Origin of the sequence: Pseudomonas sp. NPDC088414, assembly GCF_044753325.1 — a bacterium.
Classification (GTDB): domain Bacteria; phylum Pseudomonadota; class Gammaproteobacteria; order Pseudomonadales; family Pseudomonadaceae; genus Aquipseudomonas.
Window position 1 is genome coordinate 66,777 of the sequence record NZ_JBIVMY010000012.1, and the last position, 57,671, is coordinate 124,447.

Consider the following 57,671-nt stretch of genomic DNA (forward strand, 5'->3'; position numbering starts at 1 on the left):
GGACACCATCGATTGCAGCGGGTGGGATTCTATCGGCAGACGGAAAACGGCGAGCTTGGCCATGTGCCCGGAGTTACCGGCGGTGACCACACCGACACGCTTGGCGCCGATGAAACCCTTGTTGGTTTCAACGCCGATGCACACGCCGTTTTCCTTGCGGAAACCGATGACTTCGGTCTGCTGGATCAAGTCCACGCCCAAGGCGTCGGCAGCACGGGCAAAGCCCCAGGCCACGGCATCGTGACGGGCGACGCCGCCGCGACGCTGAACGGTCGCGCCCATCACCGGGTAGCGGGTGTTTTTCGAGCAGTCGAGGTACGGGATCTCGTCGGCCACTTGCTTGGCGTTGAGCAGTTCGCCGTCGACGCCGTTGAGGCGGTTGGCGCTGACCCGACGCTCGGAATCACGGATGTCCTGCAGGGTGTGACACAGGTTGTAGACGCCGCGCTGGGAGAACATCACGTTGTAGTTCAGATCCTGCGACAGGCCTTCCCACAGTTTCATCGCGTGTTCGTACAGGTGCGCCGACTCGTCCCACAGGTAGTTGGAACGCACGATGGTGGTGTTGCGCGCGGTGTTGCCGCCGCCCAGCCAGCCTTTCTCGACCACGGCGACGTTGGTGATGCCGTGCTCTTTCGCCAGATAGTAGGCGGTCGCCAGACCGTGCCCGCCACCGCCGACGATGACCACGTCGTAGACCTTCTTCGGCGTCGGCGTGCGCCACATGCGCTGCCAGTTCTCGTGGTGGCTGAGGGAGTGTTTGAAGAGGCCGAAGCCCGAATAGCGTTGCATAGTCATTTACTCCAAACCGCTCAGCGATAAACCGGGTAGTCGGCGCACAGTGCCGCGACGTTCTTGGCCACATTCGCTTCAACGTCGGCGTCACCGAGGTTGTCGAGGATGTCGCAGATCCAGCCGGCCAGCACTTCGCACTGGGCGACCTTGAAGCCACGGGTGGTGACGGCCGGGGTGCCGATGCGCAGGCCCGAGGTCACGAACGGCGACTGCGGGTCGTTCGGCACGGCGTTCTTGTTGACGGTGATGTGCGCGCGGCCAAGGGCGGCGTCGGCATCTTTGCCGGTCAGGCCCTGACGGATCAGGCTGACCAGGAACAGGTGGTTGTCGGTACCGCCGGACACTACATCGTAGCCACGTTTGATAAACACGCTGGCCATGGCCTTGGCGTTGTCGATCACTTGCTGCTGATAAGCCTTGAAGCCAGGCTCCAGCGCTTCCTTGAAGCACACGGCTTTGCCAGCGATGACGTGCATCAGCGGGCCGCCCTGGGCACCGGGGAATACCGCGGCGTTGAGCTTCTTCTCGATCTCTTCGTTGGACTTGGCGAGGATCAGCCCGCCACGCGGACCGCGCAGGGTTTTGTGGGTGGTGGTGGTGACTACGTCGGCGTACGGCAGCGGGTTCGGGTACAGGCCAGCAGCCACCAGACCGGCGACGTGGGCCATGTCGACGAACAGCAGCGCACCGACCTTGTCGGCGATCTGGCGGAAGCGCGGGAAGTCCAGGGTCTTGGAGTAGGCGGAGAACCCGGCAACGATCATCTTCGGCTTGCACTCGACGGCCAGACGCTCGACTTCGTCGTAATCGATCAGCCCGGTGTCGGTGTTGATCCCATACTGCACCGCGTTGTACAGCTTGCCCGAGGACGACACTTTGGCGCCGTGGGTCAGGTGACCGCCGTGGGCCAGGCTCATGCCGAGAATGGTGTCGCCCGGCTGGATCAGCGCCAGGTACACCGCGCTGTTGGCGGAGGAGCCGGAGTGCGGCTGGACGTTAGCGTAATCGGCGCCGAACAGCTGCTTGGCGCGCTCGATGGCCAGCGCTTCGACTTTATCCACATGCTCGCAGCCGCCGTAGTAACGCTTGCCCGGATAACCTTCGGCGTATTTGTTGGTCAGGCCGCTGCCTTGCGCCTCCATCACGCGCTTGCTGGTGTAGTTTTCCGACGCGATCAGCTCGATGTGATCTTCCTGACGTTGCTCCTCGGCATTCATCGCCGCCAGCAGTGCATCGTCATAACCCTGGATCTGGTCTTGCTTGCTGAACATCGCGTCTCTCCCGGCGGCGTCGGTGCGCCATTTCGTCTTGGTCAGGCACGCGGCTTGCGGCGGTGCCCTTTGATGCGATGGTATGGCCGGCGCAGACAGCCCAGATGCCTACGGACGCCACACAAAGGTGCGTTTACGACATGGCCGGGAAAGCTCAGGCACACAATGCCTTCTGTGGCGAGGGAGCTTGCTCCCGCTCGGCGGCGCAGCCGTCGCAAAACCTCAGCATGCGGTGCGCCTGATAGACCTTATGTTGAGGATTTGGGGCTGCTGCGCAGCCCAGCGGGAGCAAGCTCCCTCGCCACAGGTGTTAGGCAACTACTGTGCGTAGTGCCAAGAGAATGAGGAAATGCAGGGGATAGAGTGCGTAAGCCCAGCGCCGCATTGGCGGTGGCTGGAGATGTCGCGCATGTCGCAACAAGAACAACCCAAGCGATGGCGCAACCAGACACGCCACGATACCAAACACCGCCACGTGGTTGCCGAACTGCGCCGCCTCATACAGCACCTGCCACTGATTCGACGCCAGACAGACCAGCCCCGGCAGCAGACCCAAATACCAGGGGCGACGGATCACCCACAGCAGCGCCAGCGGCAGCAACACGCCAAACACGCCGAACATCAGCCATTGCGAAAACAGCGCCGCCAGCAGCAACGCACCTGCGCCCAAAAGCCGCGACAACAACGTGCGATCCTGCCAGCCCCGCGCTACCAGCAATCCCAGCGCCAGCGTAGGCATCACGTTCAGGGTGTCGGGATCAGGAATGTACAAGCGGTACGGAATTTCACTGACCGCACTGAACAACAACAGCCAGCCCAAATAACGCCACTCGGTCTTCTGCGCGCCGGCGCGGGCAAGATTCGCCGCCATCGCCAGGCAGAACCACGGGAATGCCAGACGTCCCGGAACATACAGCCAATCGGCGCTGATCCCGACATATCGCAGGTGATCGAGCAGCATGCTCAGCAGCGCCAGCCACTTGAGCAAATCCAGCGCGCCGTCGCGTTGGCTCACGTGCATAATCGGGCAACAAACTGGTAATTTTCTGACTGCGACATCCCGTGTGCTCCCCGGAAGATCTTCGGTAAAGTGCGCACCATCATTGACCAACGAAGCGCCACAAGCGTTTCGATCACGGAAGCCGGCCATGACCGACAAGAGCCAACAATTCGCCAGCGACAACTACTCCGGTATCTGCCCCGAAGCCTGGGCCGCCATGGAACAGGCCAACCACGGCCACCAGCGCGCCTACGGCGACGATGAATGGACCGCACGCGCGTCCGACCATTTCCGCCAACTGTTCGAAACCGACTGCGAAGTATTCTTCGCCTTCAACGGCACCGCTGCCAACTCGCTGGCGCTGTCGTCGCTGTGCCAGAGTTATCACAGCGTGATCTGCTCGGAAACCGCCCACGTCGAAACCGACGAATGCGGCGCGCCGGAATTTTTCTCCAACGGCTCGAAACTGCTGATCGCCGGCACTGAAAACGGCAAGATCACCCCGCAGTCGATCCGCGAAGTCGCGCTCAAACGCCAGGACATCCACTACCCCAAACCGCGCGTCGTGACCCTGACCCAGGCCACCGAAGTCGGCAGCGTCTACACCCCGGAAGAAGTCCGCGCCATCAGCGCCACCTGCAAGGAACTGGGCCTGCACCTGCACATGGACGGCGCGCGTTTCTCCAACGCCTGCGCGTTCCTCGGCTGCTCGCCGGCCGACCTGACCTGGAAGGCTGGCGTCGACGTGCTGTGCTTCGGCGGCACCAAGAACGGCATGGCGGTGGGTGAAGCGATTCTGTTCTTCAACCACAAACTGGCCGAAGACTTCGATTACCGCTGCAAACAGGCCGGTCAGTTGGCGTCGAAAATGCGCTTTCTGTCGGCGCCGTGGGTCGGCATCCTCGAAAACGACGCCTGGCTCAAATACGCTCGCCACGCCAACCACTGCGCGCAGCTGCTGGCCGAACTGGTCAGCGACATTCCGGGCGTGGAGCTGATGTTCCCGGTACAGGCCAACGGCGTGTTCCTGCAACTCTCGGAACCGGCCATCGCCGCGCTGACCGCAAAGAACTGGCGCTTCTACACCTTCATCGGCAAGGGCGGCGCCCGCTTCATGTGCTCGTGGGACACCGAAGAAGAACGCGTGCGCGAACTGGCCCGCGACATCCGCGAAGTGATGTCCGCCTGATTCCTTGGCAAATGAACTCCTGTAACGAGTTGATCCCCTGTGGCGAGGGAGCTTGCTCCCGCTGGGCTGCGTAGCAGCCCCAAAACCTGAGTGTGCGGTTCGTCAGACAAACCGCATTGCCTGGGTTTACGACTGCTGCGCAGCCGAGCGGGAGCAAGCTCCCTCGCCACAAGTTCACTTCGCCGCCCCTATCGCGCCAGCTGCTTGGTCTACATTGTCTGTCGAGCCCTCCGCTCACATAACAATAAGCAGGAGCATCGGCATGTCGCTACAAGGCAAAACCCTGTTCATCACTGGCGCCAGCCGTGGCATCGGGCGTGAGATTGCGCTGCGGGCCGCGAAGGACGGGGCCAATATCGTGATTGCGGCCAAGAGCGCCGAAACCCATCCGAAACTGCCCGGCACCATTCACAGCGTCGCCGCAGAAGTCGAAGCCGCTGGCGGCAAGGCGTTGGCGCTGCAACTGGACGTGCGTGATGAAGAGGCGGTGCGCCATGCGCTGGCCCAGGCCAACGAGCATTTCGGCGGCATTGATGCGCTGGTGAACAACGCCGGGGCGATCAAACTCACTGGCGTGCAACACATCGAACTCAAGCGTTTCGACCTGATGCACCAGATCAACACCCGCGCGGTGTTGCTGTGCAGCCAGGCCGCCCTGCCCTATCTGAAGAAATCCGCCGGACACATCCTCAACCTGTCGCCGCCGCTGAATCTGGCGAGCAAGTGGTTCGCCCAATACAGCCCCTACACCGTGACCAAGTACGGCATGAGCATGCTGACGGTGGGCATGAGCGAGGAGTTCGCCAGTTACGGGATCAGCGTCAATTCGCTGTGGCCGCAGACGATGATTGCCACGGCGGCGATCGAGTTTCAACTGGGCAGTCGCGAGTCGTTCAAGCATGCACGCCTGCCTTCGATCATGGCGGGTGCGGCGCATGTGATTTTGAGCAGCAGCGGGCGGCAGATCACTGGACGACTGCTTATCGACGAAGAAATTTTGCGTGAGCACGGCGTGACTGAATTTGATCACTACCGTTTCGAGCCGGACAGCGACGCCGCACTGATGCCTGACTTGTTCGTGGATTGAATACCATCCCTGTAGGAGCTGCCGAAGGCTGCGATCTTTTGATCTTGATCTTAAAAACAAGATCAAAAGATCGCAGCCTTCGGCAGCTCCTACAGGGGTCCGGCTCAGAATTCGATTCTGACGTCGCCTTTGGGCACGCTGCAGCACGACAGGATAAACCCTTCCGCCTCGTCGTCCTCGGTGATCCCGCCGTTGTGCTCCATCTCCACCTCGCCTCCAAGCTTCATCACCTTGCACGTCCCGCAGATCCCCATACCGCAAGCTTTCGGAATCATCAGGCCAAGCTTGGCCGCTGCTGCGTGCACTGTTTCGCCCGGGGCCACGCGAATACTCTTGCCGGAGGCGGTGAACTCGACCTGATGCAGGTCCGCCGCATCGATTTCCGGTGCCTCGGCAGCCTGCTCGGCCTGTTCCACCGCATCGGCACGAGCTTCCGGTGGCGTGGCGCCGAAGGATTCCTCGTGATAACGCGACATGTCGTAGCCGGCGGCTTCGAGCAGGCGCTTGACCGCAGTCATGTACGGCGTCGGGCCGCAGCAGAACACTTCGCGCTCGAGGAAGTCCGGCACCATCAGTTCGAGCATCTTGTGATTCAGATAGCCGCGATAACCGGCCCACGGCTCGCCCAGCCCGTGTTTCTCGCAGATCAGGTGCAGGCTGAAGTTGTCGATCCGCGACGCCATGTGTTCCAGCTCGCGGTGGTAAATGATGTCTTTCGGTGAGCGCGCGCTGTGGATAAAGGTCATGTCGACATTGGCGTTGGTGTCGTAGAACCAGCGCGCCATCGACATGCACGGGGTGATCCCCACGCCGCCGCTCAGATACAGGACTTTCGGGCTCGGGAAATCGATGGCATTGAACAGCCCGACCGGGCCGTGCACCGCCAGCTCCTGGCCTTCATGCAGGGTGTCGTGCAGCCAGTTGGAGACCTTGCCGCCCGGTACGCGCTTGATGGTCACCGAGAAGCTGTACGGTACCGACGGCGAACTGGAAATGGTGTACGAGCGCATGATCGGCTGGCCGTCGATTTCCAGCTCCAGGGTCACGAACTGCCCGGGCTTGAAGAAGAACAGGATCGGCTGATCGGCCATGAAACAGAAGGTGCGCACGTCCCAGGTTTCCTGGATGACTTTGACGCAACGGACGATGTGTCGGCCATTGGCCCAGGTCTGGGTGGTGACCGGATTCAGGAAGCTGTTGGACATGCTGTTCTCCACGGCCGACTGTCGGCCTTCATGTGGCGATTCTGCGTATAGCGTGAACCGCCCGTTTACCTATCCGCGACATCGGCATACTTATCGCGACCAGCCCCCAACCACCGGGGGTTGCGCGTCGGGAACAGATTGCGCCATGTCGCCCATGGATAAGGTTCCGCCCAGCGCCGGCCCCACACTCGCCTCACACCAAGACGAATTCTTTACACCTTGCGTAGCAACCCTGATCAGCCACTTTCGCGGCCACGCAGATGGCCTTGAGGAATACATCGATGGACGTCACCGCAAAAATCAGCCTGGGCGATCCGCTGGAACCCGCACGCAAGGCCACCGCACAAATGCTGCAGGAACGTGAGCGCACCTTTTCGCTGCCGCAGCCGTTCTACAGCGACGAGCGCCTGTTCGATATCGACATGCAGGAGATCTTCCAGAAAGAGTGGTTGATCGCCGGCATGACCTGCGAAATCCCGGCCAAGGGCAACTACCTGACCCTGCAGGTCGGCAAGAACCCGATCATCGTCATTCGTGGTGCCGACGGTGTGGTCCACGCGTTCCACAACGTCTGCCGCCACCGTGGCTCGCGTCTGTGCACCAGCGAAAAGGGCAAGGTTGCCAAACTGGTCTGCCACTACCACCAGTGGACCTACGAGCTGGACGGTCGCCTGCTGTTCGCCGGCACCGAGATGGGCGCCGACTTCGACATGAAGCAGTACGGCCTCAAACCGGTGAACGTGAAGACCGCCGGCGGCTACATCTTCATCAGCCTGGCGGAGAATCCGCCGGCCATCGATGACTTCCTGTCGACGCTCAACCACTACATGGAACCGTACGACATGGAGAACACCAAGGTGGCGATCACCACTACCTTGATGGAAAAGGCCAACTGGAAACTGGTGCTGGAAAACAACCGCGAGTGCTACCACTGCAACGCGTCGCACCCGGAACTGCTGAAAACCCTGCTGGAATGGGACGACGTCACCGACCCGCGTGCCGATCAGGCGTTCAAGGATCACGTCGCCGCGTCTGCTGCCGCGTGGGAAGCCGAGAAAATCCCTTACGCCCACGCCAGTTTCGGCCTGCGCAACCGCATCGTGCGCATGCCGCTGCTCAAGGGCACCGTGTCGATGACCCTGGACGGCAAACAGGGCTGCGCCAAACTGATGGGCCGGATCAAGAACCCGGACCTGGGCTCGATGCGCATCCTGCACCTGCCGCACTCGTGGAACCACTGCATGGGCGACCACATCATCGTGTTCACCGTGTGGCCGATCAGCGCCCAGGAAACCATGGTCACCACCAAATGGCTGGTGCACAAGGACGCGGTCGAAGGCGTGGATTACGACGTCGAACGCATGCGCCAGGTGTGGGACGCGACCAACGACCAGGACCGGCGTCTGGCCGAAGAAAACCAGCGCGGGATCAACTCCACCGCTTATCAGCCGGGGCCTTACTCCAAGACCTATGAGTTTGGTGTGGTCAATTTTGTCGATTGGTACAGCGAGCGGATGCTGAACAACCTTGGGGCCGAGCCTGCGCCGTACCTCAAGGGCGTCCCGGTCCAGGGCTAAAAGCATCGCTGGCAAGCCAGCTCCCACAGGGATCTCTGGTGTACACAAATGTTGTGAACACTTCATACCTGTGGGAGCTGGCTTGCCAGCGATGGCGTCAGAACATTCACCTCATCACTTGGATGACCACCTCACACTGCCATCCTCCCCAATAAACTCCTCAAAAATATCCTCCCCCACCAGCCTCACCTTCGCGTACCCGTTCAACACCCGCAGCGGATACGCCGGGTCGTTGGCATCCTGCGTCTCCGACCACAACACCCGCGAATGCCCGTCCAGCTCGCTGGCGTTGCCGTATGGAATCGCCCCGTGCCCGGCGCAGCGCGCATTCAAGCCGCCCTGTTTGGCGTAGACGATGCCATTGTGCAGATGCCCCCAGTACCAATAATCCGGCTCGCGCCCCAGGGCATCGCACACCGGTTGATACAGCGCGGTCTGGTGATGTCCGGAAATATCGAAGCCTTGGTGATGGCTGAGCACCATGATCTTTTTGCGCTTGGGCAGCGCTTTCATCCAGGTGATCTGCGGCTCGTTGAGCGTGCCGTCCATGTACAGGTTCATCGCGTCCGAGGCGTACGCCGAATCCAGCCCGACCACCAGCCAGTCGTCGTTGATCAAGGCGAAATAACTGGTGCCCTGCTGCCCCGGAAAGCGCTTGGCCAGTTCCTTGAAATAGCCGTGGGCGCCGCTGTACATCTCGTGGTTGGAGTTGAGGGTGAACGAGCCGTGGCTGCCCATCGGCCAACCGGCCATGTCGACGTCTTCCTGCGAGTGGCTGCCGGCGTAATACACGTCGCCCAGATGGATGGTGAAATCCGCCTGCGCCAGTTGCATCTGGTTGGCGACTGAAACCGCCGGCGCATGACTGTCGAAGGGGCCGGTGCCCCAGTCGCCGGCAATCGCCAAAGTCACGTCACGCTCCATCTGCACCACCGCCGGGTCAGTGCCGAAGGTCGCGTGATGACGCAGGTTCTCGATCCATTTGAGCAATGCCTCGCTCCACAGCAGATCAAGCAACTCCCACTTGCGACACCCCAGCAGACTGCCGTCCTGCAGCACCCGGGTCGCCAGTTGATCGGGCGATTGCGGCAACGGCGTGGCATTGCCGATACGCAGGATCGACAGGCCATGGGACAACTCCCACGGCACCGCCGGCTCGTCGCCGGGCAACTCGCCGTTTTTCAGCACGTACTGCGCCTGATCGTGACCGCGCTGAAGCAACTTGATGATGGCCTGAAACTCCTGCGGCTCAAGCTCGCTGATGAGCTTCATCCAGGCCATTTCCATGCGCGTGAACAAGCCGTGAATGCGCAGTTTGACCTTGTCGTACTCGTGTTCCCAATGACTGACCAGTGACATGGCGTAATCCTCTATCCGTAAGGGCTCACAGGGTTTTCATGAATTCGATCAACGCACGTTTGTCGTCGTCCGACAGCGTGGTGCCATACAGGTGACCGCTGTTGTGGTTGCCCTCCAGTCGGGTGTCGTATTTGAAATCCGCCGAGGCTTTGGCCTGAGCGCCCGTGGTGACGAAACCGACGTTGACCGGGTCGTAGACGTCGGAGCCGGTGATGAACACCACCGGACGTTTTTCCGGCGGTTGCAGCAGATCCCACAGGGTCGGCACCGAACCGTTGTGCAGGTACGGCGCGCGCAGCCAGATACCGTCAGTCGGCGTGTTGCTGTAGCTCTGGGTCTTGCGATACGCGCCGAAGTCGAACGGCGGTTTCTTGAAGGTGTGGAACGCGGTCACCAGACCGGTGGTGAACGAGTCCAGCCGATGTGGATCGGTGCCGAGTTGATCGATATTGGTGGTGACCTGCCCGGTGTCGGCACGGCCGAAGTCGTGGCACGCGGCGCAATTGGCATCCCAGATCGGTTTGCCCTGCGCGACTTTCGCCTGATCAAGCGCCCATGGCCACGCCGGCGCCTTGTGCCCGAGCAGCCAGTTGGTCACCCGGTTGAAGCTCGGCGGCAGCACCGATTCCGGGGTCGCGCCCACGGCCATCGCGGCGGCGTAGTTGCGTTCGTGGATCTTGTTGTTATTGCCGTCCCAATGCAGGTACATCGATTCCCGCGGTTTCTGGTTCCACACTTGCGGCAGATCGACGGTGCCGATGGTCGAGTCATCCGGGAAGCCGAACACCACCATTTTCGTCGGGTTGAAGGTGTCGGTGCGGCCCGGGCCCTGTTGCGGACGCAGCTTCTGCCAGGCGTAGGCCTGCTTCTGCTTGAGCAAGGCGCTCTTCGCCATCGGAATAATCAGATAGCGGTTGTAGAGCTTCTCGAAAAAGCCCAGCTGGAATTTGCCGTTGATCGCCGCCATCACCGCGTCGGTGGTGAATTTCGGGTCGCTGGCGCAATCGTAGGCGAACCACTGGAAGGCCTGCAGTTGCAGGGTGTTGGCCGGCGCGCTCGGCACGTTGACCGCAACGTCGCTGGCATTGGCCCGGTAGGAGCCGGTGTGGCACAGCGCGCAGTTCGGTTCCACAGTCGGGTAGCCGATCTGTCGCTTGGCCATGCCGATCGGCAGGTCCTTGCCGTTCTCATAGAGAAAGCCGAAGACTTCCCAGCCGCCGGGTTTGGGCAGTTTTTCCGGGCACATCTGCGGTAGCACGGCGAACAGGTAATACGGGATCCGCGCTTCAATTCCCAGACCGATGGCGGCGTATTTGTAGTGATCTTCATCGGAGGCGTATTCCTGCTCCGGCACCACCCGCAGCATCTGATACCAGGTCTGGTAACCGATGAAACCGAGCAGCGCCAGTACGACCAAGGTACCGACCTTGAAGGTATGGCTCTGCCATTGCCGCGCCCAGGCCGCGCGCCACTCGCGCCAGCCATCGCAGAGCAGCGCCCAGGGCCGGTTCGCGGGCGTGGTGCCGAGGTACAGCAGAATGCCGAGAATCAGGAAGAAGCTCAGATCGCCCATCAGCATCGGCACGAACACCGAACCCTGAATGCTCGTATTGATCAGGTAAATCCAGAACACCACGGCGATCAGCCGCGTCAGCACGCACAGCCAGGAGTGCACCACATAACGCGGCGCGTTGAAGCCCGAAGGCATGTAAAACACGCTGATGCCCACCAGCAGCATCCCGGCGTTTTCCAGCCACGGGTCGGAGAGTTGCGGCGGCAGCCCGACCACCGATGTCAGCAACCCTGGCGCAAACAGCGCCGGGATCGCGAACACCATGTTCATCGCAATGCCGATCCAGATGAAGCGTTGAAACCAGCGGATGTAAGTATCCATGTCATCCATTTCCTTGCGCAGACCTTAGGAGAGTCCCTCTATGTGATGAGCTTTTGTGGCGAGGGAGCTTGCTCCCGCTCGGCTGCGCAGCAGTCGTAAAACCGGCCATCCCGATCCATCAGACAGACCGCATGCGCTGGTTTTGGGGCCGCTTCGCAGCCCAGCGGGAGCAAGCTCCCTCGCCACAGGAACCTCATCCACCCAAGGCAGTTTTCTCCAGGTGTTCAAGGATGATCGGGTACACATCCACCACTGCGTTCTTGCCGAACATGCAGTCGATGTGGCCATAGCCCGGCACCACATGCCGGCTGTAGCGTTCCGGCCCGTGGGCTTCACAGACTCGCTGGTAGGTCTTGAGGGTGCTTTCCGGCAGGTAACACTGGTTCTCCGCGCCGCTGATAAAGCAGATCGGCATCGTCAGCCGCTCAAAATGCGGCATGTACACATCGTTGCCTTTGAAATCCACCAGATGCCCTTTGCGCACGATCAGCGCCAGGTGCTCGAAGGTCTCGATGTTCGACTCGCCGAACAGCTCGTGCAGGTTGTCGTGCAGGGTTTCGTTGAGGGTGTCGTGGCGATACAGCGAGGCGTACATGAAGGTGATGCGGTGGCACACCGGGTTGGTGCAATAGCCTTGCGCCTCGATCCGCGCGTAACCGTTGAGGGCCTTGTCGTAGAGGCGGTTGAACCAGTTCTCCTTGCTGTCGGCGTAAGCCGTCATCGACTTGATGCCGATCGCATCGAGCATCCCCGGCAGGTGCAGACCGGCCTTCAATCCGGTAGCCGTGGCGACCACCGTGTCAGCGGCAATCTGCGAGCAGACCACCGAGCGCACACCTTGCAGCCCTGCCAGCAACGACATGAAGAACGTGGTCGCGCCGTAGCAATGCACCACGCACTGCACGTCCTTGGCGCCGGTCTGCTGCTGAATCTGCGCGATGGCCGCCTTGAAGTCGTACTGGGCGATCTGGTCGCCGTTCCACTCCTTCTTGCTCGCCGGCAGCAGGATGCTCACCCGGAAATCCAGCAGCCATACGTCGTAGTCGTGCTTGCACAGGTACTCCAGCAGGTTGGTCTGGATGGTGTCGGTGGAGAAGATATTCGAACCGACGCCCAGGCCATGCACCAGCATCACCGGGCCTTTGCTGCCGGCCTGATAACGGGTCAGGCGCAGCTCGACGCCGTCCTCGGTGGGGAAGAAATGCACCGCCGGGATCGGCGCATCCAGCGGCCGTTTCAGGCGTGGCGGCGCATCAGGGTTGAAGTATTTGTCACCGGCGAACACCCCGCCGTAACTTTCCCAGAGGATCCCGGCGAAGAACTTGCCGAAGCGCGCCAGGCCTTCGATGCGCTCGCGCTCGTTGCGCGCGTTGAGCACTTTCATGGTGGTCATCTGCTTGGCGAAATCGGTCGGATGAATGTGCATCACCCCGGAGCCGATCACCTCGCCCGACTTGTCCGGCCCGCGATACAGCGTCACGTACAGGGTGCTGGTGTCGTGCCAGATGTTGAGTACGCCGTTGTCTTCCGGCACGGTTTTGAAAGCGCTGAAGAAATAGTCGTTGCCGTCCTCGGCGGTCAGCTTCATGTCGTACTTCATGTGCCGTGTGTCGACCTGCTGCTCGAATTGCTCGAACAGGTTGAACACGCCATTGCTGGCAGTCAGCGGTTGTGGCGACAGTGCCGGGGCGATCACCGTACCGACGATGGTCGCGGCGTGTTCCGGCTCCTTGATCATCCGGTTGAGGTCGTTGGCGGTGATGGTCAGGGTGAAGTCGATGGGCGAGTTGTCCGCCTCACCGCGTTTGGCTGCCGCCTCGTAGACTTTCAGATCGGTGCTTTGCGCGGCAGTGAAGGCCCGGGAGAAATAGCCCTTCATGGTCTCGGTGAACTGCACGCCGAGGGTCGGTGGCGCCACCTGTTTGCGCGGTGCCGAGGGCAGCGTGTAGTCGATGTGCCAGCCACGGTCGGCGGCGAGCAGGCCCATGTTGCGCTCGCTCACGGCGGAGATGGTCAGCAGCGGATTGACCGCCAGCGAGGTCGGGATCACCGCGCCGTCGGTCACGTACAGACTGGCGTAGACATCGGTGCCGGCCGCGCCGCTGAACACCTGGCCCTTGTGATTGACCACGCCTTGCGCGGCGTCCTCGCCCATCACGCAACCGCCCAGCGGATGCACCGAGACGATGCTGTGCTTGAGCAGTTGGGTCCAGATCGGGTTCTCGACCCAGACCCCGCCCAGTGCCTTGGTGCTCTGGTACAAACGTTGGTTGCCGAGCTTGAAGTTTTCCTGCTCGCCGACACCCGGCCAGTCGATGCGCAACTGGTCCTTGTTGTCGAGAATCATCCGGCCCTGGCCGCTGTCGTGGCTCATGATCAGGTAGGTCTGCATATTGTGCAGCGCGCCGTAATACGGCCCGCGCAGGAAACTCTCGGCCTCGCGCTCCTTGTAGCCGAGCTTGCCGCTGAAACTGTCGTCGGTGGCCACGCCGATCATTTCGGCGAACCCGGCCATCGCCGGCACCATCGGCCGGCCGAGGGCGCCGGGGATCGAGCCTTCCTCGATGACCATGCGGCTGCGCCAGTCACCTTCGGTGCGCATGTCGATGACCGAGGTGATGCACGGGCCGACCGGGTGCAGTTCCTTGGCAGAATGCGCGCCGAAGCCGATGCCGTTGATGGTCTGTTCGCAGTTGTGGCCGAAACCGAGAATGTCACCGTTGCCGCTCATGTTCTCGCCGAGCTGGCCGGACATCACCAGACCCTTGTCCCGCGAACGCAGCAGAATCTCGGTGGAGCCGAGGGTGCCGGCGGAGACCACGACGATATCGGCTTTCACGAACAGCGTTGGCGCGTCGAACTTCTCGCGCCCGCTGTCCAGATACTGGAAGTGCACGATCCAGCCATCGCCGTCGCGCTCCAGATGCCGCACCTCGGCCTGACAGAAAATCTCCGCGCCATGGTTCCAGGCATCCGGCAGATAGTTCATCAGCGTGGTGTTCTTGGCCTTGTTGTTACAGCCCGAGACGCAGTCGCCGCACTGGTTGCACGGCAGTTGCTCGACGCCGACGTGGTTGAGGTTGTTCGGCAGTTTGTCGAAGGTCACGTTGATCGGCGGCTTGTAGAAATGCGCGCCCTGCTTGAGGTAGTCCGCAGACTTTTTGTTGGCGTCGAGCTTGGGCAGATTCGGCGCGCTGTTCGGGTACGGATTGGGCTTGAGCATTTCCCGTGCGCGGGCGTAACCGTCCTTGAGCAGCGTATCGCGATGATCGCGTACCGCTTGCGGCCAGCGTGGATCCTCGAAGACCCCGGGTTCCGGCTCCAGGGAAACGTTGGCGTTGATCAGAGATGTACCGCCAAGGCCGCAGCCGACCACCACGTTCTGCTGGGCATTCACATGCAGGTCGAACAGTCCGGTGCGCGAGCCGATATGCCCGTCCGGGTCATGCACCTGCAGCTCTTCGGTCGCGGCGATCATGGTGTTGGGGTATTCGCCGGGCTGGATTTCCCGTCCGCGTTCGAGCAGGCACACCTGCTTGCCGGCCCGGGACAGGCGCGACGCAGCAATGCCGCCGCCATAACCGGAGCCGATGACGATCACGTCGTAGTGTTCCTTGATCTCGCTGATGGGCGTTGCGATGCGTGTCATGAGGGTGTTCCTCTCTCAGGCAGATGGGGCAACTCTGCGGTTGCCTGCAATCAATGGGCGAACGGGCACCTGGCCTCCGGGTCGAGCCCGGCGACAGCACAGCGGTTAAAACAGGAGGTCGCTACAGACGAGCGCGTTGATTGGCCGCACGACGTAACGTGCGCTTGCGTGGCGAGGGGATATGGCGGTGTGGGCGGCTATCCATCATGCGTTCTCCCAGAACCTGATGTGGATAAGTGACGGCTGTCCTTGTGCCATTGCAGTGAAGACAGCGCAGGAATCGAAGTCAAGGCAACGGTTTAGAACTGTATGAAATCTGACCAATTGCCGTTTGGACTATGCCCGACGTGGCCTGCAGGGTTTGGCGAACAAGTTATCCACATAGCCATGCACAGCAAATGGGGGTAACTGTGGATGATTGCGAAAATAACTCGCTGATTTGTGAAGAAAAATCGTGACTTATCCAGAATGATGGTTTGCCAGATACATTGGCTATTTTTTGATCAAGTCTTTGTAAGCCACGGTTTTCATGGCTTGTAGAGGATGGCGAACACGTTATCCACAGAAGCGCCAACAGACTTCGGGGGTAACTTCGCGGCGGCTGTGGAAAAGCGCTGAGGGCTGTGTGAAATCGCGGTTTACACGGGGATTATCAGCTTTAAAAGCTTAGTCGATCAATTATTGATCAATCCTGTACAGGCCACGTTTTATATGGCTTGCAGCGGACAGCGAACATCTTGTCCACAGAAGCGCCAACAGAGATTGGGGGCAACTCTTGGCGTTATGCAGGAGAAAAAGCCCGGTAAAACCGTGACTTAGGCTGGTTGTTTTTTGAGCTGGGGCTTGGAGGGCTTGATTGGCGTGGGGTACAGGGATGGGCGAACACGTTATCCACAGATCCGCCAACAGGGATTGTGGGTAAACACTACCCCTCACCCCAGCCCTCTCCCAAAGGGAGAGGGAGCCGACCGCATCGCCTGTTCAAACTCCACCGACCTGAACGAACATTGTGATCTCAGGCTTGGCCAGACCAAGGTCACTGCGCAATCGCAGGTCGATGTAATTAGCCAATACCACTCGGTCGGTCCCCTCTCCCTCCGGGAGAGGGCTAGGGTGAGGGGCTTTTCAGCGAACAACTCCTTCTTCGATCAGGAGTTTGAGGATCGCTTCCGCCCCGGCCTGCGCGGTGACACCCTTGAGCACTTGTCCACCGCCGCCACTGGCTTTGGCGGTGGCAGCTTTCATGCGGTCCGCACCGCTCTTGGCCTTGATCACCTTCAAACGTTTCGGCCGTGGCTTGGCCGGTTGCAGTGTGGAGACGGCCAGTAGTTCATCGTCCAGCACCTCAACGTCTTCGGCATTCAACACCCCGCGTCGCGCCGGGCCGTAGGCACTCTGTCGAGGTTTGGGCGCGGCGTTATCCACAGTCGCCAGAAACGGCAGCTTCACCTTCAACCGCCGCCGCTGCCCGCGAGGCAAGGCTTGCAGCACCAGCGCCGAACCGTCGGTGATCGACTCGACCTGCGCCAGCCCCACCACCAGCGGCCAGCCCAGCCCCTCGGCGAGCAGGAACGGCAACATGCCGGAGCCTTCGCCGGTTTCCGCCTGACTGCCGGTCAGCACCACCTGGGCGCCGGCATCGCGCAGATACGCCGTCAGCCCCGGCAAGGCGTCGGCGCCAGCGGGTTGTTCCAGCACATGTAGTTGTTCCAGGCCCATGCCCAGATAGGCGCGCAGCGCCGGTTCCGCGATGTCGCCGGCGTGCAGCACTTGCAGGTTATCCCCAGCCAGCTGCAGGCCCAGCTCCACGGCGCGGGCGTCCTGCTCGGCGCGGCGTGGCCGGCCCGAGGTCGGGTGGGCACCGATGGAAACCAGACTGATGATCTTTGTGCTCATAACCCGTTCCTTAAGCCGCATCGCGCTTGGCTTCGTTGCGGTAAGCCGCTACCGCCGCGATCAACGCCTGAAGAATTTCCGCGCTCTCGCCAATCACCGAAAGATCGGCGCGTTTGATCATGTCGCAACCGGGGTCGAGGTTGATCGCCACCACCTTGTCGCAGGCACCAATGCCCTGCAGGTGCTGGATCGCCCCGGAGATACCCACAGCCACGTAAACCCGCGCGGTGACCCAAGTGCCGGACGCACCGACCTGCCGATCACGGGCCATGAAGCCATCGTCCACCGCGACCCGCGAGGCGCCTTCGGTGGCGCCGAGCGCCGCAGCGGTCTGGTGGAACAGCGCCCAGTCCTTGACCCCGTTGCCGCCGGAGAAAATGAACTCGGCTTCGGCCATCGGAATCGCCGCCGGGTCCACCGCGACCGCGCCAAGATCCTCGATCCGCGACAGGCTGCGCGCCACCGTTGTGGATAACTCCACCGGCAGTGCTTCATGACGGGTTTCGCTGACCGGTTCCGCGCATTCGGCTGCGGCCAGAATCAAGCGTGCGACCGGTCGCGCCAGGTCTTGCAGGCCCGCGCCAGCGCGGCCGATGCATTCCTGATCCTTGACTTGCCAGACCCGCGTCGCCGGGCGTTCGCCCAGTGCCGCGGCAAAACGTCGACCGAGTTCGCCGCCACCGCTGCGGCTGTCCGGCAGCAGCCAGTGGCGCGGATTGAACTGGTTATCCACAGCCCGCAGGCCCTGCACCCGTTGCTCCGGTGCATAACCGCTGAATTGGTCGCCCTCCAGTACCAGCAAGCGATCGACGCCGGCCGTGGCGAAGGCGTTCTCTTTGTGTTCGCCAAACACCACAGCCAGCACCGCGCCGTCCTTGCCGGCCAGTTGATGAGCCAGGCCGAGCAAGTCGCGGTCGTGGCTGCTCAGGCGACCGCCGACCATGTCCGGCACCACGCTGATGTAGAACGCCGGGACCGGTACCTGATGCAGCGGCAACTGCACTTCAACCGTGGCCGAGCGTTTGACCGCCCCGCCCTGTTGAGCACCGCTGCGGTCGATACGCTTGATGCCGTTGGGGCCGATGAAACCGATGCCGTGCAGGTTCTTGCGGATGACGCCATTGGGGCCCATCCAGCTGTGTTGCGCCGGTTGCATCGCCGCGTGCAGCGGATGCAGACGGTTACGCGCAATCCATTCGGCGCGCGGGTCGCGGCGGATAATGTCGCTCATCAATGGGCCTCCGCAGGTTCACGTTTGGCCGGGGCGGCTGGCTTGTTCGGCGCGGCATCTTCAAGCAGCGCGTCGGCCACCAGTTCGGCGATATCCTTGATCAGCGGACGCGGTTCGACCACGCCCTCGAGCATCGCCGTGCACTGTGGACAACCTACTGCCACCAGCTCGGCGCCGGTCTCGCGGATGTCATCCATGCGCATGTCGGGAATCCGCTGCTTGCCGGGAATGTCGGTGATCGGCGCCCCGCCACCGCCGCCGCAGCAGCGCGAGCGGAAGCCGGAACGTTGCATCTCTTTGACCTCAATGCCGAGGGCACGCAGCACTTCGCGCGGTGCCTCGTATTCGCCGTTGTAACGGCCGAGGTAGCACGGGTCGTGGTAGGTCACGCTGTTGCCTTTGTGCTGACCGAGATTGAGCGCACCGGCCTGAATGATTTCCGCCATGTAGGTGCTGTGGTGCTGCACCAAGTAGTTGCCGTCGAACGCGCCATACTCGTTTTTCAGCACATGGAAGCTATGCGGATCGCAGGTGACGATGCGGTTGAAGGTGTATTTGGCCAGGGTCTGGATATTGCGTTTGGCGAGCAGCTGGAAGGTCGCTTCGTCGCCTAGACGCCGGGCCACGTCACCGCTGTCACGTTCTTCGAGGCCGAGTACGGCGAAGTCGACCTTCGCGGCTTTCAGCACTTTGACGAACGCACGCAAGGTGCGCTGGTTACGCATGTCGAAGGCACCGTCGCCGACCCAGAACAGCACGTCGGTGGATTTCTTTTCGCTAAGCAGAGTGAGGTTCAGATCCGCCGCCCAGTTCATCCGCCCGCCCGGAGCGAAACCGCCGGGGTTGTCAGTGGCGATCAGGTTTTCCAGAACTTCGGCGCCCTTGTTCGGGGTCGAACCTTTTTCCAGAGTCAGGTGGCGGCGCATGTCGACGATGGCATCGACGTGCTCGATCATCATCGGGCACTCCTCGACGCAGGCGCGGCAGGTGGTGCACGACCACAGGGTTTCGGCATCGACCAGACCGTTGACGATCGGCTGGTGCGGATTGCCGCTGTGTTCACCAATGGGCTTGCCGGGATACGGGCTGCCGGCAAAGTTGGCATCAGTGCCGCCAGCGAGGCCGACGACCATGTCCTGAATCAGCTTTTTCGGGTTCAGCGGCTGGCCCGCAGCAAAGGCCGGGCACGCCGCTTCACACTTGCCGCACTGCACGCAGGCGTCAAAACCGAGCAACTGGTTCCAGGTGAAATCCTTGGGCTTTTCCACGCCGAGCGGCGCGCTTGGATCATTCAGATCCAGCGGCTTCAAACCGGTGGAACGGCCGCCGCCAAAACGCTCGGCGCGGCGGTGCCAGGCCAGGTGCAGGGCGCCGGCGAAGGCGTGCTTCATCGGCCCGCCCCAGGTCATGCCGAAGAACAGCTCCGACACGCCCCACAAAACGCCGAGCCCGAGAATCGCCGCCAGCAGCCAGCCGCCGAAGTTCTCCGGAAGGATCCCGGCCACCGGCAGGGTCACCAGGAAGAACGAGGCCGAGAACGCCAGCAGGCTTTTCGGCAGGCGCATCCACGGGCCTTTCGACAGCCGCGACGGCGGGTTGAGTCGACGCCGATAAACGAAGATCGCACCAACGAACATCACTGCCGTCATCAGCAGCAGCGCGTAGCCGAGGATGCGGTTATGCAGGCCGAAACCGTGCACCAGAATCGCCAGCACGATCGACGCCACCGCACCGCCGGCCGTGGCGACGTGGGTGTTGGCGATGTATTTGTCCCGCGCCACCACGTGGTGCAAGTCGACCATGTAGCGCTTGGGCATGGCGAACAGGCCGCCGAGCAGATCGACCTTCGAGGGCCGGCCCCGACGCCACATGGCCACCCGCCGCAACGCGCCCAGCACCGCAAGGGCCAGGGCTGCGAACAACAGGATTGGAAGAAGGGTGTTCAACATGGTGAAGCTCCCAAAGACCTCGGGGTCATTTGCGCGCTGCTGAGAACAACGCACCTACTTGTGGCGAGGGAGCTTGCTCCCGCTGGAGTGCGCAGCATTCCCAATACAGTCGCCGGTATATGCCTGATACACCGCGACTACAGGTTTTGGGGCCGCTTCGCAGCCCAGCGGGAGCAAGCTCCCTCGCCACAGGTGATGGTGGTCATGCCGTTAGAAATCCTTGCAGAGCCGCAGGGCGTCGTAGATCGCAGCGTGGGTATTGCGCTGCGCCACGCAGTCGCCGATGCGGAACAGCAAGTAGCCGTCGCCGGTGCTGCTCAACGATGGTTGCGGCTGAATCGCGAACAGCGCTTCCACGTCGATCTGGCCCTTGTTGCGCGAGCCTTCCTTGAGTGCGTAGTAGATTTCCTCGTCCGGCCGCACGCCGTTTTCCACCACCACCTGATCGACCACCCGCTCCTCTTTGGCGCCGGTGTATTCGTTCTCCAGCACCGCCACCAGTTTGTCGCCTTCGCGGTAGACCTTCTCCAGCATCATGTCGCCGGTCATGATCACTTCTTTCGGGTACATGCTGCGGTAGTAGGTCGGGAACGACGTACCGCCGATGGCCACGCCCGGCTTGATGTCGTCGGTAACGATCTCGACCTGGCTGCCCTTGTCGGCGAGGAAGTCGGCGACCGACATGCCGGTGAACTCGCAAATGGTGTCGTAGACCAGCACGTTCTTGCCCGGCGCGACCTTGCCGTCGAGCACGTCCCAGCTGCTGACCACCAGCCCTTCGGCAGCGCCCCAGTGTTCGTTCTGCTCAAGGAATGGATGCCCACCGACAGCCAGCACCACCACGTCCGGACGCAAGTCCATGATGGTGTCGGCATCTGCCGCAGTGCCCAGACGCAGGTCGACTTTCAGCCGCGCCAGCTCCAGCTGGAACCAGCGGGTGATGCCGGCGATCTGGTCACGTTGCGGCGCTTTCGACGCGGTGGTGATCTGCCCGCCGATGAATTCCTTCTTCTCGAACAGGGTCACGTCGTGGCCACGCTCGGCAGAGACGCGTGCTGCTTCCATCCCGGCCGGGCCAGCACCGACGATCACAACCTTGCGTTTCGGCCCGGTGGACTTTTCGATGATGTGCGGCACGCCCATGTATTCACGGGACGTCGCGGCGTTCTGGATGCACAGCACGTCCAGACCTTGATACTGACGGTCGATGCAGTAGTTGGCGCCGACGCACTGTTTGATCTGGTCGATCTGGCCCATCTTGATCTTGGCGATCAGGTGCGGGTCGGCGATGTGCGCGCGGGTCATGCCGACCATGTCGACGTAACCGCCCTCAAGAATGCGCGTGGCCTGGTTCGGGTCCTTGATGTTCTGCGCGTGCAGCACCGGCACCTTGACCACTTCCTTGATCCCGGCCGCCAGGTGCAGGAACGGCTCCGGCGGGTAACTCATGTTCGGAATCACGTTGGCCAGGGTGTTGTGGGTGTCGCAACCCGAGCCGACGACGCCGATGAAATCGAGCATGCCGGTGTCATCGTAATACTTGGCGATCTGCTTCATGTCCTCGTGGGACAAGCCATCCGGGTGGAACTCGTCACCGCAGATACGCATGCCCACGCAGAAGTCGTCACCGACCTCGGCGCGTACGGCTTTCAGCACTTCCAGACCAAACTTCATCCGGCCTTCGAAGGTGCCGCCCCATTCGTCAGTCCGCTTGTTGACGCGCGGGCTCCAGAACTGGTCGATCATGTGCTGGTGCACGGCGGAAAGCTCGACACCGTCCAGGCCGCCAGCCTTGGCGCGGCGCGCGGCTTGCGCGTAGTTGCCGATCACCCGCCAGATTTCTTCCGGCTCGATGGTCTTGCAGGTCGCACGGTGCACCGGTTCACGGATGCCCGACGGCGACATCAGGGTCGGCCAGTGGAAACCGTCCCAGCGTGAGCGGCGGCCCATGTGGGTAATCTGGATCATGATTTTGGCGCCGTGCTTGTGCATGGCGTCGGCGAGATTCTGGAAATGCGGAATGATCCGGTCGGTGGACAGGTTGACCGAACTCCACCATTGCTGCGGACTGTCGATGGCGACCACCGACGAGCCGCCGCAAATTGCCAGGCCGATGCCGCCCTTGGCTTTCTCTTCGTAGTATTTGACGTAGCGCTCGGTGGTCATGCCACCGTCAGTCGCGTAGACCTCGGCGTGCGCGGTGCTGAGCACGCGGTTACGGATGGTCAGTTTGCCGATCTGGATCGGCTGGAACATAGCTTCGAAAGCCATGGCGGTCTCCTCAAATCGTTAAAAAACTACTGCGCTCGACCATGCTGCGTTGAAGTCAGACTCGAAATGCTCATTGACTAAAGTCAACTCCGCTTTCTCGCCTGACTTCGCCTTGCCTGGCCTTCGCTCGCTACGTTTTTTCAACGATTTGCTTATTGTTTAGGTTTGACGGTGAACAGGCCGTCGTCGTGGCCTTCTTCGGAGCCACCGTAGACTTGCTCGGCAACCGTACGAATCTTGCTGCCGCGAGCGGCGAGGATCTGGTCCATGGCGCCGGCAAACCAGCCGGTGAACATGTAGTCGACCTTGCGCCCGACCTTGCCGTACACATAGACGAACGCCGAGTGTTCGAGCTTGACGCTGGCGGTGCCTTTGTCGAGGTCGATGTCCTGGATCTTGAACAGGCCCCAGCCGCGTTGCGACAGGCGCTTCATGTAGTGCTCGAACACCGCGACGCCTTCCAGACCGTGGCATTCGGCTTCTTTTTCACACCAGTGCCAGGCGGATTTGTAGCCGGCCTTGTAGAGGATCTCGGCATAGGCGTCGGCGCCCAGCACTTCCTCGATGCCCATGTGGTTATTGACGAAAAAGTGGCGTGGCACGTAGAGCATCGGCAGGGCGTCGGAGGTCCAGACACCGGTCTCGCTGTCGACTTCGATTGGCAATTGCGGGGCGATCTTGGCCATGGAAACTTAACTCCAGAAAATTCGGTTTGTTGCCCCCGGCGCGGACGGCCGGGGGAAAGGATTCAGAAGTGCGGCGGCTTATTCGCCCCAGACGTCCTTCAAGACGTTCACCCAGTTCTCGCCCATGATCTTGCGCACGACACGCTCGGAATGGCCGCGCTTGAGCAGGGTTTCGGTCAGGTTCGGGAATTCGCCGACGGTGCGGATGCCCAGCGGGTTGATGATCTTGCCGAAGCTGGTCAGACGACGGGCGTAGCCCTTGTCGTGGGTCAGGTATTCGAAGAAGTCCTGGCCGTGACCCTGGGTGAAGTCGGTGCCGATGCCGATGGCATCTTCGCCGACGATGTTCATGGTGTATTCGATGGCTTCGGCGTAATCGTCGATGGTCGAGTCGATGCCCTTGGCGAGGAATGGCGCAAACATGGTCACGCCGACGAAACCGCCGTGGTCGGCGATGAACTTCAGTTCAGCATCGGACTTGTTGCGTGGGTGCTCTTTGAGTCCCGACGGCAGGCAGTGGGAATAGCAGACCGGTTTTTTCGATTCGAGGATGACTTCTTCGGATGTCTTGGAACCGACGTGGGACAGGTCGCACATGACGCCGACGCGGTTCATCTCGGCGACGATTTCGCGACCGAAACCCGACAGGCCGCCGTCACGTTCGTAGCAACCGGTGCCGACCAGATTCTGGGTGTTGTAGCACATCTGCACGATGCCGACGCCGAGCTGCTTGAACACCTCGACATAGCCGATCTGGTCTTCAAACGCGTGGGCATTCTGGAAGCCGAAGAGGATGCCGGTCTTGCCCTGCTCCTTGGCGCGACGGATGTCGGCGGTGGTGCGCACCGGCATCACCAGGTCGCTGTTTTCGCGGATCAGCTTCTGGCTGGCGGCAATATTGTTCACGGTCGCCTGAAAGCCTTCCCACACCGACACGGTGCAGTTGGCCGCCGTCAGACCGCCCTTGCGCATGTCTTCGAACAGCTCGCGGTTCCATTTGGCAATGATCAGACCGTCGATAACGATGCTGTCGGCGTGTAATTCGGCTGGGCTCATCAGGCGTCCCCTTATTGGCGATTCATGCGCCGAATCGTCTGCCGGCGCTTTGGGGCCAGCATATGCCTCGGTGCCGGGGCGACCGGGTGCAAAAACGACAGGGGAATTGCCGAAAGCGTCAATCCGCGACAAAGGGTCGCCAGGCGCTGCGATCAGCTACCTGTTCAAGCCCGCCAGCTTGAGCCAGAATCTGGCGCATCTTGGATACACCACTGGATTAGAGCGGCGACAACCATGAAATCGATCTTCCTGGCTTTGGCACTGATTGCGACCGGCGTACACGCCGCCGAAGACACCGACAACAACCCGTGCGACGCGGTGGAAAACGACGTCCAGACCCTGGAATGCTCGACCTATAGCCGCAGCACCGCCGAAGACCTGCTCAAGGACAACTACGCCAGCCTCAACGAACGCATGCAGGCCACCTACGGCAAAAACGCCGCGCAACTGGCCGACATCACCGCCAAACTCAAAACCGCCCAGCAACAATGGCTGAAAACCCGCGACGCCGATTGCGCGGTAGAAGCATTTCCCGCCACCGAAGGCAGCAAGGCGTTCAAGATCGCGCAGAATGACTGTGTGGCGCGGATGAGTGACGAACGGTCGGAGTTTTTGGAGTCGATTGGGCAGGAGTGATCCTGTAATTTCGGCAACATGCCGACAAACGTTGTTGATTGGCCGACTGGAAAATATAAGTAAAGATTCGAAAATCTTATAAAAGACTTATATTTCCAGTGCCATGACTCAATCTGTCGACATCCAGATCATCAACGATGCCGAAGGCAACCCGGCCTTTGTAGTCATTCCCTACGCTCAATACGTTGCGCAGAAATTGCAGCCCGATCTGATCCCGCATGAGGTGGTCAGTCGCATGGTCGACGGGGCGACACCGATCCGTGCCTGGCGCGAACACCTGAACCTGACTCAGGAAGAAGTGGCGAAACGTCTGGGAATTTCCCAGCCGGCGTTCGCTCAACAGGAAACGGTAGCGAAGCCACGCAAGGCAACCCGCGAGAAAATTGCCGCAGCGTTCGGCATCACCGCCAATCAGCTTGAGTTGTAGGCTGCCCTCTTCATTCAAAGGAATTCCCATGAACATCTGCGGCATCGAAATCAAAGGCAGCGAAGCGATCATCGCCGTGGCCTCCCTTGACGGGGCAACGCTGAGCCATGTGGCGCTCAACACCAAGAAAATCGCCCTCGACGATGATGACGAGGCGGCCAACGTCAAACGCTTCGCGGCGCAGGTCGCTTCGTTTGTGCGCGAGCATTCGATTGACCGGATTGCGATCAAGAAGCGCAGCAAGAAGGGCGAGTTTGCCGGTGGGCCGACCACGTTCAAGATCGAGGGTGTGTTTCAGTTGCTGGATGGGTGCGAGGTAACGCTATTGTCGCCGCAGACGATCAATGCGCAGGCCAAGAAGCACAACTTTGAGCTGCCGGGGACGTTGAACAAGTATCAGCATGAGGCGTATAAAGCGGCGTGTTCGGCGTTGGTGAAGAAGTAAGATCAAAGGATCGCAGCCTTCGGCAGCTCCTACAGGGAAATGCATTCCAATGTAGGAGCTGCCGAAGGCTGCGATCTTTTGATTTTAAGCCTGGGCAGTACGCCGGTCTTCGCGGGGGCACCGGGCAAATTTCGCCCGATAGCTGCGGGTGAAATACGACGGTGATTCAAAGCCGCAGGCGATGCTGACTTCGAGCACGCTCATATCGGTCTGGCGCAGCAACTGTCGGGCCTTTTCCAACCTCAAGCGCAGGTAGAAATTGCTCGGCGTGTCGTTCAGGTGCAGCCGAAACAGGCGCTCCAGCTGCCGCCGTGTCACCTTGATCGATTCCGCCAGTTGCAGTGTGGTCAGCGGTGGTTCGCTGTGTTGTTCCATCTCGCCAATCACCTGCACCAGCTTCTTGTTGCTGATGCCGTAGCGCGTGGCGACTTCCATGCGCTGGTGGTCCTTGCGCGGTCGGATCCGCCCCAGCACGAACTGCTCGCTGACCTGGATGGCCAGTTGCGGGCCATGGGCCTGGGCGATCAGGTCGAGCATCAAATCGATGGAGGCGGTGCCACCCGCCGAGGTGATGCGCCGCCGATCGATCTCGAACAGTTCCTGCGTCACGCTGAGCTGTGGATAAGACTCTTTGAACGCATCGATGGCTTCCCAGTGCAGGGTCAGGCGATGACCGTCGAGCAGGCCGGCCTCCGCGAGGACGAAGCTGCCGGTGTCGATAGCGCCAAGGGTCACGCCTTCGTTGTCCAGGCGTCGCAGCCAGTGCTCAAGGGTCGGCGTGGCGAACTTCAGCGGTTCGAATCCGGCCACCACTAACAGCGTCGCGCCTTTCTTCAGCGGCTCCAACGCCGCGTCGGCGTTGACCGACATGCCATTGCTCGCCAGCACCGCCCCGCCATCGGCGCTGAGCACGTGCCAGCGGTACAGCTCGCCACGAAAGCGGTTGGCCACCCGCAGCGGTTCGATCGCGGAGATGAAGCCGATGGCGGAAAACCCCGGCATCAGCAGAAAGTAGAAATCCTGGGACATGTGCGCACTCGGTTAGCGGGTAGCGTGGATCGTTGATACGCCGTTTGGCGGCGGCGTTCAAGCGCGCAGGTCGCTACAGTGCAAATGCCAGTCGCCGCAGTGCGCTTTCACGGGGCCGTTGCTGCGTAACTTTGCATCACCGGCACGCCAGATGCCGGAACTCACAATAACGACCTGCCGAGGAACCCGACATGAAACGACTGATCAGCAGCTGTGTTCTTGCACTCAGCGGTACCGCTTTCCTGAGCGCCAGCGTCATGGCGGCCGAACCCGCCTCGTGCCAGAACGTGCGCATGGGCGTGGTCAACTGGACCGACGTGATCGCCACCAGTGCCATGACCCAGGTCCTGCTCGACGGCCTCGGCTACAGCACCAAACAAACCAGCGCCTCCCAGCAAATCATCTTCGCCGGGATCCGCGATCAGCGGCTCGACCTGTTCCTCGGCTACTGGAACCCGCTGATGACCCAGACCATCACCCCGTTCGTCGATGCCAACCAAGTCAAGGTCCTGCCGGCACCAAGCCTGAAGGACGCCCGCGCCACCCTCGCGGTGCCGACCTATCTGGCGGACAAGGGCCTGAAAACCTTCGCCGACATCGCCAAATTCGAGAAGGAACTGGGCGGCAAGATCTACGGCATCGAGCCGGGTTCGGGCGCCAACACGCAGATCAAGGCGATGATCGCCAAGAACCAGTTCGGCCTCGGCAAATTCCAGCTGGTCGAGTCCAGCGAAGCCGGGATGCTCGCCGCCGTTGACCGCGCCGTACGCCGCAAGGAAGCCGTGGTGTTCTTCGGCTGGGCGCCGCACCCGATGAACGTCAACGTCAAGATGACTTATCTCACCGGCAGCGAGGACGCCCTCGGCCCGAACGAAGGCATGGCCACGGTGTGGACGGTCACCGCGCCGAAGTACGCCGAACAATGCCCGAACGTCGGTCGCCTGCTGAGCAACCTGACGTTCACCGCCGAAGACGAGAGCCGGATGATGCAACCGCTGCTCGACCACAAGGATGCCTTCGAATCGGCCAAACAGTGGCTCAAGGATCACCCCGAAGACAAGCAGCGCTGGCTTGACGGTGTGACCACTTTCGACGGCAAACCGGCCGCTGAAAACCTGCAGCTGACCAGCAAATAAATCACCCCGAATCAACGCTTCGCAGCCCCGCAAAGGGCTGCGGACAGACCCATCACGCCTGAAGGAAACCGCACCATGAACCACGACGTCATCATCACCTGCGCACTCACCGGTGCTGGCGACACGACCGCCAAAAGCCCCCACGTGCCGGTCACCCCGAAACAGATTGCAGCGGCTGCGGTGGAAGCGGCCAAGGCCGGCGCCACCGTCGTCCACTGCCACGTGCGCGACCCGCAGACCGGCAAATTCAGCCGTGACGTGGCGCTGTACCGCGAAGTGATGGAACGCATCCGCGAGGCGGACGTCGACATCATCGTCAACCTCACCGCCGGGATGGGCGGCGACCTGGAAATCGGTGCCGGCGAGCACCCGATGGAGTTCGGCCCGAACACCGATCTGGTCGGCCCGCTGACCCGTCTGGCCCACGTTGAAGAACTGCTGCCGGAAATCTGCACCCTCGATTGCGGCACGCTGAACTTCGGCGACGGCGACACCATTTACGTCTCGACCCCGGCGCAACTGCGCGCCGGCGCCAAGCGCATCACCGAACTGGGGGTGAAGGCCGAGCTGGAAATTTTCGACACCGGTCACCTGTGGTTCGCCAAGCAGATGATCAAGGAAGGCCTGCTCGACAACCCGCTGTTCCAGCTATGCCTGGGCATACCGTGGGGCGCCCCGGCCGACACCACCACCATGAAAGCCATGGTCGACAACCTGCCCGCCGATGCGGTGTGGGCCGGGTTCGGCATCGGCCGCATGCAGATGCCGATGGCCGCACAAGCGGTGCTGCTCGGCGGCAACGTGCGGGTCGGCCTGGAAGACAACCTGTGGCTGGACAAGGGTGTGCTGGCCACCAACGGCCAACTGGTCGAACGCGCCACCGAGATCCTCAGCCGCCTCGGCGCCCGGGTGCTGACCCCGGCTGAAGGCCGCAAGAAGATGGGCCTGACCCAGCGCGGCTGACCCAACCACCCATTTCCCTCTGTGAAATGAATTCTGTGGTGAGGGGATTTATCCCCGATGGGTGGCGAAGCCGCCCCAAGACCTGACAACCCGGGCATCAGATAGACCGAGAGTGCTGGTTTTACGACTGCTTCGCAGCCGATCGGGGATAAATCCCCTCGCCACAAGACAGAGTTTCCACAGGACCACCGAACTCTCTCAGGAAATCGTCATGAGCTTTATCACCGACATCAAAACCTTCGCCGCCCTCGGCAGCGGTGTCATCGGCAGCGGTTGGGTTGCGCGCGCCCTCGCCCATGGCCTCGACGTGGTGGCCTGGGACCCGGCGCCTGGCGCCGAAGCCGCACTGCGCAAACGCGTGGCGAATGCCTGGGGTGCGCTGGAGAAAAACGGCCTGGCGCCCGGCGCATCGCAAGAGCGACTGCGTTTTGTCGCGACCATCGAGGAGTGCGTACGCGATGCCGATTTCATTCAGGAAAGTGCCCCGGAACGCCTCGAGCTGAAACTCGATCTGCACAGCAAAATCAGCGCAGCGGCCAAACCCAATGCGCTGATCGGCTCCAGCACTTCAGGCCTGCTGCCAAGCGAGTTCTACGAGAGCTCGACCCACCCTGAACGCTGCGTGGTCGGTCACCCGTTCAACCCGGTTTACCTGCTGCCGCTGGTGGAAGTGGTCGGCGGCAAGAACACCGCGCCCGAGGCCGTGCACGCGGCGATGAAAGTCTACGAATCCCTCGGCATGCGCCCGCTGCATGTGCGCAAGGAAGTGCCGGGGTTTATCGCTGACCGTTTACTCGAAGCGCTGTGGCGTGAGGCGCTGCATCTGGTCAACGACGGGGTGGCGACCACTGGTGAGATCGACGATGCGATACGGTTTGGTGCCGGGCTGCGTTGGTCGTTCATGGGCACGTTCCTGACCTATACGCTGGCCGGTGGTGACGCTGGGATGCGTCATTTCATGTCGCAGTTCGGCCCGGCGTTGCAGTTGCCATGGACCTACCTGCCGGCACCGGAGCTGACCGACAAGCTGATTGACGATGTGGCCGATGGCACCACCGATCAGCTCGGTCGCCACAGCATTTCGGCGCTGGAGCGCTATCGTGATGACTGCCTGCTGGCGGTGCTGGAGGCGGTGAAGACCACCAAAGAAAAGCATGGAATGAGTTTCAGCGAGTGATCCCCTCACCCTAACCCTCTCCCGGGGGGAGAGGGGACTGACCGAGGTGAATGGGCGAGTTACACCGACTTGAAATACCGAGCCGAACACAGGCTTTGAAAAGCCCCCGATCTGCTCCCTTTCCCCCTCTCCCCTATGGGGAGAGGGCTGGGGTGAGGGGTGGCTTTTGATCTTGATGACCCTTCAACTGCCGGAACCAACATCATGCCCACTCTCACCACCTACCAAACCAGAATCATCCCCGACTGGGTCGACTACAACGGCCACCTGCGCGACGCCTTCTACCTGCTGATCTTCAGCTACGCCACCGACGCGCTGATGGACCGTCTCGGCATGGACAGCAACAACCGCGAAGCCAGCGGCCACTCGCTGTTCACCCTCGAACTGCATCTGAATTATCTGCACGAAGTGAAGCTCGACGCCGAGGTCGAAGTGCGCACGCAGATCATCGGCCATGACAGCAAACGCCTACACCTCTATCACAGCCTGCACCTGGCCGGCGACGACCAGGAATTGGCCGGCAACGAGCAGATGCTGCTGCACGTCGATCTCGCCGGTCCGCGCTCGGCACCGTTCACCGCCGATACCCTGAGCCGTCTGCAAGCCATCGTCGCCGAGCAAGTCGATCTGCCCGCCCCGGCTTACATCGGCCGTGTCATCGCCCTGCCACCCGCCCGTTAATTCCTCCCACGCAAGGAACCGCCATGCACACCGCTGCCGCTGTTGCCGATTTCCGTACTTATCCGTTGATCAGCGCGCTGAGCGGCGTGCAGAACCTGGCGGATCGCGTGTCGATTGCCTGGGCCGATGGCCGCATCAGCCCGTTTCATCATGTCTGGTTGCGGGACAACTGTCCGTGCGAGCAGTGCGTCTACACCGTCACTCGCGAGCAGGTGTTCGAGATCGTCGATGCCGCAGCCGACCTCAAACCTGCCGCCGCCCATATCGACAGCGACGGCTGCCTGCGCATCGACTGGCAGGACGGTCACCAGAGCCGCTTCGACCCCGGCTGGTTGCGCGCGCACGCCTATGACGACGAATCCCGCGCCGAACGTCTGGCCGCCAAGCCCAAGGCTTACCTGTGGCGCAGCGATCTGCAGTTGCCGGTGTTTGACTACGCCGCGTTGATGAATGACAACGGCGCCCTGCTGCATTGGCTGCTCGCGGTACGCGACATCGGCCTGACCCAAGTGCGCGGCGTGCCCACCGAACCGGGCTCGCTGAAACTGATCGCGCAGCGCATTTCGTTCATCCGCGAGAGCAACTTCGGCGTGCTGTTCAACGTGCAGTCCAAGGCCGATGCCGACAGCAACGCCTACACCGCTTTCAACCTGCCGTTGCACACCGACTTGCCGACTCGCGAGCTGCAACCGGGTCTGCAATTTCTGCATTGCCTGGTGAATGATGCCGAGGGTGGCGAGAGTATTTTTGTCGACGGTTTTGCGATTGCCGACGCGTTGCGTCAGGAAGCACCGGAGCTGTTTCAGGCGCTGTGCGAGATCCCCGTAGAGTTTCGCAACAAGGATCGTCACAGCGACTATCGCTGCCTGGCGCCGATCATTGCGCTGGACGCGTTGGGCCGGGTTACGGAGATGCGCATGGCGAACTTTTTGCGCGGCGCATTCGATACGTCGGTGGAGCAGATGCCGCTGCTGTATCGCGCCTATCGGCGCTTGATTGCGATGACCCGCGAGCCACGGTTTCGGCTGATGCAGCGGCTCAATCCGGGCGAGCTGTGGTGCTTCGATAACCGCCGTACGCTGCACGCACGCAATGCGTTTGATCCGGCCACCGGGGCGCGGCATTTTCAGGGCTGCTACATCGACCGGGATGAGTTGTTGTCGCGGATTCTGGTGTTGCAAAGGTAAACCGCGTCATCGTTCTTCGCGGGCAAGCCCGCTCCCACAGGGTTCGGCGTCGATGACAAATAAGTGACCAGACCCAAAACCTGTGGGAGCTGGCTTGCCAGCGATGGCGTCAGCAAAAAAACAACTCGGACTTCTCTTATTCACAGACCAAAAAAAGCCCCGATACAAGCCGTGACAGGATCGGGGCAGAGGGTACTGTTGAGGAGCTGCCAGTCGAGGGTGACCAAACCGTCGTGTAGCGAGCTGAGTCCAGTGTGCCCACTCCCCAGGGCGGTCAGTTAGCCGAAAACGACCTGTTCATAGCCGTCGCAGCCACTGCGACAAATCGCCCTTGCCGTCCCTCCGCAGGCCTACCAGAATCGAGCCACGACCTCCGTTACCGAAGAAGGATGCGCGCCATGATGTACGCCGATTTGATCGATCAGGAAGACCTGCTGGGCCAGCTCAAGGCATTGGGGTTTCAGGTGCCGAGCGGCTCCACAGCGGAGCAGGCCTGCGAGTGCGCGGTGCGTGGTCTGGACAATGTTCGCGCGTTTGAACTGCGCAAGATGGTCAAGGACATGTACACCAGCGGCGCCAGTATCCAGCCTGCGGTGCGCCAGGCGATCGACAAGCAGTTGTTGCCGGCGTTGGCGGATTACCAGCAAAGCCACAGCGCCTGACAAGTAACTGTGGCGAGGGAGCTTGCTCCCGCTGGGCCGCGAAGCGGCCCCAAACCGGCAGATGCTCTATTCCACATAAATCGCATTCGCAGGTTTAACGAGCGCTTCGCGCCCGAGCGGGAGCAAGCTCCCTCGCCACAAAAACGGTCCGGTCTACAGCCTTACGCTGGCAAACGTCGACTCATTACGCGCCTGACTCAACGCCGACATCGGCCCCGACAGTGGCGACATCACGATCGCCTGCGGCAGCGGCAGCATCGCCACTTGCTGGGTGGTGTTGGAGCCTACGCGCTCGTCACGCGGCGGAATGCCGAAGTATTCGCGGTAGCACTTGGAGAAGTGCGGCGTCGAGACGAAACCACACACCGACGCGACTTCGATGATCGACATCGGCGTTTGCTTGAGCAACTGCCGCGCGCGGATCAGGCGCAGCTTCAAGTAGTAGCGCGACGGCGAGCAGTGCAGGTATTTCTGGAACAGCCGCTCCAGCTGTCGACGCGACACGGCGACGTACACCGCCAGTTCGTCGAGGTCGATCGGCTCTTCCAGATTGGCTTCCATTAGCGCGACGATTTCCTGCAGCTTCGGCTGGTTGGTGCCGAGCATATGCTTGAGCGGCACACGCTGATGATCCTGCTCGTTGCGGATGCGTTCGTAGACGAACATTTCCGAGATCGCGGCGGACAGCTCACGGCCGTGATCGCGACTGATCAGGTGCAGCATCATGTCCAGTGGCGCGGTGCCGCCGGAGCTGGTGAAACGGTTACGGTCGAGGGTGAACAGGCGAGTGCTCATGGCCACGCGCGGAAACGCTTCCTGCATCGCTGCCAGACATTCCCAGTGCACGCTGCAATCGAAACCGTCGAGCAGACCGGCACAAGCCAAAGCCCAACTGCCGGTGCACACCGCACCGAGACGCTTGGACTGACGCGCCTGGCTTTGCAGCCATGACACGTGTTCACGGGTCACGGTGCGTTGAATGCCGATCCCGCCGCAGACGATCACGGTGTCCAGGGGCGGAGCTTTATGCATGGAGGCATCGGGGGTGATTTGCAGACCGTCACTGGCCCACACCTGGCCGCCATCGACGGTGAGGGTGCTCCAGCGATACAGCTCACGACCGGACAATTGGTTGGCCATGCGCAGGGGTTCGACTGCGGAGGCCAGAGAAATCAGCGTGAAATTGTCCAGCAGCAGAAAGCCGATGGATTGAGGCGCACGGTTCTGGGGTTGGGCCCCGGAGTTGAACGACGTCATCGCGGTATCTCCTCACACAAAGCGGGTGATGGCCTCAGGCGGAGGCTCTTGTTATTGCCGGCGTTCTCGCGTGGGAGACGGGCTTTGTTATGACAGAGCAATTGCCATGCCTAAAATTGAATGGCTGTTCAATAACTCCTGAAAACGACGTCGCGACGTGTCTATTCAAGACGTCGGACACAGGGTGTTTCGAAGTGCCATCAGCGGCGTCGAGAGCCCTGCCCCGCTGCCTGTGAGCAGATCGGTAGCACTTGTGGGAACAGGCTTGCGCGGGGTTGTTTCAGAGTGTCACCGCAAGCACGGGTGACGGACGGTAGTGGGTGCGAATGGCGCACTGCGAGTGGGAAAAGCTCTTGTCTGATTGCGACGCGCTAAAAGGTGGCGTGATTTGATTAGCGTGTGCACTTGGTGAGCAGTTTTGACTGGTCTGCTCATATTCCCAGGGAGGGTTACAGGTTCTAGTGGCGAGGGAGCTTGCTCCCGCTGGACTGCGAAGCAGGCCCAAAACCAGACTTCGCGGTCCCTCAGTTGAAACGCACCAAGCTGATTGCGACTGCTGCGCAGCCGAGCGGGAGCAAGCTCCCTCGCCACAGAAAAATGTGTCAGCACTCAACGGCGCTGACCGCCAGACCACCCCGTGAGGTCTCTTTATATTTGTCATGCATATCGGCGCCGGTATCACGCATGGTGCGGATCACCCGGTCCAGCGAGATGAAGTGCTGACCATCGCCGCGCAGGGCCATCTGCGCCGCGTTGATCGCCTTCACAGCGGCAATTGCGTTGCGCTCGATGCACGGCACCTGCACCAGGCCGCCGACCGGGTCGCAGGTCAGACCAAGGTTATGTTCCAGGCCGATTTCCGCCGCGTTGCACAATTGCTCAGGCGTCGCGCCGAGGATCTCCGCCAGCCCCGCCGCCGCCATCGCGCAGGCCGAACCCACTTCACCCTGGCAGCCGACTTCAGCACCGGAGATCGAAGCGTTCTTCTTGCACAGAATCCCCACCGCTGCCGCACCCAAAAAGTAGTCGACGACGTTGGCGTCGGTGACTGCTTCGCTGAACTTCATAAAATAGTGCAACACCGCCGGAATGATCCCTGCCGCGCCATTGGTCGGTGCGGTGACCATGCGCCCGCCCGCGGCGTTTTCTTCGTTGACCGCGAGGGCAAACAGGTTGACCCACTCCATGGCACTGAGGGTCGAGCCGATCACGTTGGGCTTGTTCAATTCCTGCAGGCTGCGATGCAACTTGGCCGCGCGCCGGCGCACATTGAGACCGCCGGGGAGGATGCCTTCATGCTTGAGGCCCTGCTCGACGCAATCCTGCATCGCCCGCCACAGCTTCATCAGCCCGGCACGGATTTCCTCTTCACTGCGCCAGACCTTTTCGTTGGCCATCATCAGTTCGGCGACGCGCAGGTTGTTCTTTTGGCACAGCTGCAGCAGCTCCACCGCACTGGAAAAGTCATAAGGCAATTCGGTGCGATCCAGATCGACCACACCGCTGGATGCCTGCGCCTGATCCACGACAAAACCGCCACCGACCGAATAGTAGGTGTCGCGATGAATCTCGCCGTGATCGCCTTCGGCAACCAGGGTCATGGCGTTGGGATGGAACGGCAGGTTTTCATCGATCAGGCGCATGTCGCGAGCCCATATAAACGGCACCGACAGACGACCATCCAATAACAGCGTATGAGTTTCGCGCAGCGCCTGAATGCGCGGGCCGATCTGCGACGGGTCGATTGCGTCCGGCCATTCGCCCATCAGGCCCATGATCACCGCGTTGTCGCTGCCGTGCCCGATACCGGTAGCCGACAGCGAGCCGAACAGTTGCACTTCTATACGCCGTACCTGCTCCAGCAGGTGCCGGTCGCGTAGCGCTTCGACAAACAGGGCGGCGGCGCGCATCGGGCCGACGGTGTGGGAACTGGACGGGCCGATGCCGATTTTGAACAGGTCGAAAACGCTGATAGCCATTGCTGCAGAGCTCCTGAGGATGCCGTTCCCGGGCGTCAGGCGCCCGCTGGCGGAGCTGCTACGCTCAAGCTGCGATCCGCCGGAATGCCCGCATCATCAGGCTTTTGTCAGGTCGCCCGGCGTCTGACACCGACGCACTCATGCCCACCAACGCCGTGCCGGTTTCCTCCCCTGTTTTCGCCGTTTTTATGCGGTTCAGATGGCCAAACGGGGCAGAAAAAAGCTGTAAACGACGTCACTGACACTGGATGCGACCATCCCTGTACTGGATACGACCCACCCTGTAGGCGTCAGATTTTCACTGGTACATGATCGTTATGACTCGATTGCAAGGCGCCGTGGTAGAGCTGTCTCCAGAACGCCATCCAACCGCAACCTATAAGTGCGGTGGTCCACAGTCGGAACACTGCCAAAAAAAACACCAAGGAGTCCATCCATGAAAGGTTCCCCGTCGTTGTTGTTGGCCGCCATGCTGAGTCTGCCGTTACTGGCTCAAGCCGCAGAACCGGCGCAGTGCAGTACCGTGAATTTCTCCGATGTCGGCTGGACCGACATCACCGCCACCACCGCCACCACGTCGGTGGTGCTCGACGCCCTCGGCTACAAGACCAAGACCACCATGATTTCCGTGCCCGTGACCTACAAGTCGCTGGCCGACGGCAAGAACATGGACGTGTTCCTCGGTAACTGGATGCCGACCATGGAAAACGACATCAAGGCCTACCGCGACGCCGGCACCGTGGAGACCGTGCGCACCAACCTCAAGGGCGCCAAGTACACCCTCGCCGTGCCGCAAGCCTTGTATGACAAGGGTCTGCATGACTTCGCCGACATTGCCAAATTCAAGAAGGAACTCGACGGCAAGATCTACGGCATCGAGCCTGGCAACGACGGCAACCGCCTGATCCAGAGCATGATCGACAAGAACGCCTTCGGTCTGAAGGACGCCGGTTTCAAGGTCGTCGAATCGTCCGAAGCGGGCATGCTCTCGCAGGTCGACCGTGCGCAGAAACGCGACACCGCCGTGGTCTTCCTCGGCTGGGCACCGCACCCGATGAACAAGCGCTTCAAGATCCAATACCTGACCGGCGGCGATGACTTCTTCGGCCCCGACTTCGGTGCCGCCACCGTGGCGACCAACACCCGCAAGGGCTACTCCACCGAATGCAGCAACGTCGGTCAGTTGTTGAAAAACCTGGAGTTCAATGTCGACATGGAAAGCGAACTGATGGGCAACATCCTCGACGACAAGATGAAGCCTGAAGCGGCCGCCAAGGCCTGGCTGAAAAAGAATCCACAGGTGCTCGATACCTGGCTCGCTGGCGTGACCACCATTGACGGTAAACCTGGCCTGGAAGCCGTGAAAGCCAAGCTCGCACAGTAATTGCCTTACGCCGGGCGGGTTCGCTCGCCCGGGCTGTTTATTCCTTGCATGCGGACGTTCACTACCATGCTGATTGATCAGAAAATCCCTTTAGGCCAGTACATCGCGGGCTTCGTCGAATGGTTGACGCAACACGGCGCCAGCACTTTCGACGCAATCGCCGTGACACTGGAAACGATGATCCACGGCGTGACGTTTGCGCTGACCTGGTTCAATCCCTTTGTCTTGATCGGCCTCATCGCCCTGCTCGCGCATTTCATCCAGCGCAAATGGGGGCTGACTGTTTTTGTGATTGCCTCGTTCCTGTTGATCCTCAATCTGGGGTACTGGCAGGAAACCATGGAAACCCTCGCCCAGGTCATGTTCGCGACCCTGGTCTGCGTGGTCATCGGCGTGCCGTTGGGCATCGTCGCCGCGCACAAGCCAATGTTCTACACTTTAATGCGTCCGGTACTCGATCTGATGCAGACCGTACCGACCTTCGTTTACCTCATTCCGACCCTGACCCTCTTCGGGCTGGGCGTGGTGCCAGGCCTGATCTCCACGGTGGTATTCGCCATCGCTGCGCCGATCCGCCTGACCTACCTGGGCATCCGCGATGTCCCGCAAGAACTGATGGACGCCGGCAAAGCCTTCGGCTGCTCGCGTCGCCAATTGCTCTCACGGATCGAACTGCCTCACGCCATGCCGAGCATCGCGGCCGGCATCACCCAGTGCATCATGCTGTCGCTGTCGATGGTGGTGATCGCGGCACTGGTGGGCGCCGACGGACTCGGCAAACCGGTGGTCAACGCACTGAACACTGCTGATATCGCCCTGGGCTTCGAAGCAGGCCTGGCGATCGTACTGCTGGCGATCATGCTCGACCGTATCTGCAAACAACCCGACGCTAAAGTAGGGAGTGAAGCATGAGCATAATTCGCTTCGAAGACGTCGACGTAATCTTCTCCAAAGATCCACGCGAGGCACTCAAGCTGCTGGATCAGGGTATGACGCGCAACGAGATCCTGAAAAAGACCGGGCAGATCGTCGGCGTGGAAAAGGCCAGTCTGGACATCAACAAGGGCGAGATCTGCGTACTGATGGGCCTCTCTGGCTCCGGCAAGTCGAGCCTGCTGCGCTGCATCAACGGCCTCAACACCGTGAGCCGCGGCAAGCTGTTCGTCGAGCACGAAGGCAAGCAGATCGATATCGCTTCCTGCACGCCGGCCGAACTGAAAATGATGCGCACCAAACGCATCGCCATGGTGTTCCAGAAGTTCGCCCTGATGCCGTGGCTGACGGTGCGCGAGAACATCAGTTTCGGTCTGGAAATGCAGGGCCGACCGGAAAAGGAACGGCGCAAGCTGGTCGACGACAAGCTCGAACTGGTGGGCCTGACCCAATGGCGCAACAAGAAGCCCGATGAACTCTCCGGCGGCATGCAGCAGCGGGTCGGCCTGGCCCGGGCGCTGGCGATGGACGCCGACATTCTGCTGATGGACGAACCGTTCTCGGCACTCGACCCGCTGATCCGCCAAGGCCTGCAGGACGAACTGCTGGAACTGCAACGCAAGCTGAGCAAGACCATCGTGTTTGTCAGTCACGACCTCGACGAGGCACTCAAACTGGGTAGCCGCATCGCGATCATGAAGGACGGCCGGATCATCCAGTACAGCGTGCCGGAAGAGATCGTGCTCAACCCCGCGGACGACTATGTGCGCACCTTCGTGGCCCATACCAACCCGCTCAATGTGCTCTGCGGTCGCAGCCTGATGCGCACGCTGGACAACTGCAAACGCATCAACGGTTCGGTGTGCCTCGACCCGGGTGGCGATTCGTGGCTGGACCTGGCTGAAGGCAACACCATCAAGGGCGCACGGCAGAACGGTTCGGTACTGAACCTGCAGAACTGGGCACCGGGGCAAGCGGTGGAAGGCCTGGAGCGCAAACCGACACTGGTGGACTCGAACATCGGCATGCGTGACGCGCTGCAGATCCGTTACCAGACCGGCAACAAACTGGTGCTGCACGACAACAATCATGTGGTGGGGATTCTGGGCGACAGCGAGCTGTATCACGCGTTGCTGGGCAAAAACCTGGGGTAAGCCGCCCGGATACGAAAACGCCGCGAGAGGATCGCGGCGTTTTTGTTGGTACAGAAATTGACATGAGACATGGACAACTGTGGCGAGGGAGCTTGCTCCCGCTTGAGTGCGCAGCACTCACAAATTCCTGGGGTCGCTTCGCAACCCAGAGGGAGCAAGCTCCCTCGCCACAACAGCTTCACCATTAACTCAAGGGTTAGCTATACACCCGGCCAAGGAGCTGCCGATGGCTTTCAAACTGATCGAGCACATCGCGTGTGATCTGATCCTGCGTGAAGCCCATCAGGTCATAGTCCTGGCTGCCGTTGTGCAGATACACCTCGGCGCGGTAGTAACGCTGGCGCGCTTCATCGGACTGGGCCGATTCGGTCGGGGTCGCCAGGTAGCCGTCCAGGCTCACTTCATAGACGAAAGGATTGCCCTCTTCCATCTCGACGCGCACGCCCATGCAACGTTTGGATTTGCCCAGCAGCGTCTGCACTTCCAGACCCTGTGCACGCAGTTGCGCAGCAGCGTCGTCCAATGCCGGCGTCACGTGTTTGTCCATGAAGCGTTGCACCACCGATTGGCTCGGTTGCAGATCCAGCTGCGTCAGACGCTCGCTGAAACCACGACGACCGCGCTCAGCCAGTTGCGCCTGCTCCTGTTCGATCTGCACGTCCTGGCGCATCGCCTTGTGCAGGCCAAACATGAAGCACACCAGCACCACCGAGAACGGCAGACCGGCCAGCACCACCATGGTTTGCATGGCTTCGAAGTTACCAGCGAACAGCAGACCGATGGTCACCAGCGTGATCACCACCGACCAGAAGATCCGCAGCCAGTGCGGCGCATCTTCATCAACGTTGCCGCCCTTGCAGGACAGATTCGCCATCATCACCGCGCCGGAGTCGGCCGGGGTCAGGAACAGCACGAAACCAACAAAGATCGACACACCGATGACGACTTTCGACGCCGGGTAGTGTTCCAGCAACTGGTAGATCGCCATCGATGGCTGTTCCAGCGCCGTCTTGCCGAGTTCCACCGCCCCCTGGTTCATCACCAGGTCCAGTGCCGAGTTACCGAAGATCGACAGCCACGCCAACGTGAAGCCCAGCGGAATCAGCAGTACGCCAGCGACCAGCTCGCGCACGGTACGACCACGGGAAATACGGGCGATGAACATGCCTACGAAAGGTGCCCAGGAAATCCACCACGCCCAGTAGAACAGAGTCCACAGGCCCAGCCAGCGGTCGGACTTGGCGCTGTCGCCTTCATAGACGTACAGGTCGAAGGTCTTCAGCACCACGCCGTTGAGGTAGTCGCCGATGTTCTGCACGAAGCCGTTGAGCAGGTGCAGGGTCGGGCCGAACAGCAGGACGAAAATCAGCAAACCGCTGAACAGCACGATGTTCAGGTTGGACAGACGACGAATGCCGTTTTCCACGCCGGACACGGCAGCGATGGTGGCCACGGTGCTCATCACGATGATCACGATCAGCAGGTTGGTGTTGCTGTGCTCCATGCCGAACAGGTTTTCCAGACCCGAGGACACCTGCAACGAGCCGATCCCCAGGTTGGTCACCAGACCCAGCAGGGTCACGAACATGCCGAAGCCGTCCACCGCGTGACCGGCGGCGCCCTTGACCCAGCGTTCGCCGACCAGTGGGTACAGCGCCGAGCGCAGGGCCAGCGGCTGGTTATGACGGTAAGCGAAGTACGCCACGGCCAGACCGACCAGCGCATAGATCGCCCAGCCGTGCAGGCCCCAGTGCAGGAAAGTCAGTTGCACCGCCTGACGCGCGGCCAGGTTGGTGGCCGCTGCGCCTTCCGGCGGATTGAAGTAATGGTCCAGCGGCTCGGACGCGCCGAAGTACAGCAGCGAAATACCGATACCCGACGAGAACAGCATCCCCGCCCAGGCGCCGTAACTGAAATCCGGGGTGTCGTCCTTGCTGCCCAGTTTGAGTTTGCCGTAGGAGGAAAACGCCAGGCCCACCACAAACACCAGGTAGGCGGCGATCACCACCATGTAGTACCAGCCGAAGCTGCGCGACAACCAGGCCTGAGCCATACCCAACATTCTGCCGGCCTCTTGCGGGGCGATGATCAGAATGGCGGTCAACAACAGAATCAACGCGGTAGAGGTGTAAAACACCCAACCGTTGACCGTCACCTTCTCGGGCGGGGTCTTTATAAGCGAGGCAGAACTCATGGCACAAATGCTCCAGGCAGTGCGAGAGAAGAACACAAGGCAACACGGAACCCGACCAATCGGTTAGTTGGCAGCCGACCGGCGGGTGATATAAAGACACCCCGAAAAAAGCCCGAACCTGCCGAAATGGCGTTGCGAATCGCTTTCGTGGCCAAAGCTGTGCGGACGTTCATCCGAAACCTGGCCCCGAGCGTCTTGCCCATTCAACACGTCCATCGAATAGCGAACCGCGCCATGCCCCACGCAGGTTTCAAGCATTTTCGGATGTCGTTTTATCGCCATTTACAAGCAGAAAAAATCTGTAGGCAGCGACGATTTGTCGCAGATCTTATTCTTTGTTGATTGAACGTTCAATCAAAACAAAATAGACTGGCCGTCAATCCGATAGGCGTTTATCGCCCGTCGGAAGGCCTAAGGAGATGTGCAAGATGCCCAAGGTCGGTATGCAACCCATCCGCCGCCAACAACTGATCGAAGCCACGTTGCAGGCGGTCGATCAGGTCGGTATGGGGGACGCCAGCATTGCGCTGATCGCCCGTTTGGCCGGTGTCTCGAATGGCATCATCAGTCACTATTTTCAGGACAAGAATGGCCTGATCGCCGCCACGATGCGGTATCTGATGAATGTCCTCAGCGAGAACGTCACCGCGCGCCGTCAGGCGCTGGCAGACAGCAGCCCACGGGCGCATCTGCAGGTGATCATCGAAGGCAACTTCGACGCCAGCCAGGTCAATGGCCCGGCAATGAAAACCTGGCTGGCCGTCTGGGCCACCAGCATGCACCAGCCGTCTTTGCACAGGTTGCAGCGGATCAACGATCACCGTCTGTATTCCAACCTGTGCTGCGAGTTCCGCCGTGTGTTGCCGCTCGAAGATGCGCGCAGCGCCGCGCGTGGACTGGCAGCGTTGATCGACGGCTTGTGGTTGCGCGGCGCGCTGTCGGGAGACGCTTTCGACACGGCGCAGGCGCAACAGATCGCTTACGAATACATGGATTTCCAATTGGCCAAGCAGGTGAGCTAGAGCACACAGAAAACGCTCGGCCCCTGAACCGCCATCGCAGCACCACCGCGATGGTCAACGCCAACCACTAATGCACTTGCGAGGACACTATGGCCCGTTTCGAACTGCAAAAACTCTACATCGATGGCGCGTACTCCGACGCTGGCAGCGATGCCACTTTCGAAGCCATCAACCCGGCGAACGGTGAAGTCCTCGCCCAAGTGCAACGTGCGACCAAGGAAGACGTCGAGCGTGCTGTGGTCAGCGCTGAAAAGGGCCAGAAAATCTGGGCCGCGATGACCGCCATGGAGCGTTCGCGCATCCTGCGTCGCGCCGTCGACATCCTGCGCGAGCGCAACGATGAGCTGGCTGCTCTGGAAACCCTGGACACCGGTAAAGCCTTCTCCGAAACCAAATACGTCGACATCGTCACCGGCGCCGACGTGCTGGAATACTACGCAGGCCTGGTGCCGGCGATCGAAGGCGAGCAGATTCCGCTGCGCGACACTTCCTTCGTCTACACCCGTCGCGAGCCGCTGGGCGTGGTCGCCGGTATCGGCGCGTGGAACTACCCGATCCAGATCGCGCTGTGGAAATCCGCACCGGCCCTGGCCGCCGGTAACGCGATGATCTTCAAGCCAAGCGAAGTCACCTCGCTGACCACCCTGAAACTGGCCGAGATCTACACCGAAGCCGGCCTGCCAAACGGCGTGTTCAACGTCCTGACCGGCAGCGGCCGTGAAGTCGGCACCTGGCTGACCGAGCACCCGCGCATCGAGAAAGTCTCCTTCACCGGCGGCACCGACACCGGCAAGAAAGTCATGGCCAGCGCTTCGGCTTCGTCGCTGAAAGACGTGACCATGGAACTGGGCGGCAAGTCGCCGCTGATCATCTGCGACGACGCCGACCTCGATCGTGCCGCCGACACCGCGATGATGGCCAACTTCTACAGCTCCGGTCAGGTTTGCACCAACGGCACTCGCGTATTCGTACCAAGCCACCTGAAAGCCGCTTTCGAAGCCAAGATCGTCGAGCGCGTCGCGCGCATCCGCATCGGCAACCCGGAAGACGAAAACACCAACTTCGGCCCGCTGGTCAGCTTCGCCCACATGGAAAGCGTGCTGGGTTACATCGCCAAAGGTAAGGAAGAAGGTGCCCGCGTGCTGTGCGGCGGCGAGCGTCTGACCGACGGCGAATTCGCCAAAGGTGCATTCGTCGCGCCGACCGTGTTCACCGACTGCACCGACGACATGACCATCGTCCGTGAAGAAATCTTTGGCCCGGTGATGGCGATCCTCTCTTACGAGACCGAAGAAGAAGTGATCCGCCGCGCCAACGACACCGACTTCGGCCTGGCCGCCGGTATCGTCACCAAAGACCTGAACCGCGCGCACCGCGTGATTCATCAACTGGAAGCCGGTATCTGCTGGATCAACGCCTGGGGCGAGTCCGACGCGAAGATGCCGGTCGGCGGTTACAAGCAGTCGGGCGTGGGTCGTGAAAACGGCATCAGCTCGCTGACCAACTACACACGCATCAAATCGGTACAGGTCGAGCTGGGCGATTACGTCTCGGTGTTCTGATCTGACGCAACGCTGAAGTTGGGGCCCTTGTGGCGAGGGAGCTTGCTCCCGCTGGGCTGCGCAGCGGCCCCAACTGCAGACACCGCGTTCATCCAGACAGAACACGGTCGCAGGTTCTGCGACTGCTTCGCAGTCGAGCGGGAGCAAGCTCCCTCGCCACAGAAAGTGGCCACTCGGCAGCCTGACCACATCTAAAGAGGGTGCATTCAATGTCCCAAGAATTCGATTACATCATCATCGGTGCCGGCTCGGCCGGTAACACCCTGGCGACCCGTCTGACTGAAGACGAAGGCGTCACCGTGCTGCTGCTCGAAGCAGGCGGCCCGGACTACCGTTTTGACTTCCGCACGCAAATGCCGGCCGCGCTGGCGTTCCCGCTGCAGGGTCGTCGCTACAACTGGGCGTACGAAACCGATCCGGAGCCACACATGGACGGTCGCCGGATGGAATGCGGTCGCGGCAAGGGCCTCGGCGGCTCCTCGCTGATCAACGGCATGTGCTACATCCGTGGCAACGCGATGGACTACGACGGCTGGGCGAAGCTGCCAGGCCTGGAAGACTGGACCTACCTCGACTGCCTGCCGTACTTCCGTAAAGCGGAAACCCGCGACATCGGCCCGAACGACTACCACGGTGGCGACGGCCCGGTCAGCGTGACCACGCCGAAGGCAGGCAACAACCCGCTGTTCCACGCCATGGTTGAAGCCGGCGTGCAGGCCGGTTACCCGCGCACCGAAGACTTGAACGGCTACCAGCAGGAAGGCTTCGGCCCGATGGACCGCACCGTGACGCCGAACGGCCGTCGTGCTTCCACCGCCCGTGGCTACCTCGACGTCGCCAAAAAGCGTTCGACCCTGACCATCGTCACCCACGCCCTGACCGACAAGATTCTGTTCGAAGGCAAGCGTGCGGTCGGCGTGCGTTACCTGGTCGGTTCGGCGGAAGAGCGTGTTGAAGCCAAAGCGCGCAAAGAAGTCCTGCTGTGCTCCGGCGCCATCGCTTCGCCGCAGATTCTGCAGCGCTCCGGCGTCGGCCCGGCAAAACTGCTGGAAAGCCTCGACATCCCGGTCGTCCATGATCTGCCGGGCGTCGGTGAAAACCTGCAGGATCACCTCGAGCTGTACCTGCAATACGCTTGCACCCAACCGGTCTCGCTGTACCCGTCGCTGCTCTGGTACAACCAGCCGGCCATCGGTGCCGAGTGGCTGTTCAACGGCACCGGCATCGGCGCCAGCAACCAGTTCGAAGCCGGCGGTTTCATTCGTTCGCGTCCGGAATTCGAGTGGCCGAACATCCAGTACCACTTCCTGCCGGTAGCGATTAACTACAACGGCAGCAACGGTGTGAAAGAGCACGGTTTCCAGGCGCACATGGGTTCCATGCGTTCGCCGAGCCGTGGCCGCATCCAGTTGAAGTCCAAGGATCCGCGTCAACACCCGAGCATCCTGTTCAACTACATGGCCACCGAGCAGGACTGGCAGGAGTTCCGTGACGGCATCCGCCTGACCCGCGAAATCATGCAACAGCCTGCGCTGGACGCTTTCCGTGGCCGCGAAATCAGCCCGGGCATCGACGTGCAAACCGATGAGCAGCTGGACAAGTTCATTCGCGAGCACGCCGAAACCGCGTTCCACCCGTCCTGCTCGTGCAAGATGGGCACCGACGAGATGGCGGTAGTGGATGGCGAAGGTCGCGTGCACGGCATGCAGAGCCTGCGTGTGGTCGACGCCTCGATCATGCCGATCATCACCACCGGCAACCTGAACGCGCCGACGATCATGATCGCCGAGAAAATCGCCGACAAGATCCGTGGCCGCAAGCCACTGCCGCGTAGCAATGCTGCCTACTACGTGGCTGGCGGTGCGCCAGTGAAAGGCAAGCCGATGCGTGATATCACGCCTGTTGCCCAGTAAGACTTGATACCGCGTCACGGCTAATCGCTGGCAAGCCAGCTCCCACAGGGTTTTGCGTCGTTCACAGATATTGTGGTCACCGAGAAACCTGTGGGAGTCTGGCTTGCCAGCGATGAGGCCCTGCAAATCAGCCCCTCCTCCCCTGCTGCACAGTAAATCCTCCTACACCCCCTCTTCACTTGATCCTACCCCCACGCAGGCCTACTCTAGACCTCGCGCAATCGTTTCACCCCTCCCCGCCGAATCGCTTCACCCCGCAACTCCATAACAAGGAGGTTCCCGAATGTTTGATTTCCACCCCCAGCTCAAGCAGCGCTTCGCTGCCTTGCGCACGGGCGCCGAGTTTTTTTCCCTGCGGTATGTACGCGAGTCCGGCCAGTATCTGTCGGTGCGCAAGAACGTCGCCGAGCCGCCAAGCCTGAGCCGCGACGAAGGCGCGATGCTCACTGTGCGGGTCAACGGTGTCGAGGCTTACGCCGCCACCAATGATCTGTCGCAGCAAGGCCTGCAAGCCGCCCTTGAGCGCGCCGAACAGCAGGCCCGGCGCCTCAAGCCGCACGCCTTGCTCGACCTGCGCGACCAGCCGGTGTCGAGCGATCGCGCTGATTACTTTTCGCCCAATCTCGAGCAACCCTTCCCGTCCCTGAGCGAATGCTTCGAGCTGCTCGGCGCGGAGTCCGCCTCGGTGCCAAAGGATGAGCGCCTGGTGAACTGGGAAGCGAGCATCGGCATCACCCACGTCGAGCAAATTTATCTGAGCAGCGCCGGCGCCGAATTGCGCCAGGCCCAGCGCTTCGTCTACCCGGGCCTCGACGTCACCGCCTACGACGGCAACGACAGCCAGACCCGCTCCCTCGGTCGCGAGAACTTCGGCCAGCAGGGCGGCGCCGACGTGATCAGCCGTTGCGGCCTGGTCGGCGCCGGCCCGAAGGTGGCCGATCAGGCCCTGCAACTGCTGCTCGCGCCGAACACCCCGCAAGGCCCGCGCGATCTGTTGCTGATGCCTGACCAGATGATGCTGCAGATCCACGAGTCCATCGGCCACCCGCTGGAGCTCGACCGGATCCTCGGTGACGAGCGCAATTACGCCGGCACCAGTTTCGTCAAAACCAGCGACTTCGGCAGCCTGCAATACGGTTCGAAGCTGCTCAACGTGACCTTCGATCCGGACATTCCCGAAGAGCTGGCCAGCTACGGCCACGATGACGACGGCAGCAAGGCCAGCAAACAATTCCTGATTCGCGAAGGCTTGCTGCTGCGGCCACTGGGTGGCGCGCTGTCGCAGTTCCGCGCCGGTCTCGACGGGGTTGCCAACAGCCGCGCCTGCGGCTGGAACCGGCCGCCGATCGACCGTATGGCCAACCTCAACATCGAGCCGGGCGATCAGTCGCTGCCGCAACTGATCAGCGGTATCGAGCACGGCATTCTGATGAGCACCAACCGTTCATGGTCGATTGACGACGCGCGCAACAAATTCCAGTTTGGTTGCGAGTGGGGTCATTTGATCGAGAACGGTGAACTAAAGGGTGTGGTGAAAAATCCGAATTACCGAGGCATTTCCGCGCACTTCTGGAAGAGTCTGCGCGCGGTGGGCGACGCCGGCACCCGGATGGTGCTGGGCACGCCAAACTGCGGCAAGGGCGAGCCGAACCAGGTGATCCGCGTCGGCCACGCTTCGCCGGCCTGCGTATTCAGCAACGTTGATGTGTTTGGGGGAGACGCCTGATGAGCATTTCGAAGAGTCAGTCCGACGCCTTCAAGGTCATGGTCAATTGGCTGCGCGACAGCGTCCGCGAGCCGGAACAATTCACCCTCAGCTATGCCGCCGAATCCTCGGCGTTCGTGCGCTTCAATCACGCCAAGGTGCGTCAGGCCGGTCAGGTGCAGCAAGCCGATGTCGGGCTGAAGCTGATTAACGACGGGCGTCACGCCGATCTGCACATCACCCTGTCCGGTGATCAGGAAGCCGATCTGCAACGCCTCGCCGAAGGCCTGCAACAACTGCGCGAAACCCTGCCGCTGCTGCCGCAGGATCCGTACCTGCTGCTCAACCACAATGGTTGGCAGAGCAACAACGTGCAGGAACATCCGCTGCCGGACACCGAGCAGGTGGTGGAAGAAATCTGCGCCGCCGCTGAAGGTCTGGATCTGGTCGGCTTTTATGCCGCCGGCCCGATCAGCCGTGGTTTCGCCAGTTCCTCGGGGGCGTTCGGCTGGCATCAGGCCAACAGTTTCAACTTCGACTTCAGCCTGTTCCACGACAATGGCGAAGCAGTAAAGGCCAGCTACGCCGGACACGAATGGAGCAGCGAAGGCTTCGCCCGCCGCTTCCAGCAGGCGCGCGAGCAACTGGCGTTTCTCGGTCGACCGTTGCGGACTCTGGCACCGGGGCAATACCGCGCCTACCTGGCGCCGGCCGCGCTGGAAGAAATCATGGGCATGCTCAGCTGGGGCGGTTTCTCGGCGCAGTCGATTGCCAGTAAAAGCAGCCCGCTGCAGAAGCTGTACGTCGGCGATCAGACGTTCAGTCCGCTGGTCTCGCTGGATGAGCAAGTCAGCGGTTCGTTGAGCCCGGCGTTCTCCGGCGAGGGTTATCCGCGCAGCGATCTGCGGCTGATTGTCGAAGGCAAGGACGGTGAGCAACTGGTCGGTTCGCGCAGTGCCGCCGAATACGGCCTGACCGCCAATGGCGCCAGCGGCGGTGAAATGCCGAGTGCACTGAACATGGCGGCCGGTGATCTGTCACAGGCAGAGATCCTCAAGCAGTTGGGCACCGGGCTGTACATCAGCAACCTGTGGTACCTGAACTACTCGGATCAACCGGCGGCGCGCCTGACCGGCATGACTCGCTTCGCAACTTTCTGGGTCGAGAACGGCGAGATTCAGGCGCCGGTCAGCACCATGCGCTTCGACGACAGCGCCTACAGCCTGCTGGGTTCGCAGCTGGAAGCATTGACCGCCGAGCGTGAGTTGCTGCTGTCGGCGAGCACGTACAGCCAGCGCAATACGTCGTCGGCGTTGCTGCCGGGAGCGCTGGTCAGCCGACTCACGCTAACGCTATAACACTGTGGCGAGGGAGCTTGCTCCCGCTGGGGTGCGAAGCGCCCCCAAAACCTGTCAACCCGGTGTTCCTGTAGCACCGGGTTGGCTGAATTTACGGCTGCTGCGCAGCCGAGCGGGAGCAAGCTCCCTCGCCACAAAAGCTTCAAGCCAGGACAAGCATTCGGATCAATAACCCACAAGAGGTTCCATGCCCACACGCCCGCCTCTCGACGCCATCACCGCCCGCTGGTTGCCGTGGGTCGTCGCCATTGCGTTCTTCATGCAGTCCCTCGACGGGACCATCCTCAACACCGCCCTGCCGGCCATGGCCCGGGATCTGGCCGAAGACCCGTTGCGCATGCAAGGCGTGGTCATCGCCTACATGCTCACTGTGGCCTTGCTGATTCCGGCCTCGGGCTGGATCGCCGACCGCTTCGGCACCAAGAAGATCTTCTTCGGCGCGATCCTGCTGTTCAGTTTCGGCTCGCTGCTTTGTGCGTTATCCAGCACCCTGACGATGCTGGTCGGCGCGCGGGTGATTCAAGGTCTGGGCGGCGCGTTGATGTTGCCGGTTGGACGGCTGGTGGTGCTGCGCGCCTACCCGCGTTCGGAACTGGTGCGGATCATGGGGTTCATCACCATTCCCGGCCTGCTCGGCCCGTTGATCGGCCCGACTATGGGCGGCTGGATGGTGCAATACCTGACGTGGCACTGGATCTTCCTGATCAACCTGCCGGTGGGCGCCATCGGCTGCTACGCGGTGTGGAAATTCATTCCCGACCTGCGCGGCAGCGAGCGCACGCGCTTCGATAGCCTCGGTTTTCTTCTGTTTGGCGCGGCGATGATCCTGATCACCATCGCCATGGAAGGTCTGGGCGAATTGCACTTGCCGCACCTGCGAGTGATGTTGCTGCTGTTCGGCGGTCTGGCCTGTCTGGCGGCGTACTGGCTGCGCGCCGGGCGTGTCGAAAATCCGCTGTTCGCCCCTTCGCTGTTCAAGACGCGGACTTTCGCGGTCGGAATTATCGGCAACCTGTTCGCCCGCCTGGGCAGCGGCGCCCTGCCGTTTCTGGTGCCGTTGCTGCTGCAGGTGGCGCTGGGTTACTCGCCGTCGCAAGCCGGGATGAGCATGCTGCCGCTGGCCGCCGCAGCGATGTTCGCCAAGTGGATGGCGCGACCACTGATCGAACGCCTCGGCTATCGCATCGTGCTCACCGGCAACACCCTGGCGCTGGGGATCATGCTGGCGAGCATGGGCCTGGTCAGTGAGCAGACGCCGTACTGGCTGCTGCTAGGGCTGCTGGCGATTCTGGGGGCGATCAACTCGTTGCAATTCACCGCGATGAACACCGTAACGCTGATCGACCTCGATGATGCCAGCGCCAGCAGCGGCAACAGTCTGCTGTCGGTGGTGGCGCAGTTGTCGCTGAGTCTGGGCGTGGCCTGTGCCGGCGCATTGCTTGGCGGGTTTACGGCAGAGATCGGCAACGACGGTGTGGAAACCGTGCTCGGGGCGTTCCAGCTGACGTTTGTTACCGTCGGGGTGATGGCGATGCTGGCGGCGACGATCTTCTCGCAACTGTCGAAAGAGGACGGCCGCCGGGTCAAACGCCCGGATGAACATCCCGACGAACACATCGAACACTGAGCAAACAGTGAATGCTTTTGTGGCGAGGGAGCTTGCTCCCGCTGGACTGCGCAGCAGTCCCTCTTTTGACTGGAAGAGCGGGGCCGCTTCGCGCCCCAGCGGGAGCAAGCTCCCTCGCCACAGTGGAATTCCTTCCCCTAGGTTTTAGGCACTGTTCGTCCAGAACTTTCGAGGAAAGTGGCACGGGGCTGCTACACTGCGCGACATTTTGTTTTGCAGGCCAGTCCCGTGACCACCATCGCCACCGCTTTTAATACTCTGCCGCTGTCCGCCGCCATGCTGGCTAACCTCGAATCCCTCGGTTATGCCCAGATGACGCCGATCCAGGCGCAGAGCTTGCCGGTGATCCTCAAGGGGATGGACCTGATCGCCCAGGCCAAGACCGGCAGCGGCAAGACCGCCGCGTTCGGCATCGGCCTGCTCAACCCGATCAACCCGCGCTACTTCGGTTGCCAGGCGCTGGTGATCTGCCCGACCCGTGAGCTGGCCGACCAGGTCGCCAAGGAAGTCCGTCGTCTGGCCCGCGCCGAGGACAACATCAAGGTCCTGACCCTGTGCGGCGGCGTGTCGTTCGGCCCGCAGATCGCTTCGCTGGAGCACGGCGCGCACATCATCGTCGGCACCCCGGGGCGCATCCAGCAGCACCTGCGCAAGGGTTCGCTGGTGCTCGACGGCCTGAACACGCTGATCCTCGACGAAGCCGACCGCATGCTCGACATGGGCTTCTACGACGCCATCGAAGACATCATCGAAAAGACTCCGGCACGCCGTCAGACCCTGCTGTTCTCCGCCACATACCCGGTGGGCATCAAGCAACTGGCGTCGAAATTCATGCGCGATCCGCAAACGGTGAAAGCCGAAGCGTTCCACGACGACACGCAGATCGAGCAGCGTTTCTACGAGATTTCCCCGGAAGAGCGCATGAGCGCAGTGACCAAAGTCCTGCACCACTTCCGCCCGGCTTCCTGCGTGGCGTTCTGCTTCACCAAGCAGCAAGTGCAGGAAACCGTCGATCACCTGACCTCCAAAGGCATCTCCGCCGTCGGCCTGCACGGCGATCTGGAACAGCGTGACCGTGATCAGGTGCTGGCGATGTTCGCCAACCGCAGCACTTCGGTACTGGTTGCCACCGACGTTGCTGCCCGTGGCCTGGACATCGATGCGCTGGACATGGTGATCAACGTCGAACTGGCCCGCGACTCGGAAATCCACATTCACCGCGTTGGTCGTACCGGTCGTGCCGGCGAGAAAGGCATCGCGGTCAGCCTCGTTGCGCCGTCCGAAGCGCATCGCGCGCAAGCCATCGAACAGTTGCAGAAAGCTCCGCTGAACTGGGATCAGGTCGATAACCTCAAGTCCCAGGGCGGCGCCCCGCTGCAGCCACCGATGAGCACCCTGTGCATCGCCGGCGGGCGTAAAGACAAAGTGCGTCCGGGCGACATCCTCGGCGCACTGACTGGTGACGCCGGCATCCCCGGCGCGCAGGTCGGCAAGATCGCGATCTTCGACTTCCAGTCGTATGTCGCCGTTGAACGCACCGTGGTCATGCAGGCGTTGCAGCGCCTGAACAACGGCAAGATCAAGGGCCGTTCGCTGCGCGTTCGCGTTTTGTAAAAACAACGCACGCCCCCCTGTAGGAGCTGCCGCAGGCTGCGATCTTTTGACTTTGTTTTTAAAGAGCAAGATCAAAAGATCGCAGCCTGCGGCAGCTCCTACGGTTCGTTTTGTGGTGATATTTCAGAGGACACCGTTTTGCGCTCTACCGAAGTCGTGATCATTGGCGCTGGCGCCGCAGGGTTGATGTGTGCACTGACCGCCGCCGGGCGTGGGCGTCAGGTGTTGCTGCTCGATCATGCGAACAAGGCCGGCAAGAAAATCCTGATGTCCGGGGGCGGCCGCTGCAATTTCACCAACATGTACACCGAGCCGGGCAATTTCCTCTCGCATAACCCGCATTTCTGCAAATCGGCACTGGCGCGCTACACCCAGTGGGATTTCATCGGCATGGTCGCCAAGCACGGCGTGCCGTATCACGAGAAAAAACTCGGTCAGCTGTTCTGCGATAACAAATCCAGCGACATCCTCGGCATGCTGCTCGATGAGTGCGATCAGGTCGGCGTCGAGCTGCACCTCGACACCTCGATCCAGATCATCGAGAAAGTCGAAAACGGCTACCTGCTCGACACCACCCTCGGCCAGCTCCAGTGCCAGTCGCTGGTGATCGCCACTGGCGGGCTGTCGATCCCGACGCTGGGGGCCACCGGTTTCGGTTATCAGGTCGCCAAGCAGTTTGGCCATGAACTGCTGCCGACCCGCGCCGGGCTGGTGCCGTTCACCATCACCGACCAGCTCAAGGAACTCTGCACCGAACTGTCCGGTACGTCGGTGGATTGTCTGGTCAGCTGCAACGAGCAGAGCTTTCGCGAGAACATCCTGTTCACCCACCGTGGCCTCAGTGGCCCGGCGATTTTGCAGATCTCGTCGTTCTGGGAGCCGGGCGACACCGTGGAGATCAACCTGCTGCCGGATCACGACACCGCCGCGTGGCTGCAACAGCAAGTGGCCGAGCGCCCGAACAGCGAACTGAAAACCCTGCTCGGCGAAATCTTCACCAAGAAGATGGCCAACCTGCTGGCGGACAACTGGTTCGTGTCCAAACCGATGAAGCAGTACACCCACGCAGAACTGGCGCAGATCGCCGACAAGCTCGGCAGCTGGAAAGTCGTCCCGGCCGGCACCGAAGGCTACCGCACCGCCGAGGTCACGCTGGGTGGCGTCGATACTCGCGAAGTGTCGTCCAAGACCATGGAATCGCTGAAAAACCCTGGCCTGTATTTTGTCGGCGAAGTGCTCGACGTCACCGGGCATCTGGGCGGTTTCAACTTCCAGTGGGCCTGGGCCTCGGGGTATGCGGCTGCGCAGTACGTCTGATTCCACTCTTCAGACCTGAAATGCAATCCCTGTGGGAGCTGGCTTGCCAGCGATGGCGGGCTGACATTCAACAGTGATGTTGGAGCTGCCGGCCTCATCGCTGGCAAGCCAGCTCCCACAGTTTCTTTGTCCAGCCATGGAAATTGAGATCGGCACAACGGCTTAAAGGAACACTTTTTGCTGTCAGATGTGATCGGCGCCATTGCGTCGGCGTCATTACTGGCTCAATTTAGCGGCATCGCCTCGGAAGGCCTTCGCACTTCATGTCCTCGACCTCGTTTCGTCAGTCTTTGCGGCGCCTGTGGGCGCTGGATAAATTCAGCTACAGCGTGCGGGTGTTCATCGCCCTGACCGGCAGCATGGCGCTGTGCTGGTATCAGGATGAAATGGGCCTGCTGATCCCGTTGTTTCTCGGGATCATCGCCAGCGCCCTGGCCGAGACCGACGACAGCTGGCAGGGCCGCCTCAACGCCCTCGCCGTGACACTGGTGTGTTTCAGTATCGCCGCGCTGTCGGTGGAGCTGCTCTTCCCCTATCCCATCGTATTCGCCATCGCCCTGGCCTTGGCCAGCTTCGGCCTGACCATGCTCGGCGCGCTCGGCGAGCGTTATGGCGCGATCGCCTCGGCGACGTTGATTCTGTCGGTGTACACCATGATCGGCGTGGATCAGCGCGGTGGCGCGGTCACCGATTTCTGGCACGAACCGATGCTGCTGGTGGCGGGTGCCGCGTGGTACGGCCTGCTGTCGGTGCTGTGGCAGGCGATGTTTTCCAACCAGCCGGTGCAGCAGAGTCTGGCGCGGCTGTTCCGTGAACTGGGTTTCTACCTGAAGCTGAAAGCCTCGCTGTTCGAGCCGATCCGCCAACTGGATGTCGAAGGACGACGGCTGGAACTGGCGCAGCAGAATGGCCGCGTGGTGGCTGCGCTGAACAGTGCCAAGGAAATCATTCTGCACCGGGTCGGCAACGGCCGTCCGGGTTCGAAAGTCAGCCGTTATCTGAAGCTGTATTTCCTCGCCCAGGACATTCACGAACGCGCCAGCTCCTCGCACTATCCGTACAACGCGCTGGCCGATGCGTTCTTCCACAGCGATGTGCTGTTCCGCTGCCAGCGTTTGTTGCGCCAGCAGGGCAAGGCCTGCCGCGCGCTGGCCGAATCGATCCAGATGCGCCAGCCGTTCGTCTACGACGCCAGTTTTGCCGAAGCGCTGACTGACCTCGACGCCTCCCTCGAACACTTGCGCATCCAGAGCAATCCGGCGTGGCGCGGCCTCCTGCGCTCGCTGCGTGCCCTGGCAGCCAACCTCGGCACCCTCGACCGTTTGCTCAGCGACGCGAGCAACCCCGACGCCCTGGCGGACGCCACCGACAGCAGTTTGCTCGATCGCTCGCCACGCAACCTCAAGGACGTGTGGATTCGCTTGCGTACGCAACTGACACCGACTTCCTTGCTGTTCCGCCACGCCTTGCGTCTGCCGCTGGCGCTGAGTATCGGCTATGGCATGGTGCACCTGATTCACCCGTCGCAGGGTTACTGGATCATCCTCACCACGCTGTTCGTCTGCCAACCGAACTACGGCGCGACCCGGCGCAAACTCGGTCAGCGGATTCTCGGCACCGCCATCGGCCTGACCGTGGCCTGGGCGCTGTTCGATCTGTTCCCCAGCCCGCTGGTGCAGTCGTGCTTCGCCATCGCCGCCGGGGTGGTGTTCTTTACCAATCGCACCACGCGTTACACCGTGGCGACGGCGGCGATCACGATCATGGTGCTGTTCTGCTTCAACCAGATCGGCGATGGCTACGGGCTGTTCCTGCCACGCCTGTTCGATACCCTGCTCGGCAGCCTGATCGCCGGCCTGACGGTGTTCCTGTTCCTCCCGGACTGGCAGGGTCGGCGCCTGAACAAGGTGCTGGCCAACACCCTGACCTGCAACAGCATCTACCTGCGCCAGATCATGCAGCAATACGCCGCCGGCAAGAGCGACGACCTCGCCTATCGCCTGGCCCGACGCAACGCGCACAACGCTGACGCGGCACTGTCGACCACCTTGGCGAACATGCTCATGGAGCCGGGGCATTTCCGGAAGGAAGCGGATGTCGGTTTCCGTTTTCTGGTGCTGTCGCACACCTTATTGAGTTACCTGTCAGGGCTTGGCGCACACAGGGAAACCCAATTACCAGCCGATGTGCGTGAGCATTTGATTGATGGTGCCGGGGTGAAGCTGGCGACGAGCATCGATGAAATCGCCCAGGGCCTGGCGAACAAACAACCGGTAGCGATTCAGAGTGACGAAGAGGAAGCGCTGGCCAACGAGCTGGAACAGATGCCGGACGAGATCGATGAAGGGCAGCGGTTGGTGCAGACGCAACTGGCGTTGATCTGCCGGCAGTTGGGGCCATTGCGGACGTTGGCGGCGCATCTGATCAAGGACACCAGCGAGGCTTAAGGTGACCGGACTGGCCCCATCGCTGGCAAGCCAGCTCCCACATTGACTTGTGCACGCCGCAAAACCTGTGGGAGCTGGCTTGCCAGCGATGAGGGCATCAGCAACAACACAACTCTGGTATCAGATGCTCACATCCCATGCTGCCTCAGCAACTTGTCATAACTCCCATCCGCCTTCATCGCCGCAATCGCCTTATCGAACCCGGCCACAATCTGCTCATGCTGCGGATTCTTCAGACTCACCAGAATATGCAGGCTGTTCTCGCTCAACGGCTTGGGCAGGAACTCCACGGCGTTGCGCACTTTGGCTGATTCACGGGCCAGGTAATAGCGCGCGACGTATTCATCTTCCAGGGTCAACTTGACCCGATCCGCCGCCAGCATGCGCACGGCCATGGCGAAGTTATGCACAGGGACTTTCTCCAGCGCGGTATCGGCATCGAACGCCTGCGAGTAGGCATAACCGCGCACCACCGCCACCGGGTAGGTGTGCAGTTGTTCCAGGCCGCTGTAGTCCAGCGGCGTGTCCTTGCGCTTGAGAAAGCGGATGCGATTGAGCAGGTACTCGCCAGAGAACTGGCCGATCTTGGTCCGTTCGTCGTTGTACCAGGCGTTGACCAGCACGTCGTATCGTCCTTCGCCCACCCCCAGCAGCGCCCGCGCCCACGGCACCTGCTCGTAGTCGCTGGCATAACCGGCCCGCGCCAGCGCGGTGCTGACGATGTCGGTGGCCAGGCCACCGTTGACCAGCGTGTCGTCGGTAAAGGGTGGCCAGATATCGAACACCAGCCGCAACTTGTCCGCTGCGGCGGTTTGGGCCAGCAAGAGCAATCCGATCAAAGCAAAGGCTCGATGCAGTCGCGGCATGCTTGAAAATCCTTAGCGGGCGGGCTGCCCGGCGTGTTTTCAGTCAAAACCTAAAGGCCCCTTACCGGCGAAACCCAGGCCCTAACATTAGCTCATTGAAGCCAGTGCACAGCGCTTTCCAGCAGATTACACAAAGCAGCGAAGGTCGCGAGAAAGGAATGATGGCATTTTGACCTTTGTCACAGACTGTTCCGCCATACAGACATCCAGGGCCTGTGCGCTTAGTATCGGGCGACGGATTTCAAGGAGTCGGAAGATGACAATCGAGTGGATCTGCAAGCATCACAGCGATCTGGGCAAAGAACAGTTGTACGCGTTGCTGAAACTGCGCTCGGACGTATTTGTGGTCGAACAGAAATGCGCCTACCCGGACCTCGACGGCCAGGATCTGGACGGCGACACCCATCACCTCATGGGTTGGGAAGAGGATCAACTGTTGGCCTATCTGCGCCTGCTCGATCCCGAGTCCCAGGGCGGTGACGTGGTGATCGGGCGCGTGATCATTGCGCCGCAGGGCCGTGGCAAAGGTCTGGGGCATGTGATGATGGAACACGCGCTGAAACAGGCCGAGAAGCATTGGCCGCAGGTGCCGATCTATCTGTCGGCGCAGGCGCATTTGCAGGGGTATTACGGCAGGTACGGGTTTAAGCCGGTGGGTGAGGAATACCTGGAGGATGACATTCCGCACATAGGCATGCGTCGTCCTTGAGGCCCTCATCGCTGGCAAGCCAGCTCCCACAGGTTCAGCGGTTGTTCACAATAACTGTATTCGCTGGAGATCCTTGTGGGAGCTGGCTTGCCAGCGATTGTGTCAGCTCAGACACCGCAGGACTCAGGGATACTCCAGCACAGCCTTGATCTGCCGCAGATTGCGCTCGATC

The 57,671-nt window shown here is 61.3% G+C and carries 43 protein-coding genes and 1 pseudogene (1 of these 44 only partly in view); 25 read left to right on the forward strand and 19 right to left on the reverse strand.

What is annotated here, in order from left to right; all coding sequences use genetic code 11:
* The 3 genes from ACIP8I_RS13315 to ACIP8I_RS13325 form a co-directional block, all read right to left on the reverse strand.
* The coding region (locus ACIP8I_RS13315) for an FAD-dependent oxidoreductase (protein WP_400761652.1) at positions 1-792 on the reverse strand (792 nt) is incomplete at its 3' end.
* A 20-nt stretch (positions 793-812) separates the two neighbouring features.
* Positions 813-2,066 (reverse strand): serine hydroxymethyltransferase, encoded by a 1,254-nt coding sequence (gene glyA / locus ACIP8I_RS13320; RefSeq protein ID WP_003228965.1) that lies wholly within the window; start codon positions 2,064-2,066, stop codon positions 813-815.
* Between the two features lie 310 nt (positions 2,067-2,376).
* A complete protein-coding gene (locus ACIP8I_RS13325; RefSeq protein ID WP_400761655.1) occupies positions 2,377-3,087 on the reverse strand; it encodes a TraX family protein in 711 nt (236 codons plus the stop codon).
* A 127-nt stretch (positions 3,088-3,214) separates the two neighbouring features.
* On the opposite strand from ACIP8I_RS13325, the gene ACIP8I_RS13330 reads away from it, so the two are divergent.
* Positions 3,215-4,255: a low specificity L-threonine aldolase gene (locus tag ACIP8I_RS13330; RefSeq protein WP_038363178.1), complete on the forward strand. Its 1,041-nt coding sequence runs from the start codon at positions 3,215-3,217 to the stop codon at positions 4,253-4,255.
* A 262-nt stretch (positions 4,256-4,517) separates the two neighbouring features.
* Positions 4,518-5,342, forward strand: coding sequence for an SDR family oxidoreductase (locus tag ACIP8I_RS13335; RefSeq protein ID WP_400761658.1), 825 nt, complete (start codon positions 4,518-4,520; stop codon positions 5,340-5,342).
* Between the two features lie 104 nt (positions 5,343-5,446).
* On the opposite strand, the gene gbcB is transcribed toward ACIP8I_RS13335, so the two are convergent.
* Entirely contained in the window at positions 5,447-6,547 is a 1,101-nt protein-coding gene (gene gbcB, locus ACIP8I_RS13340; RefSeq protein WP_007962605.1) for a glycine-betaine demethylase subunit GbcB, read from the reverse strand.
* A 281-nt stretch (positions 6,548-6,828) separates the two neighbouring features.
* On the opposite strand from gbcB, the gene gbcA reads away from it, so the two are divergent.
* The gene (gene gbcA, locus ACIP8I_RS13345; RefSeq protein WP_027610658.1) at positions 6,829-8,124 is read left to right on the forward strand and encodes a glycine-betaine demethylase subunit GbcA; all 1,296 of its coding nucleotides are present in this window, start codon (positions 6,829-6,831) and stop codon (positions 8,122-8,124) included.
* A 114-nt stretch (positions 8,125-8,238) separates the two neighbouring features.
* Here gbcA and ACIP8I_RS13350 read toward each other — a convergent pair whose 3' ends face one another.
* From ACIP8I_RS13350 to ACIP8I_RS13390, 9 genes are all read right to left on the reverse strand, one after another.
* On the reverse strand, positions 8,239-9,483 hold the full coding sequence (locus tag ACIP8I_RS13350) for a metallophosphoesterase family protein (RefSeq protein WP_400761662.1): 1,245 nt from the start codon (positions 9,481-9,483) through the stop codon (positions 8,239-8,241).
* 25 nt (positions 9,484-9,508) lie between these two features.
* Positions 9,509-11,377 (reverse strand): hypothetical protein, encoded by a 1,869-nt coding sequence (locus tag ACIP8I_RS13355; RefSeq protein WP_400761665.1) that lies wholly within the window; start codon positions 11,375-11,377, stop codon positions 9,509-9,511.
* A 193-nt stretch (positions 11,378-11,570) separates the two neighbouring features.
* Complete coding sequence (locus ACIP8I_RS13360) at positions 11,571-15,026, reverse strand: alpha/beta fold hydrolase (protein WP_400761668.1); 3,456 nt, start codon at positions 15,024-15,026, stop codon at positions 11,571-11,573.
* A gap of 1,125 nt (positions 15,027-16,151) precedes the next feature.
* Positions 16,152-16,922: an electron transfer flavoprotein subunit beta gene (locus ACIP8I_RS13365; protein ID WP_400761671.1), complete on the reverse strand. Its 771-nt coding sequence runs from the start codon at positions 16,920-16,922 to the stop codon at positions 16,152-16,154.
* Positions 16,923-16,932: 10 nt separating this feature from the next.
* Entirely contained in the window at positions 16,933-18,153 is a 1,221-nt protein-coding gene (locus tag ACIP8I_RS13370; protein WP_400761673.1) for an electron transfer flavoprotein subunit alpha/FixB family protein, read from the reverse strand.
* Positions 18,153-20,102 (reverse strand): dimethylglycine demethylation protein DgcB, encoded by a 1,950-nt coding sequence (dgcB, locus tag ACIP8I_RS13375; RefSeq protein WP_400761676.1) that lies wholly within the window; start codon positions 20,100-20,102, stop codon positions 18,153-18,155. Before dgcB ends, ACIP8I_RS13370 begins: the two co-directional genes overlap by 1 nt.
* Before the next feature lie 210 nt (positions 20,103-20,312).
* Positions 20,313-22,373, reverse strand: a complete 2,061-nt coding sequence (gene dgcA / locus ACIP8I_RS13380) for a dimethylglycine demethylation protein DgcA (RefSeq protein WP_400761679.1) — start codon at positions 22,371-22,373, stop codon at positions 20,313-20,315.
* Between the two features lie 152 nt (positions 22,374-22,525).
* Complete coding sequence (locus ACIP8I_RS13385) at positions 22,526-23,059, reverse strand: DUF5943 domain-containing protein (protein WP_108589013.1); 534 nt, start codon at positions 23,057-23,059, stop codon at positions 22,526-22,528.
* Positions 23,060-23,137: 78 nt separating this feature from the next.
* Positions 23,138-24,115, reverse strand: a complete 978-nt coding sequence (locus ACIP8I_RS13390) for a dipeptidase (protein WP_007962626.1) — start codon at positions 24,113-24,115, stop codon at positions 23,138-23,140.
* 234 nt (positions 24,116-24,349) lie between these two features.
* Here ACIP8I_RS13390 and ACIP8I_RS13395 point away from each other — a divergent pair, with 234 nt between their 5' ends.
* From ACIP8I_RS13395 to ACIP8I_RS13405, 3 genes are all read left to right on the forward strand, one after another.
* Entirely contained in the window at positions 24,350-24,751 is a 402-nt protein-coding gene (locus ACIP8I_RS13395; protein ID WP_400761683.1) for a lysozyme inhibitor LprI family protein, read from the forward strand.
* A gap of 103 nt (positions 24,752-24,854) precedes the next feature.
* Positions 24,855-25,178 (forward strand): helix-turn-helix domain-containing protein, encoded by a 324-nt coding sequence (locus ACIP8I_RS13400; protein WP_047596501.1) that lies wholly within the window; start codon positions 24,855-24,857, stop codon positions 25,176-25,178.
* A gap of 28 nt (positions 25,179-25,206) precedes the next feature.
* Positions 25,207-25,623, forward strand: coding sequence for a DUF3010 family protein (locus tag ACIP8I_RS13405; RefSeq protein ID WP_064589572.1), 417 nt, complete (start codon positions 25,207-25,209; stop codon positions 25,621-25,623).
* A 29-nt stretch (positions 25,624-25,652) separates the two neighbouring features.
* On the opposite strand, the pseudogene ACIP8I_RS13410 reads toward ACIP8I_RS13405, so the two are convergent.
* Positions 25,653-26,652, reverse strand: a pseudogene (locus tag ACIP8I_RS13410) (GlxA family transcriptional regulator).
* A 191-nt stretch (positions 26,653-26,843) separates the two neighbouring features.
* Here ACIP8I_RS13410 and ACIP8I_RS13415 point away from each other — a divergent pair.
* The 6 genes from ACIP8I_RS13415 (at position 26,844) to ACIP8I_RS13440 (ending at position 32,458) form a co-directional block, all read left to right on the forward strand.
* A complete protein-coding gene (locus ACIP8I_RS13415; RefSeq protein ID WP_400761687.1) occupies positions 26,844-27,788 on the forward strand; it encodes a choline ABC transporter substrate-binding protein in 945 nt (314 codons plus the stop codon).
* A gap of 75 nt (positions 27,789-27,863) precedes the next feature.
* Positions 27,864-28,751 carry a 3-keto-5-aminohexanoate cleavage protein gene (locus ACIP8I_RS13420; protein ID WP_007962632.1) on the forward strand — a complete coding sequence of 296 codons (888 nt, stop codon included), beginning with the start codon at positions 27,864-27,866 and terminating at the stop codon, positions 28,749-28,751.
* A 211-nt stretch (positions 28,752-28,962) separates the two neighbouring features.
* A complete protein-coding gene (locus ACIP8I_RS13425) occupies positions 28,963-29,928 on the forward strand; it encodes an L-carnitine dehydrogenase (protein ID WP_400761690.1) in 966 nt (321 codons plus the stop codon).
* 204 nt (positions 29,929-30,132) lie between these two features.
* Positions 30,133-30,609 carry a thioesterase family protein gene (locus ACIP8I_RS13430; protein ID WP_400761693.1) on the forward strand — a complete coding sequence of 159 codons (477 nt, stop codon included), beginning with the start codon at positions 30,133-30,135 and terminating at the stop codon, positions 30,607-30,609.
* Positions 30,610-30,632: 23 nt separating this feature from the next.
* Positions 30,633-31,796, forward strand: coding sequence for a gamma-butyrobetaine dioxygenase (locus ACIP8I_RS13435; RefSeq protein ID WP_400761696.1), 1,164 nt, complete (start codon positions 30,633-30,635; stop codon positions 31,794-31,796).
* Positions 31,797-32,194: 398 nt separating this feature from the next.
* Complete coding sequence (locus ACIP8I_RS13440; protein ID WP_007962640.1) at positions 32,195-32,458, forward strand: hypothetical protein; 264 nt, start codon at positions 32,195-32,197, stop codon at positions 32,456-32,458.
* Positions 32,459-32,611: 153 nt separating this feature from the next.
* Here the strand turns inward: ACIP8I_RS13440 and ACIP8I_RS13445 are convergent, their stop codons facing one another.
* Both ACIP8I_RS13445 and ACIP8I_RS13450 read right to left on the reverse strand, forming a co-directional pair.
* Entirely contained in the window at positions 32,612-33,715 is a 1,104-nt protein-coding gene (locus tag ACIP8I_RS13445; protein WP_007949927.1) for a GlxA family transcriptional regulator, read from the reverse strand.
* Positions 33,716-34,317: 602 nt separating this feature from the next.
* Entirely contained in the window at positions 34,318-35,694 is a 1,377-nt protein-coding gene (locus ACIP8I_RS13450) for an L-serine ammonia-lyase (protein ID WP_400761699.1), read from the reverse strand.
* 436 nt (positions 35,695-36,130) lie between these two features.
* Here ACIP8I_RS13450 and ACIP8I_RS13455 point away from each other — a divergent pair, with 436 nt between their 5' ends.
* From ACIP8I_RS13455 to choV, 3 genes are all read left to right on the forward strand, one after another.
* Positions 36,131-37,078 (forward strand): choline ABC transporter substrate-binding protein, encoded by a 948-nt coding sequence (locus tag ACIP8I_RS13455; protein WP_007962644.1) that lies wholly within the window; start codon positions 36,131-36,133, stop codon positions 37,076-37,078.
* 66 nt (positions 37,079-37,144) lie between these two features.
* Positions 37,145-37,990: a choline ABC transporter permease subunit gene (choW, locus tag ACIP8I_RS13460; protein WP_400761702.1), complete on the forward strand. Its 846-nt coding sequence runs from the start codon at positions 37,145-37,147 to the stop codon at positions 37,988-37,990.
* Positions 37,987-39,165: a choline ABC transporter ATP-binding protein gene (gene choV / locus ACIP8I_RS13465; protein ID WP_025108532.1), complete on the forward strand. Its 1,179-nt coding sequence runs from the start codon at positions 37,987-37,989 to the stop codon at positions 39,163-39,165. Before choW ends, choV begins: the two co-directional genes overlap by 4 nt.
* A gap of 196 nt (positions 39,166-39,361) precedes the next feature.
* On the opposite strand, the gene betT is transcribed toward choV, so the two are convergent.
* The gene (gene betT / locus ACIP8I_RS13470; protein WP_400761706.1) at positions 39,362-41,359 is read right to left on the reverse strand and encodes a choline BCCT transporter BetT; all 1,998 of its coding nucleotides are present in this window, start codon (positions 41,357-41,359) and stop codon (positions 39,362-39,364) included.
* A 428-nt stretch (positions 41,360-41,787) separates the two neighbouring features.
* Here betT and betI point away from each other — a divergent pair, with 428 nt between their 5' ends.
* The 9 genes from betI to yccS all read left to right on the forward strand — a co-directional run bounded on the left by betI (position 41,788) and on the right by yccS (position 55,924).
* The gene (gene betI / locus ACIP8I_RS13475) at positions 41,788-42,381 is read left to right on the forward strand and encodes a transcriptional regulator BetI (protein ID WP_400761708.1); all 594 of its coding nucleotides are present in this window, start codon (positions 41,788-41,790) and stop codon (positions 42,379-42,381) included.
* An 89-nt stretch (positions 42,382-42,470) separates the two neighbouring features.
* Positions 42,471-43,943, forward strand: a complete 1,473-nt coding sequence (gene betB / locus ACIP8I_RS13480; RefSeq protein WP_007962649.1) for a betaine-aldehyde dehydrogenase — start codon at positions 42,471-42,473, stop codon at positions 43,941-43,943.
* A gap of 209 nt (positions 43,944-44,152) precedes the next feature.
* Positions 44,153-45,856, forward strand: a complete 1,704-nt coding sequence (gene betA / locus ACIP8I_RS13485; RefSeq protein ID WP_027610638.1) for a choline dehydrogenase — start codon at positions 44,153-44,155, stop codon at positions 45,854-45,856.
* Positions 45,857-46,139: 283 nt separating this feature from the next.
* Complete coding sequence (locus ACIP8I_RS13490; RefSeq protein ID WP_400761712.1) at positions 46,140-47,582, forward strand: TldD/PmbA family protein; 1,443 nt, start codon at positions 46,140-46,142, stop codon at positions 47,580-47,582.
* The gene (locus tag ACIP8I_RS13495) at positions 47,582-48,919 is read left to right on the forward strand and encodes a TldD/PmbA family protein (RefSeq protein ID WP_400761715.1); all 1,338 of its coding nucleotides are present in this window, start codon (positions 47,582-47,584) and stop codon (positions 48,917-48,919) included. The genes ACIP8I_RS13490 and ACIP8I_RS13495 overlap by 1 nt, the downstream gene beginning before the upstream one ends.
* Before the next feature lie 187 nt (positions 48,920-49,106).
* Positions 49,107-50,546 carry a multidrug transporter subunit MdtD gene (mdtD, locus tag ACIP8I_RS13500; protein ID WP_400761718.1) on the forward strand — a complete coding sequence of 480 codons (1,440 nt, stop codon included), beginning with the start codon at positions 49,107-49,109 and terminating at the stop codon, positions 50,544-50,546.
* Positions 50,547-50,774: 228 nt separating this feature from the next.
* Positions 50,775-52,160 (forward strand): ATP-dependent RNA helicase DbpA, encoded by a 1,386-nt coding sequence (gene dbpA, locus ACIP8I_RS13505; protein WP_007962660.1) that lies wholly within the window; start codon positions 50,775-50,777, stop codon positions 52,158-52,160.
* A 138-nt stretch (positions 52,161-52,298) separates the two neighbouring features.
* Positions 52,299-53,477, forward strand: coding sequence for an NAD(P)/FAD-dependent oxidoreductase (locus ACIP8I_RS13510; RefSeq protein WP_400761721.1), 1,179 nt, complete (start codon positions 52,299-52,301; stop codon positions 53,475-53,477).
* A gap of 263 nt (positions 53,478-53,740) precedes the next feature.
* Positions 53,741-55,924: a YccS family putative transporter gene (gene yccS / locus ACIP8I_RS13515; protein WP_400761724.1), complete on the forward strand. Its 2,184-nt coding sequence runs from the start codon at positions 53,741-53,743 to the stop codon at positions 55,922-55,924.
* Between the two features lie 128 nt (positions 55,925-56,052).
* Here yccS and ACIP8I_RS13520 read toward each other — a convergent pair whose 3' ends face one another.
* Positions 56,053-56,790 carry a substrate-binding periplasmic protein gene (locus ACIP8I_RS13520; RefSeq protein WP_400761727.1) on the reverse strand — a complete coding sequence of 246 codons (738 nt, stop codon included), beginning with the start codon at positions 56,788-56,790 and terminating at the stop codon, positions 56,053-56,055.
* 256 nt (positions 56,791-57,046) lie between these two features.
* Between ACIP8I_RS13520 and ACIP8I_RS13525 the strand changes: the two genes are divergently transcribed.
* Positions 57,047-57,499, forward strand: a complete 453-nt coding sequence (locus ACIP8I_RS13525) for a GNAT family N-acetyltransferase (RefSeq protein ID WP_400761729.1) — start codon at positions 57,047-57,049, stop codon at positions 57,497-57,499.
* Between the two features lie 123 nt (positions 57,500-57,622).
* Here the strand turns inward: ACIP8I_RS13525 and ACIP8I_RS13530 are convergent, their stop codons facing one another.
* A protein-coding gene (locus ACIP8I_RS13530) for a helix-turn-helix domain-containing protein (RefSeq protein ID WP_003229005.1) crosses the window boundary here: on the reverse strand, positions 57,623-57,671 show its 3' portion. It continues 248 nt past the right edge of the window; the window shows 49 of its 297 coding nt (coding positions 249-297); the start codon falls outside the window, past its right edge; its stop codon occupies positions 57,623-57,625.

Coding starts and splice junctions, on each gene's coding strand:
- glyA (WP_003228965.1), bottom strand. CDS start 2,066: ATGTTCAGCAAGCAAGACCAGATCCAGGGTTATGACGATGCACTGCTG.
- ACIP8I_RS13325 (WP_400761655.1), bottom strand. CDS start 3,087: ATGCACGTGAGCCAACGCGACGGCGCGCTGGATTTGCTCAAGTGGCTG.
- ACIP8I_RS13330 (WP_038363178.1), top strand. CDS start 3,215: ATGACCGACAAGAGCCAACAATTCGCCAGCGACAACTACTCCGGTATC.
- ACIP8I_RS13335 (WP_400761658.1), top strand. CDS start 4,518: ATGTCGCTACAAGGCAAAACCCTGTTCATCACTGGCGCCAGCCGTGGC.
- gbcB (WP_007962605.1), bottom strand. CDS start 6,547: ATGTCCAACAGCTTCCTGAATCCGGTCACCACCCAGACCTGGGCCAAT.
- gbcA (WP_027610658.1), top strand. CDS start 6,829: ATGGACGTCACCGCAAAAATCAGCCTGGGCGATCCGCTGGAACCCGCA.
- ACIP8I_RS13350 (WP_400761662.1), bottom strand. CDS start 9,483: ATGTCACTGGTCAGTCATTGGGAACACGAGTACGACAAGGTCAAACTG.
- ACIP8I_RS13355 (WP_400761665.1), bottom strand. CDS start 11,377: ATGGATACTTACATCCGCTGGTTTCAACGCTTCATCTGGATCGGCATT.
- ACIP8I_RS13360 (WP_400761668.1), bottom strand. CDS start 15,026: ATGACACGCATCGCAACGCCCATCAGCGAGATCAAGGAACACTACGAC.
- ACIP8I_RS13365 (WP_400761671.1), bottom strand. CDS start 16,922: ATGAGCACAAAGATCATCAGTCTGGTTTCCATCGGTGCCCACCCGACC.
- ACIP8I_RS13370 (WP_400761673.1), bottom strand. CDS start 18,153: ATGAGCGACATTATCCGCCGCGACCCGCGCGCCGAATGGATTGCGCGT.
- dgcB (WP_400761676.1), bottom strand. CDS start 20,102: ATGTTGAACACCCTTCTTCCAATCCTGTTGTTCGCAGCCCTGGCCCTT.
- dgcA (WP_400761679.1), bottom strand. CDS start 22,373: ATGGCTTTCGAAGCTATGTTCCAGCCGATCCAGATCGGCAAACTGACC.
- ACIP8I_RS13385 (WP_108589013.1), bottom strand. CDS start 23,059: ATGGCCAAGATCGCCCCGCAATTGCCAATCGAAGTCGACAGCGAGACC.
- ACIP8I_RS13390 (WP_007962626.1), bottom strand. CDS start 24,115: ATGAGCCCAGCCGAATTACACGCCGACAGCATCGTTATCGACGGTCTG.
- ACIP8I_RS13395 (WP_400761683.1), top strand. CDS start 24,350: ATGAAATCGATCTTCCTGGCTTTGGCACTGATTGCGACCGGCGTACAC.
- ACIP8I_RS13400 (WP_047596501.1), top strand. CDS start 24,855: ATGACTCAATCTGTCGACATCCAGATCATCAACGATGCCGAAGGCAAC.
- ACIP8I_RS13405 (WP_064589572.1), top strand. CDS start 25,207: ATGAACATCTGCGGCATCGAAATCAAAGGCAGCGAAGCGATCATCGCC.
- ACIP8I_RS13415 (WP_400761687.1), top strand. CDS start 26,844: ATGAAACGACTGATCAGCAGCTGTGTTCTTGCACTCAGCGGTACCGCT.
- ACIP8I_RS13420 (WP_007962632.1), top strand. CDS start 27,864: ATGAACCACGACGTCATCATCACCTGCGCACTCACCGGTGCTGGCGAC.
- ACIP8I_RS13425 (WP_400761690.1), top strand. CDS start 28,963: ATGAGCTTTATCACCGACATCAAAACCTTCGCCGCCCTCGGCAGCGGT.
- ACIP8I_RS13430 (WP_400761693.1), top strand. CDS start 30,133: ATGCCCACTCTCACCACCTACCAAACCAGAATCATCCCCGACTGGGTC.
- ACIP8I_RS13435 (WP_400761696.1), top strand. CDS start 30,633: ATGCACACCGCTGCCGCTGTTGCCGATTTCCGTACTTATCCGTTGATC.
- ACIP8I_RS13440 (WP_007962640.1), top strand. CDS start 32,195: ATGATGTACGCCGATTTGATCGATCAGGAAGACCTGCTGGGCCAGCTC.
- ACIP8I_RS13445 (WP_007949927.1), bottom strand. CDS start 33,715: ATGACGTCGTTCAACTCCGGGGCCCAACCCCAGAACCGTGCGCCTCAA.
- ACIP8I_RS13450 (WP_400761699.1), bottom strand. CDS start 35,694: ATGGCTATCAGCGTTTTCGACCTGTTCAAAATCGGCATCGGCCCGTCC.
- ACIP8I_RS13455 (WP_007962644.1), top strand. CDS start 36,131: ATGAAAGGTTCCCCGTCGTTGTTGTTGGCCGCCATGCTGAGTCTGCCG.
- choW (WP_400761702.1), top strand. CDS start 37,145: ATGCTGATTGATCAGAAAATCCCTTTAGGCCAGTACATCGCGGGCTTC.
- choV (WP_025108532.1), top strand. CDS start 37,987: ATGAGCATAATTCGCTTCGAAGACGTCGACGTAATCTTCTCCAAAGAT.
- betT (WP_400761706.1), bottom strand. CDS start 41,359: ATGAGTTCTGCCTCGCTTATAAAGACCCCGCCCGAGAAGGTGACGGTC.
- betI (WP_400761708.1), top strand. CDS start 41,788: ATGCCCAAGGTCGGTATGCAACCCATCCGCCGCCAACAACTGATCGAA.
- betB (WP_007962649.1), top strand. CDS start 42,471: ATGGCCCGTTTCGAACTGCAAAAACTCTACATCGATGGCGCGTACTCC.
- betA (WP_027610638.1), top strand. CDS start 44,153: ATGTCCCAAGAATTCGATTACATCATCATCGGTGCCGGCTCGGCCGGT.
- ACIP8I_RS13490 (WP_400761712.1), top strand. CDS start 46,140: ATGTTTGATTTCCACCCCCAGCTCAAGCAGCGCTTCGCTGCCTTGCGC.
- ACIP8I_RS13495 (WP_400761715.1), top strand. CDS start 47,582: ATGAGCATTTCGAAGAGTCAGTCCGACGCCTTCAAGGTCATGGTCAAT.
- mdtD (WP_400761718.1), top strand. CDS start 49,107: ATGCCCACACGCCCGCCTCTCGACGCCATCACCGCCCGCTGGTTGCCG.
- yccS (WP_400761724.1), top strand. CDS start 53,741: ATGTCCTCGACCTCGTTTCGTCAGTCTTTGCGGCGCCTGTGGGCGCTG.
- ACIP8I_RS13520 (WP_400761727.1), bottom strand. CDS start 56,790: ATGCCGCGACTGCATCGAGCCTTTGCTTTGATCGGATTGCTCTTGCTG.
- ACIP8I_RS13525 (WP_400761729.1), top strand. CDS start 57,047: ATGACAATCGAGTGGATCTGCAAGCATCACAGCGATCTGGGCAAAGAA.